This window comes from Desulfobotulus pelophilus, from assembly GCF_026155325.1.
In the GTDB taxonomy this organism is placed as follows: Bacteria; Desulfobacterota; Desulfobacteria; order Desulfobacterales; family ASO4-4; genus Desulfobotulus; species Desulfobotulus pelophilus.
This window is the reverse complement of record NZ_JAPFPW010000008.1, coordinates 57,672-115,342: the sequence shown is the minus strand read 5'-3', so window position 1 is coordinate 115,342 and position 57,671 is coordinate 57,672. Positions and strand designations below refer to the sequence as shown.

Sequence of the window (57,671 nt, the reverse complement as noted above, 5' to 3'; positions counted from 1 at the left end):
GCATTCTGCCGCCTCAGTGAGTACAGACAGATAACCGCCGGGTCTTACGGGATTTGAAATCCTCTTCATTGATAAAAAAAGGCGTTCGGAACGCTCTGGGGAACGCATGCTCACTGAGCATTCAGTTTAGCAGGAACAGCAGGGCTTCAGCCTCTACATACCTCAGGGGACCGGTCTTCTTCAGGAAAACCGAAAAAAAAAGAAGCTTATCCCCCCATACCGCATTCCGGCCGGCTGCCAAACAGCTGCAGGGAACCGCATTTCGGGCATTTCACTTCCACTTTAATAACCAGCCCTTTCATCAGCAGCCTCCTGCAACGGCGGCAACGGATATCTCCTTCCACCCCACAGCCTTCCTGCTTTGCAATGGTATCTTGAGATGTTTTCAAAACCAAGGCTCTCCCGTCAACCGGCATCCGGTCAGCATTCTTACCGGGCCTGTCCTGATGCTGTGCGGTCCGGCATTCCGCTTTTCCCGCCAGCTACGGACAAAAAAACCTGATCGGCCAATGTCCGTTCCCTTTTTTCAGAAGCAGCCAGACATAGAGTCATCAGACCTGTAGAACAACTTTCTCCTGTGGCAGAATAACAGCTTGCAAAAGCATTTCTTACCCTTCAGAAAAATAAATTTTATTATCACCGAAAAATAAAGCCGGTCAATACTTTTTTGAAACAACAAAAATCATTGTGCCAACAAAAATAATTCTCAACGGGTCAAACCCCTGACAAAAAACACAAAAAGCGCCGGCTCATTATGACCTAATGAACCGGCGCTTTTTAATCGGCAATGGTTACTATTATTGACTTAAGGAGTGCTCAAGCTCTTTACGGATAATAAGCAGCACTGGCCCTGGCAGACTCCCAAACCCGAACCCTGCGGACCCGTACTCCCTCCCCAAGGGGGAGAAGACGCTCGGCAAGCTTGTCTGCAATAAAACGGGCGATGTTTTCAGAAGAAGCATTTTTCCCGGCAAAAGCAGGATGTTCATTTAAAAAACAGTGATCAAGGGATGCAAGAATTTCCCGTACGTATTGTTTGAGCAAGCCGAAATCCATGAGAACATGGGCTTCGCCCAGTTCGTTTCCTTCCACAGCAGCTTCCACCTCAAAATTATGACCATGGAGATTCTCACATTTCTCCGTCACATTATGAAGCTGGTGTGCTGCGGCAAAGTCTCCCCTTACCCGAAGCTCATACATATCAAAGGCCCTTGAATAGATTTTTCAGCTTATTGGTGAACTTTTCCTCATCCAGTTTGGCAAACTCCCTCAGGAGCTTTTCCTGCTTTTTATTCACATGGCTCGGGGTTTTTACATGCACCTGAATGATCTGATCTCCCCTCTGCCCCGTACGAAGGGAAGGCATCCCCTGACCTTTCAGACGGAAGGTATCTCCATACTGGGTTCCCTTTGGAATTTCCAGCTCTTTTTCTCCTTCAAGGGTTTCCACGCTGATGGTATCCCCCAAGGCTGCCTGAACCATGGAAATATCCACAAAGCAGATAATATCACTGCCTTCTCTCTGAAAAAGCTTATGGGATTTCACATGGATAAAAACATAGAGATCGCCTTTGGGGCCACCATCGGGTCCGGGCTCTCCTTCTCCCGTCAGTCTCAGCCGGGAGCCATTGTCCACACCTGCTGGAATCCGAACGGAGACCTTTTTCTTTGCCGGCATGCGGCCACGCCCATGGCATCTGGCACAGGGGTTGCGTATAATTTTACCGGCCCCCTTACAATAAGGACAGGTACTGCGCACGGTGAAAAAGCCCTGCGTCTGGGCATACTGACCCGTTCCCCGACAATGGGGGCAGACTTCAGGGCCGGAACCCGGCTCGCAACCGTCCCCATCACAGCCTTCACAATTTTCCAGCTTTTCAAACTCCAGCTCCCTTTCGGAACCAAAAGCCGCTTCGGTAAAATCTATCTCCAGATCATAGCGGAGATCCGACCCCCTTCGGCTACGCTGACCACCGCCCCTGCGTCCGCCAAATCCGAAAAAATCTTCAAAAATATCCCCGAAATTAGAAAAAATATCCTCAAAACCACCGGCTCCGGAAAAACCGGAATTTTCAAGGCCTCTGTGACCATACTGGTCATAAATACGCCGCTTCTCCTCATCGGAAAGCACCGCATAGGCTTCCGATGCTTCTTTGAATCGGTCTTCCGCCTTTTTATCCCCCGGATTTTTATCCGGATGATATTTCATGGCCAGTTTGCGGTAACTTTTTTTAATACTGTCCGCATCCGCATCCCGGCTGACGCCGAGAACCTCATAATAATCCCGTTTTTCCGCCATAACCTACCCATTTGTTGCACCGGTACAGTCCCGGATCCGTTTATTTTGCATATACCCAAGGAATGTGATAGTCCCTTATTCCTGTTTTCTTCTATTTATAAACAACGACGCAAAACTAATACCTGTGACGGTCTTGTCAATGAAAAATAAAGAAATTCCCTTTGTACAGAGTATGTTCGATGCCATTGCACCCCGGTACGATTTCCTGAACCGGCTCTTAAGTCTCCGCCAGGACACCCTGTGGCGACGCAGAGCCGTCCGTTCCCTCCAGCTGCCGGAAAAGGGCAGGGTACTGGATGTGGCCTGCGGTACTGGGGATGTGGCAATGGAAGTAATCCGCCAGCACCCCAGAGCATGGGTTACTGGCGTGGACTTTTCCGAAAAGATGCTGGAAATCGGTCGGGAAAAAATCAGGGTCTGCGGGATGGGAGCTTCCATCGAACTCAAGCCGGCCAATGCCCTGCACCTGCCCTTTGAAGAAAACAGCTTTGATGCCATTACCATTGCCTTTGGTATCCGAAACATTCAGGACAGAGAAAAAGCTCTGGACGAATTTTATCGTTGCCTGAAACCCGCCGGAAGGCTCGCGGTACTGGAGCTGGCCACTCCCCCTGAAGGCCCCCTCAGAAAACTGTATCTGCTCTATTTTAAACGCATTCTGCCCCTTATCGGCGGGCTGTTCTCCAGCAATTTTGCCTACACCTATCTTCCGGACTCTGTCATGGCCTTTCCAGGCCCTTCGGACTTTGCAGAGAAAATCCAAAGCAGAGGGTTTCAAAATGTAGCCTTCCGACCATTCACTCTGGGGGTAGCCACCCTCTATACGGGGCAGAAACCGCCCATAGCATAAGCCTGTGCGGCATTCAAGCTGGCCATACCTGCCGGTGGCCACCCCTTTTCCGGGCTTGAGCGCCGGGCAAAAAACCGGAAAAAGATTCTGGAATCAATCCGCCTATGTCATTTGGCCCTATCCATGCCTGCGGGAAACTGGCTAAAAACTATCTGCCTCATGTTCGGCTGCTTCGTTTCAGAACCGTATTCTGCCCCCATTTTTTATCATCCCGATCAGGAAAATCGATGGAAAAATGCAGCCCCCGGCTTTCCTTACGGCGCTGGGCACTACGAATGATCAGTTCCGCCACAAGGGCAATGTTGCGCAGCTCAATCAGATCTGATGTCACACGGAAATTCCAGTAATATTCCTGTATTTCCCTCTGTATGTTATCAATTCTCCGCCTTGCCCTTGCCAGTCGCTTGTCCGATCGTACGATGCCCACATAATTCCACATGAACATACGGATTTCATCCCAGTTATGGGCCACCATCACAGCCTCGTCACTGTCTGTGGTGCCCATTTCATCCCAATCGGGCAAATCCTCCGGAAGGGGCTGCCCCCCATATCCTGCTATGGCATTTTCCGCTGCCCTGTGGGCATATACAAGGGCTTCCAAAAGGGAATTGCTGGCCAGACGGTTGGCACCGTGAAGCCCCGTACAGGCGGTTTCTCCCACGGCATACAGGCAGGAAATATCCGTCCGTCCCGAAAGATCCGTTGCCACACCGCCGCACATATAATGGGCAGCAGGCACCACCGGAATGGGATCGTTTGTCATATCAATACCAAAATTCATACAACGGGCGTAGAGATTGGGGAAACGCCTGCGGACAAAGTCTTCATCCCTGTGGCTAATGTCCAAAAAGGCCGAGCTGTCACCTGTTCGTTTAAGTTCCGTATCGATGGCTCTGGCCACCACATCCCTGCAAGCAAGATCCTTCAGGGGCGAATAGCGCTCCATAAAGGCTTCGCCTCTGGCATTACGCAAAATGCCGCCTTCTCCACGCACAGCTTCCGAAATCAAAAAATTTTTGGCTTCCGGATGATACAAACAGGTGGGATGAAACTGCACAAACTCCAGGTTGGCAACGGAAGCCCCGGCACGATAGGCCATGGCCACACCATCCCCTGTGGCCACATCCGGATTGCTGGTATACGGGTAAACCTTACCGGCTCCGCCTGTGGCCAGAAGGGTGACGGCAGCCGTGAAGGTGCAGACCCTGTCCGAGGCAATATCCAGCACATAGGCACCGCAGCAACGTTCCTCATGGCTGGTGACCACAAGGCCCCTCCGAATCCCCCTGGCGTGGGTCAGAAAATCAATGGCTATATGATGTTCATATACCCGAATTCTGGGGTGGGACTTCACCCTTGCCACAAGAACGGACTCAATTTCCCAGCCCGTCATATCCAGAGCATGCACAATACGTTTCTCTGAGTGGCCGCCTTCCCGCCCCAGATCCAGATGATCTCCGTCGGTCTGGCTGAATTGAACGCCCATATCCATCAGTTCACGGATGCGTTCCGGCCCGTTGCGAACCACCATATCCGTCACCTCAGGATCACAGAGCCCAGCCCCGGATTCCAGGGTATCTTTTATATGCAACTCAAAGGAATCCCTATCCGAAAAAACCGAGGCCACGCCTCCCTGCGCCCGGACCGTATTGCTTTCCGAGATTTCCGACTTGGTTACCACAGCCACCTGCCCGTGTTCGGCCACCTTAAGCGCAAACATCAAACCGGCAACCCCTGAGCCCAGAACCAGAAAATCACTGTGGATCCGCATCGTAACTGTCCTTCCCAGAAGGAATCCTGAAGGCAGAAAAAGCAGACCTTTCCGGAATCCTCGAGTTAACCACCAGGATTAATAAAAAGAACTTTTCTGTTTTTTACGCATGGAAATCCCCAGCACCATTCCCACGAGAAGCACACCGGCACCCAGAGCAAACATTTTGATATTCCGCTCCAGCAGAAGCCTGTCCAGCTCCTGTACCAGTCCCTCCCTCTCTTCCAGAAGCGAACGCATGCGGGTGGCCTCTTCCTTCAGGGCCAGAAATTCCGCACTGTCTTCCTTGAGTTTTTCATGGTCTCCCTTAATGGATTCCAGACGTTTTTCCGTTTCTGACAACTGGGTCTGAAAGTTCCTGTTTTCTTCCCGAAGGGCAACGGCTTCTTCATCCAGCTTGGCAAAACGCTGCTTCAGGCGTTCATGCTCCCGCTCAAAGGTTACCATGCGTACCTTCCCCGGAGGATCAGGAACCAGAAAACGGCCCAGCATCCATCCTTCCTGCCCGCCGGGAAGTTTTACATAGGTCCAGTCTCCGTCCGTATCTCCCACGTCCACCCTGTCTCCGGAACGGGCTATGGCAACGATCTTGTTATCCGTACTTTTTCCCGTTCGTACCATGAACTGCAGCTCATCCGTTACATAGGCCGTACCAGCCATGGCAAGCCCTGTCACCATAGAGAACAAAAAAGATAAAAGCAGTACTTTAGAATAAGATTTCATGCATCATCCCCGCTTGATTCATCATTCACCAGTGGACAGTCCCGTAACAGGGAACCGTCCTTCTCAAAAAGGGTTTCCTACGAAAGCGAACCCCAACTCCATGCCGCCTTACCGGAAACAGAACCGGGCATCCATGCCGAAGGGGCGGGTAAGGGGAAACCGTAAAAAAGAATAATGACCTTGAAAATTTCTTTCATGTCAATATGCTGCCCGTTACCAATCTCTTTTCCATCCACCACAGACACATAAGGACATACCATGTTCCCTTTTCAGAAACTTACGACAGTGCTTCCCGCAAGGCCCGGTTTCCATTACGGAGCTCGCTACAGAAATACGGCCGTACTCCTTCCCCTTGTAGCCATGGAGGACGGTGTCCACCTGCTCTTTGAAAAAAGGGCCGATGGCATCCGCCAGGCGGGTGAAGTCTGCTTTCCCGGTGGAATGATGGACCCAGGAGATTCTGATCCCTGTCACACCGCCGTAAGGGAAACCGTTGAAGAGCTGGGCATACCTGCCAATCAGATAGAAATTCTGGGGCGTATGGATATTCTCCTCACCGTCATGGGCCTTACCGTAGCCCCGGTAGTGGCCCGCGTGCAAGTGAAAAACCTTCAGGAACTCCAGCCCAACCCTCAGGAGGTCGCCAGCGTCTTCAGTATGCCCCTTGCCTGGTTTGCCAGCCACGCCCCTGAAATCCACACCATACAGATCATGGCCCATCCTGTGGTGGAAAAGAAAAATGGTCAGAGGGAAACCCTTCTCCCCGCTGCAGAACTGGGGCTTCCCGAACATTATTCCCGTCCCTGGGGCGGCATGCGTCATCCCGTTCTTTTCTGGTTCACCCCGGAGGGAATGATCTGGGGCATTACAGCTGAAATCATCCGGGCTTTTCTTGACGTAACGGAAAGCCTCCGGGCGGAGTCATAAGACTGTCCAGACGCCTGGCAAGATCTGAAAATCTCCGAGTGGGCCGGTCATTGCGGATGGCCATATCCAGTGCCTGGGACATGCCCACAAAAATCACCAGCCGTTTCCCACGGGTCATGGCCGTATACACGAGATTCCGCTGGAGAAGGGGAGCATGCTCCAGCATCAGAGGAATGATGACAACGGGATATTCCGAGCCCTGAGACTTATGCACACTAATGGCATAGGCAAGAGCCAGTTCATCCAGTTCTTCAAGGGAATAACTCACCTGCCGGTCTCCCTCTCCCTCACTGTAGTCCACAACCAGAACCTGACCCTCCTCCTCAATGTCGCATACCTGCCCGATATCTCCGTTAAACACTTCTTTTTTATAATTGTTTTTTAAATGAATAACCTTATCGCCCACCCGGAAAAAACCAAGCTGCTTTTTCCGATCCCCGGTCAGGGGATTTAAAGCATTCTGCAGCACCTGATTCAGATACAGGGTTCCCACCTCTCCCCTGTGCATGGGCGTGAGAACCTGCACCTCCTTCAGGGGATCAAAACCGAAACGCTCCGGTATTCGCTGGCTGCAGAGGGTGATAATGGTGTGCACAACCTTTTCCGGGCAACTCTGGCGAATAAAGTAGAATTCCGACAGAGAGCCATCTTCTGCCACCAGAAACTCCGGCATCCTCCCCTGATTCACAAGGTGGGCATTGAGAATGATGGGACTTTCCGCAGCCTGGCGAAAAATGGTTGTCAGAACAAAGGAAGGAATGCGGCCGGAAGCCATCATATCACCCAGAACATTACCCGGCCCCACGGATGGCAACTGGGAAACATCACCCACAAAAAGAAGACGGGCTGTGATGGGAACGGCACAGAGAAGATGATACATGAGAAGAATATCCACCATGGAGGCCTCATCCACAATGAGCAGGTCCACATCCAGGGGATGATCCGTGTTCATCTCAAACCGACCCTCCAGCTGATTGTACTTCAGAAGGCGATGGAGAGTCTGGGCTTTGCGCCCCGTGACATCGGAAAGTCTTCTGGCCGCCCTGCCCGTGGGCGCTGCCAGAAGAATTCTGGCTCCCCGCTCTCCCATCACTGCGCACACACTTCGGATCAGGGTCGTTTTACCCGTTCCCGGCCCCCCCGTCAGAATGGCAACCCGGTTTTCCAGCAAGCGGGAAAGGGTGGTCAGCTGCTCTTCGGAAAGACGGATGGCCAGACCCTTTACAACGGACAGCTCAAGGGACGTAATGTCCGTGCGGGTATCGAAAGACGTTCCCAAGCTGAGCATGGCAGAAAGTCTGGCACCAATTCCAGCCTCTGCTCCGAACATTTCCGCAAGGTAAATATGGCGCCGATCCTCGCCCTCTTCAGCCACAATCACCTTTTCCTCCTCCAGATTCAGGAGGGCCTCTGCCACCTTCTCTCTGCTTCCCCCCAGAAGACGCAGGGACCGTACCAGTAAATCCTTTTCCGGCAGAAAAACATGACCGGCATAGCCTGCTTTCTCCAGCACATGCAGCACACCGGCACGGAGCCTGGGCAGAGATTCCTTTTCCAGGCCCGAAGCCAGCCCCAGACGATCCGCCACCTCAAAGGGAACCTCAGGGATGTCACGGCAAATGCGGTAAGGATCTTCCTGTACCAGATTCAGGGCTTCGGTTCCGTAGGCATGAAGAATCTTTGCTCCGGCGGAAGGAGAGGCACCTATTTTTGTCATCAGGGCCATAAGGGTACGGATAGCGTGGTAGGATTTCCAGGACTCTTTAATGGTGCGGGCTTTGGCTTTTCCGATACCCGGAACTTCCGCCAGCCTTTCGGGGCTGCTGTCCAGCACCTCCAGCGTATGGGTTCCGAAATAAGCCACCAGCTTTTCCGCCATGGCAGCTCCCACACCCTGAATCACTCCGGAGGCAAGATATCGGCGGATACCCCGGGCCGTATCCGGAAGCAGCACCTCAAAAACGGCTACGCGGAACTGTTCTCCGAATTTGGCATGCTTTTCCCACTCCCCTTCCATACGCAGGGTTTCACCGGCACGCACCCCAGCCAGAATACCCACGGCCGTTATTTCAGCCTGGTACCCATCCGGCGTAAAACGGGCCACGGTGTAGCCGTTTTCCGGGTTTGCAAAACGAATGGTATCCAGTCTTCCCTGCAAAACAATCATTGTATGATAACCATTGGATGCATTCTGCCTGCTGAGAGGACGGTAACGGCATCATTCCGACGGCAGTCTGCCATCCTTGAGAATCCAGTCCACAGCTCCTGCAAGATTCTCTGCCACATAATCCGGCCCAAGGCCTCTTTCCATGAGTATCGGAAGATCCCTTCTTCCGTTACCCGTCCGCACGAGAATCAGGATACCCACACCGGCAGCCCTGGCCGCCTCCATATCCTTAGCGCTGTCACCAACCATGATACTGGCTGCCAGATCCACCCCATATTCTGTCTCTGCCCTGAAAAAAAGACCCGGCCGGGGTTTCCTGCAGGAACAGTTCTCATCGGGACGGTGGGGACAATAAAAAACAGCCTTCACCCGGCCCCCAAACTCCACCAAACCCTGCCGCAGGTGATCAAAAATAAGGTTCAGCCCTTCTTTCGTCACAAGGCCCCGGTGAATTACGGACTGATTGGTTACCAGCATGATATCCATGCCAGCTAAAGAAAGGCGACCGATGGCCTCCGCACTCCCCGGAATAAACCGGAAAGCCTGCACGCTTCGAATATAATTCGGTGAATCCTCGTTGATGACACCATCCCTGTCCAAAAACACAACCCCTGCGCCTTCTTTTCTCTGATACCCGGCTACCTTCACTCTGCCACCACCATGGCGCCCGGATATCCGCCTTTCCGGAAACGGTCCTCCGCCCTTCGGGCTTCCGCCAGATCCGTGAACCCATGCACCCGCACCCTGAAAAAAACCGCGTCTCCCCTGTCATGGGTCATCACATCAGCCCTGTGACCCTGATTCGTCAGATCCCGGGCAAGGCGGTCCGCATTTTCCTTCTGGCTGAAGGCACCAACCTGAACCGAAAAACGGCCTTTCTTCAAATCCGGTACACCTTTTTTATCCGATGCCAGAGCCCGGACTTCCACGGGTCCCACTCCTTTGACATCAAGGCCAATGGCTTTGGCAGCCGCATTGGAAAGATCAATGATCCGACCCTGCACAAAGGGTCCCCGGTCATTGATACGAACCCGCACCTTCTTCTGATTGTCAAGATTGGTCACTTCAACCAGCGTGCCAAAGGGCAAGGTTTTATGGGCTGCCGTCATGGCATGCATGTTATACCGCTCCCCATTGGCCGTGGTTCGGCCATGAAACTTCGGCCCGTACCAGGAAGCAAGCCCCTTCTCACGGTATCCCGCTGCATCAGGAATGGGATAGTACCACTTTCCGAACACCTTGTAGGGCCGCTGCCCGGCAGGCCGTACAGAAGGTTCAGGGTCCGGGGTTTTTGTCGCACAGGAAGCCAGCAGAAAAACAAATGCCAGCACCACCATGGCATATTGTCGCCACCCTCTTGTGCGGGGAATAACGAACGCTCCTGTGGAAACCTCGGGCATACGTTTTTTCTCCTCTTGCCAAATCATCATGAGTCCTTGCCGCAAATCGGCTAGTGTGCATGGTTTATCATAGTTTACTTTCAAACAGGTATTTTTTGAAAACGAGTTCCGGCCAGATACCGGCAGATCCTGCTATGGCAGCTTTCCGAAAGTGATGCTGTCCGAGTCCCAAGTAACCAGATTTTTTGTCTTATGGAGAAAACATACCGGCTTCCTGAATAACGGAAAGCCCATAGCCTCCCTGCCTGTCCCATTCCATTATGGATAAGAACTGTTGCCATATGAAAAACAGGCTGAATCATTCCTCCCTAAAATCAAAAACACTAAATACAAACACCTAAAAAGACAAGATCTTTGACTTATTTTTCCGGAAATACTACAAGAAAACAGGCTTGCAAAAGAGTCTTTCTATAACCATAACCCGCGACAAAGGAGATATCCCATGGGTGCCTTTACCTGGCTCCACGCTAATCTCACGGTTTTTGACCTCAAAAAAAGCCTTGATTTTTATAAAAAAGCCCTCGATCTTGAAATTGTAAGAAGCTATGAACCGGAAGACGGAAGCTTTCAACTGGTGTATCTGGGCGATGGTAAAAGCCCCTTCCAGCTCGAACTTACATGGCTACGGGACAGAAAGGAACCCTATCATCTCGGAGATAACGAAATCCATCTGGCCCTGGCAACCAGAGACTACGGGGCTGCCCTTGCCAGACACAAAGAAATGGGATGTGTGGTTTTTGAAAATACGGAAATGGGTATTTACTTTATCGCAGACCCTGATGGCTACTGGATAGAAATCCTCCCCGAAAACCACAGCCTCTAAATCCGGTGTCAGGCCCTTTCCCCCATGGAAGGAGGAAGGGCCTGCACCCTTATCCCATAAAAGACTGAGAGCAGAATCAGAAATCTATGTTCCCCGGCGTCCGGGGAAAGGGAATCACATCCCGTATATTGCCTACCCCTGTCACCAGCATGAGAAGTCGCTCAAATCCCATACCAAACCCCGCATGGGGCACCGATCCCCAGCGCCTGGACTCCAGATACCAGCCGTACTTTTCAGCCGAAAGCCCCTGAGCCGTCATTCGTTCATACAGCACATCTTCCCGTTCTTCCCGCTGACTACCCCCCATGAGCTCACCGATGCGGGGAACCAGCAAATCCATGGCAGCAACGGTTTTGCCATCATCATTTAAGCGCATATAAAAAGGCTTGATTTCCTTTGGATAATCATAAAGAATAACTGGTTTCCTAAAAAGACTTTCTGCCAGAAAACGCTCATGCTCGGATTGAAGATCCTTCCCCCAGGCCACGGGAAACTCAAAGGTCTTTCCGCTGTGAAGCAGCATGTCAACGGCTTCGGTATAGGAAACACGGGCAAAACGTTCCTTCTGTATGCATTCCAGCACACCAGCAAGATCCTTATCCACAAAACGCGTAAACAATTCGAGATCTTCCCGGCCGTTCTCCCGAAGCCATACCACCAGAAACTTCAGGTATTCTTCGGCAAGATCCATGGCATCTCCAAGATCTGCAAAGGCCATTTCCGGCTCCACCATCCAGAACTCCGCAGCATGGCGGGAAGTATGGGAGTTCTCAGCCCGAAAAGTTGGACCAAAGGTGTATACTCTGCCCAAAGCCAGGGCAAACATCTCTGCGGAAAGCTGGCCGGAGACGGAGAGATGGGCCGGTCTGCCGAAAAACTCCTGCCCCTTTTCCTCCGTAACCACGGAAAACAGTTCACCCGCACCTTCACAGTCAGACCCCGTAAGAATGGGAGCATGAAGAAAGTGGAAACCTTTTTCTCTATAATAATGGTGGGTAGCAAAGGCCAGCTCCGAACGGATACGGAACATGGCTCCATATTTATTGGTTCGTGGTCTTATGTGGGCAATGGAGCGCAAAAATTCATCGCTGTGACGCTTTTTTTGCAGGGGGTAGGATTCCGGAGCCTTCTGAAAAACATGAATTTCCCGGGCTTTCAGTTCAAAAGCCTGACCGCTGGCCGGAGAAGGAATGAGATCTCCGGTCACCGCCAGGCCGCTACCCGTTGTGATGCGGGCAACATCCCCATGAAAGGGAAGGCCTGCATCCACCACCACCTGCAGGCTGGCAAGGCAGGATCCGTCATTGATTTCGAGGAAGGAAACGTCCCTCCCCGTTCTGCGGGTGCGAACCCAACCCATGACACAGATATCCGGCAGGCTGGTTTCAGAAGAAAGAACTTGACGTATGGGTGTGTGTTTCATCTCTTCATCCTTTATTCCACAAGCGAGACCATATCCGAGGCATAGACAAAGGAATATTTTTCCCTTGCTTCCGGAAGCCTTTTCCGCAGTCCTTCCAGAGTTACCCTGTGGGGATGGCCTATACCCAGGGCACTACCGTGTTTATCCGCAATTCTGAAAAGACGGCTCAGTTCCCTGTCCACCGCATCTTTATGCTGTATATGATCCAGAAAGACATCCCTTTCCGCAAAGGGTAGCTGAAAAAGCCTGGCCGCAGAACGGCAACGGCTCTTGGCGGCTGTCCGACTGTCAATAAAAAAAAGATCCTTTTTTTTCAAGATGGTAAAAATCTGATTGATGTGGGACTCAGACTGGGTCAGACCGGATCCCATATGGTTGTTAACCCCCCGGATATGGGGAATGGCCGCCAGGTTCACGTCAAGAATACCCAGAAGCTCATCGGGCTCCATGGCCAAAAGCAGTCCGCCCGGACCGGGATTGATACGTGGATACTCCACAGGTTCCATGGGAAGATGCAGCATCACCTCATGGCCTTTTTCATGCACCCTGTTGGCAATGCGCACCCCGTAAGGACTGTGGGGCAAAACGGAAAAGGTCAGAGGGATATCGAGAGCCATCAACTCTTCGGCAATGGCCCGGTCATAACCGATATCATCGATGATAATGGCGATCACCGGTTTTTCCGGCAACTTTTCCCGCGGAATCTCAGGCCTCTTTCTTTCGGCCTCCTTTCCTGGAAACACTTCGTATTTAGGTATCGTATGTTCTTTCTGAGGAAGCGGCTGCACAGGCAGGGCAGGGGGAAGGGCTTGCGGTTCTGATGCCCTGGCCTTCACCTCCGCCCGTGTCGGAGCAACCGGTTTACTGACAGAAGGTTCTTTATGGGTACGAACCGCTGCGGAAGAAGGGACACTCTTTTTCTCCGTTACCCGCAATATCGTGCCGGAAGGCTGAAAATACAGGTGGGCTGCCACACCGATACCCAGCACCAGAACCAGAAGAATCAAAAGGGCCATGGGGCCCTGATTCACCTCTTTTCTGGGAGCAGCCGTCTTTTTTTTGCCCCCTGAAGGGCTGGATTTCCCGCTTTTTTTACCGCTGCCCGAAGAACGGGGCTTTTTTGCCGCCGGTTTTGTCTCTTTTTTCTTTGTCATTGAAAACAACCATTTTCCCTGAAATGTCTGATCTGCCAGGCCGAAAGAAAAACCGCCGCATCAGGATGCGGCGGAGTTCCGGAAATCAGGAAAACAGACCTGACCTACTTTTTACCAAAAATACCGTAGCCCACCAGAATATCCAGGGCTCGCATCACCTGCTGATCCTTCATCAGTTTTTCATAATTCAATCCGGAAGAGACAAGGGGGGCCGGCTCTTCTTTTTTTGCCTCTTCTGTTTTCTTTCGTTCAATATGATTACGCAAATCCCGCTCATGGAGCATGCGCTCATCATCTTTTGTATCCTCTGCCAGCATACCATGGGGTACCCGGATATCGGGAATGATTCCCTCCGCCTGAATGGATCGACCGGAAGGTGTGTAGTAACGGGCAATGGTATACTTTAAGGCGTACCCATCTTTAAGAGGACGCACGGTCTGCACGGAACCTTTACCAAAGGATGTTGTTCCCAGGATCACAGCCCTCTTATGATCCTGCAGGGCTCCGGCAACAATTTCAGCAGCACTGGCACTACCCGCATTGATCAAGGCAACGATGGGATAATCCGGTTCCGTTCCCCGCTTTCTTGCCCTGAAAACCTGAGGATTGGTATGGCTTCTGCCCTGAATGGAAACAATATCTCCGCTTTCAAGGAAAAAATCGGCAACGGATACGGCCTGATCCAGCAATCCTCCCGGATTGGCCCTAAGATCCAGAACCAGTCCCTTGAGATTTTCTCCCTGCCTTACTTCAGCAATGGCTTTTTTCAAATCTTCGGTGGTACTCTCCCTGAAGTTCGTTACCCAAACATAGGCATAACCAGGCCGCAATACCGCATACCGCACACTTTCGATGGGAATCAGGTCTCTTATAAGGGTAAACTCAAGGGGTTCAGGTACTCCTTTGCGGAAAACCGTAATCTCCACAGCCTCCCCCTTGGGTCCACGCATGCGCTTCACCGCCTCCCAGAGCATCATGTCTTTTGTGGATTCGCCATCCACCTCTGCAATCACATCTTCCGCCTCTATGCCCGCTTTGAAGGCAGGGGTCCCCTCTATGGGAGAGATGACCGTCAGCAGACCATCCTTGGTCGTAATGACAATACCGATACCGCCGAACTCTCCCTTGGTATCCATCTGCAACTCTTCAAAAGCTTCCGGAGGCAAAAAGGCGGAATGGGGATCCAGGCTGCCAACCATACCCTGAATAGCCTTCTGGATCAGATCTTCTGTTTTTACCTCATCCACATAATTGGCTTCAATTTCCTCAATCACATCGCTGAAAACCTTGAGGCCTTTATATGTTTCCGCACTTCCCTTTGCGGCAACATTCTTATGGAAACCGGCAGTACCCACAAGAACAAGGGCGACAATACCGATTGCCACCATACAACAACGCTTTCCTGACATTTTTAAAGGCATGAAGACTCCCTGGTTGCTTCCTGGCCTGAGGCCAGATCGTGGTCATTTCAAGGAATAGAAGGCAGGCTAACCGCTTTTCACCCAAAGCATGGGATCCACCGGCTTTCCCTGTTGACGGATTTCAAAATGCAGCATGGATCCGGACAGGGAGCCCGCATCCCCAACCGTTGCAATCACCTCATTGCGCTCCACACCATCCCCTGTTTTCTTGAACAATTCTTCGGCATGGGCATATACGGAATAGTAATGGTCACCGTGGTCAATGATCAGCATATTCCCGTAGCCGCTAAACCAGTCCGCGTAGATAACCGTGCCTGAAAAAAGAGCCCGGATCGGCTCTCCCCGGTCTGCCCGTATTCCGATACCACTCTGAAAGGTCTGTACATTGAGTTCCGGATTTCTTTTATACCCGAAACGGGAAATGATTGTACCGTTCACCGGCATATCAAGCAAGCCTTTGAATTTGATAAAGGGTCCGGAAGGCTGGGAAGGAGCGACTCTTCTTCTGGCCAGCTTTTCTACGGTCTGGTCCAGCTTTACCTTCACTTCCTCCAGGGCAGCCACAGCAGCAAGACCATGTTTCTGCTTGCTTCGGATGTCTGCCAAAAGGCTCTCCCTCTTCTGTTTTTCCGCCCTCTGGATCCTCTGCTGGTCAGCAGCCCTCTGCGCCGCATCCGCTATGCGCTGCTCCTCATTTTTCAGACGCGTGGCCAACAGGGTCAGCTCCTCTATGCGGCGGGCCTGTTCCGCAAGAATACGGTCATCAAGCTGAAGCACTTTCTCCAGCGCCTTTTTGTGCACAGAAAACCCATAAATCGTGTCCGTTGAGGTCAGAAGTGCCATGCGGCCTGTTCCCTCAAGCTTATACAGGGCGGTGAGACGCCTGCCTACCATATCTTTTTTTTCCAGGTTTTCCCGTTCAAGACGGGCCATGGCTTCCCTTGTTGCTTTCCGCTGCTCCAGGAGACCGTCCTGCTCCCTGCGGATAGCCTGCAGACGGGCATTCACCTCGTTCAATGTACGGTCAATGGCATTGAGACCGGCAATGACATCCGTCTCCCTTTCCCTGTAACGGCTCAAGAGACTCTGCTGTTCCCTTATTCTGGAGGCCACGGCCTCTCTCTCCTGCCGTGCACTTTCCATTTCCCGGTCTTCTCTCGCCGCTATCCGCTGGATGTAAATGGCACGGTCCCTGAGATACCCCTCCCGGGTACCGACAGCCACCCGAACCCATCCATCTTTTTCCTCCAGTACCGGCACCTGCTCTCCCCGGGAAAGAACCATGATAACAGGTGCATTGCGATCCGGTGCACGGCGCAGGTTAAGACGGTCCACCTCCACGCGCACCATCTGCCGGGCTTCTGCCTCCCCTGACCCCATCAACAGACACAGTATGAAAAAACAGACCCAGGCTCTCATTCACTGACTTCCTGACGAAAGGAAAGATAAGCGCCCATCCATCCCACCAGGGAGGAAACTCCAACCATGGCAGCGGCTGTCTGCAATGAAAGAAAGGAAAAATCAAAGGTAAGGGCCGAAAAAGTGGCATCCATGCGGAAGGTGAGGGTAACATAGCTGAGAAAGAGTGCCAGCATCCCCCCAAGCCCCCCGAAAAACCCCAGAAGCAGCCCCTGAATATAGAAGGGGGCTTTGATGAAGCTTTCTTCCGCCCCCACAAGACGCATGATCTCCACTTCCTCCTTGCGGGAATAAAACGCCAGCCGGATGGTATTGGCCACAATAAAAACGGAAATCAGAAAAAAGAGTCCGCCCATACCGAGAGCTGCCAGTCGAAGCATGCCGATAATCTGAAGAAAACGGCCTACCCATTGCCCTCCGTACTCCACCTCTTCAACTCCCTCCATTTTTTCCACAAAAAGGGCCACGGTTTCCACAAGCTCCCAGCTGCTGCCATCGGCACGCACCCTGAGTTCAAAAGCATCCGGCAGGGGATTTTCGGGAAGATTCTGAAACACAGCCGCATGCCGCTGCATGCGGGAACGCAGGGCCTGCAGAGCTTCCTCCCTGGGTATAAACCTGATTTCAGAAATCAGTTCATTTTCCCTGAGTCTGTTATGAATGCGCAGACGGTCCTGCTCTGTATGCCCTCCATCCAGATAAACCATCACACGCACACCAGCTTTCCATGAGTGGATCACATCGGCTGCATTGGAAGCAAAAAGCGTGAAGGTCCCGGATAAGATGACGGACAAAACAATGGTAACCCATGTAATTCCATGAAGAAAACGATGGCTTCGAATATCTTTGACTGCATGGCGGACGTGCCGTGTCCACAGATCTTTTTGCATCAGCATTCCTCCGCTTTTTCCCCGGAGAAATCCTCCGGAACCCCGACAGCCCCCCCCTCAAGCCGTATTTCCCGACCTTTCAGCCGGGAAATCATGCGGCGGTTATGGGTAGCAATCACAAGGGTTGCGCCTTTTCCATGAAAGGTTTCCAAAAGTTGCATGACCTGCTCCGCGGACTGAGGGTCCAGACTGGCTGTCGGTTCATCCGCAAGGATCAGCCGGGGAGAGCCCACAACCGCACGGGAAACAGCCACCCGCTGCTGCTCTCCGCCGGAAAGGGACGGGGGAAAAACCCTTGCCTTTTCCTCTATGCCTGCCGTCCTGAGCACACTCATGACCTTTTTCTCTATCATTTTCGGCTTTTCACCGGCAGCTTCCAGCACAAGGGCCACATTGTCAAAAACGGAACGACCTGCAATCAGCTTGAAGTCCTGGAAAATGACACCGATGCGCCTCCTCAGTTCGGGCAGCTGTCTTGCTCCGATGCGGGAGAGGTTCAACCCGTCCACAAGGATCTGCCCCTGACTGGCCAGCTCTGCCTTGTAAAGCAACTTCAGGAGTGTGGACTTTCCCGCACCACTTGGTCCAGTAATAAAAACAATGTCCCCTGCAGCAATCTCAAGAGAGACACCTTTCAGAGCGGAGGTTTTTCCGTACGCTTTGTACACATCAAACATGCGGACAATCAGGTTTTTAGAAAAATCTGCCATGGAGGGGCGCATCCCTTTCACCATCCTGCATCCGGCAAACGGCTACAGGAAAATTGTTATCCTTCATTTTCTGCCCGTTCACCGCAGAAAAAACGGCAAAAAAACATCTTTCCATTCCGCTCTTACATGAGATGCCGGTGACACGGAGAGCCTGACGGAAAAGGTGCACCGGGTGCGGATACAAACCGTACAAGGGCTTCTGCCCCCTGATCTCACGCCAGAATCTGCTATCTGGCCTTCCATGAAACGGAGTCAAAGCAAGTGCAGAACCACCTGCCATTCTATCCGCTTATTCTCTAGAAATTTTTATCATATTTTCTTTTTCTGTACCACAAAACACATTTTTTTATTTGACTTTCCAGCCCGTTAAAGGCTTTCAATCCGGTCTTTTTCATGGACGGAATCCCTCTTCCCTTCGTTGACCCTGATCAGGGCTTCATGGTATGAATTCTTCTGCGGGAAGTGCCGCCCAACGGTTTTTTTCGCTGAAGACCTCTGCCGGATCCCCAACCCCAAGGCTTCTTTCAGTCCGGCAGAAGTCTTGCAATCCCTTTCCGGCCTGTGCTGCGTAAATGCGGAAACCCTATGGTCACGACCCGTCAGATACGGATCCTGACACAGCCCGCACCACAGGGGCTTTCATCCACCATCAGAATGGATTGAACGATGAATGTACAGACTTTACTGAACAGACCCGACGCCATGAAAAAAGCCCTCATGGATCTTTTATGTAAAAAATCCGTTCAGGTGGCACCTACGCCTGTCTTCACCCTGGCTTCAGGAAAGAAAAGCGACTTTTATATCAATTGCAAACCTGCGGCACTGGACCCCCACGGCATGTATCTCATCGGGCACCTGATCATGGAAGAACTCAAGGGCATGACAGCCCGTGGCATAGGCGGGCTGACCTTTGGTGCGGATCCTGTGGCCATGGCCGCCGCTTTTGCATCCGGCCTGCTGGGCAGACCCATTCAGGCCTTTTCCATACGAAAGGAACAAAAAGATCACGGCCTTATCCGATGGGTGGAGGGAGACGTTCACCCCGGAGACAGGGTGGTCATCATTGATGATGTGGCCACCACCGGCGGATCCACTGTCAAGGCCATTGAGCGGGCACGGGAAACGGGCCTTGACGTATGCAGGGTCATTGTTCTCGTTGACCGGGAAGAAGGGGGGCTTGATCATATCCGTTCCCATGTACCGCATGCCTCTGCCATTCTGTGCCGTTCCGAACTCATGGAACACTTTTCCAGCCTCCATGCGTCCTGAATAACCGTGGGCAACAGACAATGCAGCCACGGCCTGTACTGTCTGCTGCTGCCGGTCAAGCCCGGCTTCGGATGGGCTGATCCGAAGCCTTCAGAGCTGCCGCAAAGGCTCCTCCGGCCAGCGCCATCCCGGCACTCACCAGAAACATGCCGGATCCCATAGCTGCAAAACCCCATCCGCCTACCATATACCCTGCCATCAGTCCCAGTCCGTAGGAACTTGCATTCAGCACGGTCTGTCCCATGGTTTTCGCACCGGAAGTCACAAGTTGATCCATATACAATATGGTTGTCATATGAAAAACGCCATAGGTAACGGCATGTAAAAGCTGACTGAACAGGATGACGGAAGCACTCAGGGAAAAAGCCAGCAGTGTCCAGCGGAGAACAGCAACGGCAAAAGAAAAAAGAATCAGACTTTTTAAAGGAAAAAAGGAGAAAAGCCGCCTTGATGCCAGCATGACACCAATTTCAGCAAAGGATGCGAGGGCCCAGGCAAACCCCGTAAAAGATCCGGAAAAGCCTGCGTCGGCAAGATGAATGGAAAAAAAACCGTAATAGGCTCCATGGCTCATGAGCATGAGAAAACAGACCCATAAAAACAGGCTTCCGTTTCCAGAAAAAAACGGCTGCAGGTCCTTCCGGCTTATGCGAACCCCCCTGTTCTGTGATACGGGCATACCAAAGGCAACCATGGCTCCGGCCATACTTCCCAAGCCTATGAGCCAAAGCACCATCCCCGAAGACCATATATCCAGCAGCATGCCGCCGCTCCACACCGCCAGAATGAAACCCACAGATCCCCATGCCCGGATTTTTCCGTAGCCCGTTTTATTCCCACCAAGAAAATGGACGGTAAAGGATTCCGTAAAGCCAATGACAGGGGAATGGAAAAAGCCATACGCTCCCATGATAAGCACCATGGGAACAAAGGAGTCTGTGAAAAAAAAAGCGCACCAGATCAGGGTGGCCGTGCAGTGACACAACAAAAAAACGCTTCGCTGCAGGCGGAAGCGGTCCGCCAGCAGCGCCCAGCCCAAGGGAAAAAAAACCGTCGTAAATGTTTTTACAGCCGAAATGATTCCCACTTCCTTTTCGGAAAACCCTATGTGATGACAATAAAGGGGGAAAAAGGGGAAATAGATACCAAGGACCAGAAAATAAAAAAAATAATTCCCGGAAAATGGCCATGTTTTTTTTTCCGTTGTTTTGAAAAAACGGGGCTGCATACCTCAAAGTCCCATGCTATATTCTTTGATGACAATCAGAGAATCGCTCCTTGCCACAGTTGGCTGCACCCGATGCGGCTGTATAACAGACTCCGCAACAGCAGAGATCCTCTGTTCCCCCTTCACCGGCATAGAGAAAGAGGAACATATATGAAAATCAATATTACCATTGAAGCAAGCCCGGAAGAAATACGCGAAGCCATGGGACTGCCGGATGTGAGAAGTTTTCATGAAGAAATCATGACAGATCTGCAAAAAAGAGTCAAAGCGGCGCAAGATCCCAAGGAACTCATGAAAATTGTATTTCCCGGCGGAGATATGGGAAAAAAACTATGGGAACAGACCATGAAAAACATGAGCCTCATCCGCCCGGAATTTACCGTAAAAGCAGACAACAAAACCGAAGCATCCCCGGAACAGGAGGAACGTTCATGAATATACCGTGGGCTTACATCCGCAAAGGCTGAAAAACCTGCCAGAAAGCCCTCGACGTGATCGGGGCCAGCGGTTTTTCCCTTCCGCATATGGAAGATGCCCGTAAAACCAAAATAAACGGTGCCGGGCTGGAGGCCATGATCCAGAATCTTTGCTGTATAGCCGTGGCCTCCGGCAAACAATACGAGGTATTTGAAACAACAGATGCAGAAAAAGATAATTTCTTACAAAAAATCCTTGGTCCGAGCGGCACTCTCAGGGCTCCGGCCCTGATCTTCCGCAAGAGGCTGATCGTCGGTTTTAACGAAGAAATGTATGAGCGGTTCATTTTTTCTCCGGAAGCATCCTGAAATACCGCCATCATTCATATTTTCCTCAGGATGCTGAAATTTCCTTGATCCCTTCCCTTATTGCGTTTAATATAATAAACAACATTCACACCACAGACCCTCAACATCCCTTTCCGGGACTCCAGTCCAGCACTGAATCAGACTCTTGCCCGGTATTCTTTCCGGTACCCAGAACAGACCCTTCACCAGAGAGAGGTTCCCATGACAACAACGACCACAGGCACCCCCCTTGAAAAACGATTCCGTTATGATGCAGACAAAAACCGCTTCTACGTAAATTTTGAAAACTACAGTATCAAAGAAATCCGTGATGTTCACCGGATTGAATTCCTTGTTGCCGAACACCTCTCCCACTTGGGAAAACGGGTCGATGCCATAATCAACTATGAAAACTTTACCATCAAGCCCGAGCTGATGGGTAGTTATGCCAATATGGTCAACCGCCTTATGGAGCATTTCTATGCCGGCGTCACCCGCTATACCACCAGCCTCTCCCTCAGGGAGGATCTGGGAAAAAGCCTGCAGCAGCAACAGGTTAAACCGAACTTCTACAGCTCTAATGAAGATGCAGAACGGGCTCTGAAACCCTGACGATAAACTTGCCGGCTGGATAAACTCCCTGCAAAAAACAACCATCCAGCCTCTTTCTACCCTTTTTCTGGTTACACTTTTTTCCCTTAAAACGGCTGCTCCCCACGGGCAGACCGTTTTTTTATGGAACCTGCCACCGCCAAGTTTCATGGTCACCCATCCCTGCCGACAAACGGCTTCCAGATCACTTATTCTCTTTAAAAAACCGGCAGCCATGGGAAAAGGCAAAGGGGCTCACAGAGTCAGGCGGACATCGCCTGTTGCAAAGAGAGGTCTTTTGTCTGCACAAAACGAAATGCCCAGGGGGTTGGCCAGAAAATTATTTGACATTGACCCTTTACAAAATCGCCGGTTTCCGAGAAATATGGTAGTTTAAAAAATAAAATTGGGAAAAAGGGCCTTTTGGCAAGACCCTGATCGTACAGAATCCAGAAAAAAGACATAACGAACGGGCTGAGAGCCCAGTGGTCATAAGCTTCAGCAGGGCAGGGCTGCCAGAGTTACCGGATGCACATTTTGACACCATACAAAAACAATTTGTGCCACATTGCTACCTATGTTTTATGAAGGGCGTAAAAAAATGAGAGAGCTGATTCCTCAAAAATACCGTATCTTTTTATTTTTTCTTCTTATCGCCATCCTTGTCGGCTCCTTTCTGCTTATTTTTCTCAATCAGTCCAACATCAGCATCCCCAGAAAAGCCAAGCAGATACCATCTGAAAGCTTTACCTTTTTCGAGGTTGGTGAAAACACCATTCTTACCAAAGAAAAAGTTCGCACCTTGAAAAAAGCTCTGGGACAGCACAGACTGGAAAACCTCACCCCCGTTTATCTGGATTTTGTTCGAAGAGGCTGGCTTGCCACCCATTTTCCGGAAACACAGCCACTCCATGACTTCTTTGAAAAAAATCGTCTGAGAGATCCCATTGCTTCCAATACCCTGAAGCTCACCTACCGATACGCGCATCAGAAAAATGTTCCGTTTCAAAATATCCATTTTGTTTTTTCGGCCTACACCAATCAGCCCATGTCCCTTTTTCTGCGGCTTCCCGGCAGGGGAGAAGCCATTGTCAGCGACCTGAAAACACGGTACGGCGAACCCCGCATACTGGACAACGCCTCCGTCCATGGACCCGGCCCTACGCTGGTCTGGAAACACAAGAACGATCTCCTCGTTGTAACGATTCTGTGGGATCGCTATGGAAAACCGGAAACCCATATATTCATTGCCTACCTCGACAACATGAAGGATTTTCAGAAAACCATCATGAAATTCTATCCGGAGCCGGGTATACGCACAGGCTTCTGAACCCAAATATCCATGAAAAGAAACCATCATGCCATACGGACTGGATATTCTAAATGACTGGCAGGGAAGGAACATTCCGGAAAAAGAAAGGGGACAAATCCAGTTTTCCATAGATTCGCACGGTCTTTCCATCTGGACGGATGCTCCTTATTTCGCAGATCCGGCCCCGGCCACCCCACCGGGCAGCACGGACAGGCTCTGGGAGTATGAAGTGGTGGAACTTTTTTTCGTTTCCGACAACGGCCGCTACATGGAAATTGAAATGGGGCCGCATGGCCATTACCTCGTTCTGTTGCTGAAAGGCATACGCTGCCTGGAAAAAGCCCACATCCCCATGGAGTTTCAATCCGTAGTAAAGGATAAACGATGGCAGGGGAAAGCCCGAATCCTCCTCCGCTACCTGCCGCTGCCCCTGATGGGGGCCAATGCCTTTGCCATCCACGGACCGGCAGAACAGCGCCGTTACCTTTGCGCCTTTCCCACGGGAGGCGATCAACCGGACTTCCACCAACCCGCTTTTTTCCCACCACTCTCTTCCCTTGTGCTGCCCCCTCCCGGTCCCTAAACAATACATCCGCACGGCTGGCAGCTCTCCCCTCCGTGCGGCATGCCCCACATCCCGCCTTTCGACAAAAAACAGGATAGGAAATTCAGAGGTCCTTTCTTTATCTCCGGCTTTTTTCAGCCGGTTCCTGATCTGCGTCAAGGACAGGCTGAACCGAACCCTTCATCATGTTCTGCCAGCAGAGCTCTCTTCAGCATACGCATCTATCTGGCTGCCTGACCGGCGGAAGGAGACAGAAATGAGACAGCATAAAGACACCACACCTACCTGAGACAGGGATGCCATGGAAAACCTTGAAAAAACACCGGTACGAAAAAAAAGAAAGGGCTACACGGAGGTCGCGGCAGCCCAAAATGACAGAATTTCCATGAGAATAGGGGATCTCCATCTCACTCAAAAAGCTTTTACAACAAGTCAGGAAACAATGATAAGGGGTTACAAAGTGGAAACCTGCCTTGCTTCCGGCGGATGTCCCCGCCGGACCGGAGAAACGGAAACACTGGCCGCCAGATTAGACTTCTGCCTTGCCCAACGGGATATCCTGTCCTTTCTTACAAAACGTATCCGGGGATCTTTGCGCACTCATCACGAGTTCCGGGTTGCCATAGCCGGCTGTCCCAATGGCTGCACCCAGCCCCAGATCCGGGATATGGGTATCCTTGCCCTCTGTCGGCCTCGTGTGGCGGATATGGACTGCTCCCGCTGCGGCCATTGCATCCACGCCTGCCCGGACAAGGCCCTGAGCCTTAATACAGACGGCATCCATATCCTGAAAGCGCTGTATGCACGGCGGTATCTGCATCACAACCTGCAGGGATGGAGGGCTTCTGACTGCTGAAAAAGGCTTCCGGGTACTTCTTGGAGGACGTCTCGGCCGCCATCCCCGCCTGGGCTTGCCACTTCCGGGTCTGTACAGTGCCGAGGATCTGGAAAAAATTCTTTTTCATGTCATGGACTTCTGGATGTCCAGACCCGACCCCATGGAACGTTTTTCCAGAATGCTGCAACCAGAAAATATCCACGTTTTTCTGCCCTGAAAATAAAACAGAGCCTGTGAAAAACGCCACAGACTCTGTCCCATGGATCTCTGCAGCCCCGTATGTTGAAGCAATGGCATCTGTTCAGAATCTGAAATTCATGCCCATCATCCACTCCGTGCCGTCTATGTCCAGCTCATCACTCACGTCTTTTTCATTGGTCATATTTTCAAGACGGGTAAAAAGCTCCAGATTCGGCGTAAGATTCCAGGTAAGGGCCAGATCCATCTGTGTATAGTCGCTGCGGGTTTTCCGGATACCATTTTCCTCGTAATCCCGTTCCCCTGTCCAGATTGTGGAGAGACGGAACCGAAGATCCGGATGCATCAGGTGATAATCCAGATCCAGGCTGGCCTTATGCTCCGGCCGGTCCGTAAGGCTTTTTCCCGTCTCCTTATTTTCCGTGTCCGTCCATGTATAACCAAGGGTGGCACTAAAGGCCCGGACAGGACGCCATGTCAGGGTGGTTTCCACTCCCTGGGTGACCGCTTCGCTGACATTGCGGTAGGTCATGGTCCGTGCCTGGGTATTCCTTACGGTTTCAATAAGGTCATCAATTTCATTACGAAAAATACCTGCCCGCACCAAAAGACTTTCATGGACCTGATAGTCCATCCCTGCCTGATAAGAAAGGGATTTTTCCGGTTTCAGATCCGGATTGGCCAGCATGGTCCAGGGCCCCATCCGCCACCCATCGGCATAGAGTTTCAAAAGGGTAGGCGCCATAAATGCCGTACCCGCCGAAGCTCTGAAACGAAGCTTTTCACTTGCTCTGAACAGAACTCCGGCCCTGGGATGCACTTCCGTACCCCACTCGTCATGGTGATCCATGCGCCCGCCAATGGTTATGGAAATGCGTCCGAAATCCATTTCATCCTGCAGATAAACGCCGTGGGTATCCTGAGAATCAGTAAGAAGATTCTTCTGTTTATCATCCACAGACTCGCCGAGATAGGCATACCCGCCACTCAGGTGATGCCTCCCTACCATCCGAGAGTACCCGCCCTCGAATTCATAAAGGGTTGTCACAGAATCAAAACTCTGATCCTTTTTTTTATGGTCATGGGCAAAATAGCTCCCCCGGACACTGATGCGGGAAAGGGCATCCGGACGGACATCCGCGCTGGCGTTGAGCCTCGTACGCTCCTGCACACGGTCGGCTTCACCCGTCACCATATTGGTCTGGCGGGAAAAAGAAGGCTGCAGGCGTACAGTGGTATTGTCCATAGGCTGATAGTGAATACTGGCGGTAATACTTTCATTACTCACCGTATCTTCATCCTTGTCCACACCCGTTGTACGCGTACGGCTGTAATCAAGCCGTGTTCCCATGCGCTCTCCACCTGCTTCTACTCCTGCTGTGGCAAGGGAGCGATTCCGGCTGCCCGCCGCAAGGCCCGTCCGGAACTGTACTCCACTGGCGGCATTTTTGGTGATGATATGAATGACACCGGCCATGGCGTCGGAGCCATAAAGAGCGGAACCGGGGCCTTTGACGATTTCGATGCGCTCAATGTTTTCCACGGGAATGGAAGAAATATCCACACTGCCGTGCCCACCGGTGAAGCGCTGACCATCCACCAGAATGAGGGTCTGATCCGGGTTCATCCCCATGAGCTGCACATTGCCGCCATTGCCCCATGAACCCGTACTCTGAGTAATCTGAACTCCGGGGATATCCCGCAGCAAGCCCTGAACTGTCTGAATCTGACGGGCCTGAATATCCGCCGCCGTAATCACATAAACCTGACTGATGGCATCTTCCACCCGCTGCTCACTTCGGCTGGCACTGACCACAAGCTGCTCCAGTTCGCTCTCCATGCCCGTACCGGCAAAAACCGGCAGAGCAAAACAGCCCGCTGTCAGGACAAGAAAAAGTTGCTTCCGGATACTTCGATCCTGCATGATTCCGCCTCCTCATTTTTTAGATGATACGAATGATATATCTTCTTCAGCCTTGCTTCACCCGGGCAGTCCCCCCAGGGTAAATAGAGGCTTAAAGTTTTAGGCAAGGGCAAAAAAATGTCCACGGTTTTCCTTCTCCGATCGAAAGCAGCGCCCCCTTCGGCATTCATCCCTCACTATGGCCGATATGCATACACTCCATGCCACCATTCTGCAGACACCGTCCATCAGACCATCATGAAGCCCAGCCACAGAGTTTTCATGCCCAACAGCATAACGGCAACTCCCGCAGCCCTGGAAAAACCCCGGATCTGTTCCGGTATTCTGGCGGCAATGCCCGCCCCCATCCAGCCCATGGCCACACAGGCCAGAATCAGGGGAGAGAGGGTGGTTCCCAGGGTAAAAACAAAGGCAACACCAGCTCCCCTGACAGGCGACCCCGTTGCCGCCGCTGCCGCCATCATGGCGGCATAGGGTAGGCAGGGTACCAGTGGGCTGGCCAGGCCCAGCATCAAGGGAGGCGTTCTGTTTCTTCCACGACTTCTGCATCCGCCACATCGGGGGCGCAGAACAAGAAAAATACCAGCGGCCACCGTAAGAACCCCGGAAGCCAGTGTCATGGAGGGAGTCTTCAGCCAGGCCATGGCTGCCTGCCCCATTCCTCCGAACAGAGCTCCCAGCAGAGCAGCGGTAAGGAGCCTGCCGCCACTGAAGCTCAACAGCGCTGCCAGCCCATCTCCACGGCTGCGGCTGTTACCCAGAATACAGGTTCCCACAAGGGGCAGACAGGAAGTGCTGCAAATCCCCAGACCAAAGGCCAGCCCAGCCAGAAAAAGGGCTGGAAACTCAAGGGGAAGCAAGGGCAATCCACTCATGCTGCCGCCGCCATATGGGCATCCCTTGCCAGAAGAGCCGCACCGATGGCCGTTGTGATCTGCGGCCATGCGGGAACATGGATATCCACGGCAAGCTCATCTTCTATGGCTTTCACAAGACCTTTATTCAGGGCAGGCCCCCCGTCAAAAGCCACGGGTTCCGTGATGCCAACCCTTCTGGCCATACGAACCAGCCTCCTTGCAATGGCATAATGGGCTCCTGCGGCGATCTCCGAAGGCGCTTTTTTACGGGCAATGAGGGATATGATTTCCGATTCCGCAAACACCGCACAGGTGGCATTGATTTTCAGGGGAATCTCCGCCTCCAGTGAAAGGGGGCCAAGGTCTGCCATATTCATTTCCAGAATACGGGCCACGGTTTCCAGAAAACGGCCCGTTCCGGCGGCACACTTGTCATTCATGGCAAAGTTTTCCGTAACACCAAAGCTGTCCACAGCAATTACCTTGCTGTCCTGCCCACCGATGTTAAGAATGGTGCGTACCGGGCCATCCAGTCCGGAGCAGCTCCATGAGGTTCCCCGGACATTGGCGGTAATCTCACTGATCACTTCATCGGCAAAGGGAATAAGCCTGCGTCCATAGCCTGTAGCAACGGTTTTCCGGATGTCTTCCCGCTTCCGGCCCGTTTCGTGAAGAAGATCCTGCAGAGCCCTTTCCACCGTATCCCCGCAGTGTACGCCCGTGGGCTGCACCCGGCTTCCCATAAGACCTTCCTCATCCATCAGAACAATTTTCGTGGTGGTGGAACCGATGTCGATACCCAGATAAAGGTCCATTGGCCTCTCCTTTCGCAATGAGTTTGCATTGCACAGTCAACAGACGCAAACTGCCCAGGGCAGCAGAACGTCTGATATCAGAATCCCTTTTTCCCCGATGCCGCAGCCAGGGGAGGGGGAGCTGTCTTTTTTCCCATGCGGAGACGCCTGCCTTTCAGGGTTTCCACAAAGGCTTCCACACGGGTTCGCAGAGGTTCCGTATCTTCAGGGCTGTAGTCCGTCTCGATTTTAAGCTGAGAAACCCCGGCCGCCGCCAGCTCCGCCTCCAGCGGCCGTAGCTCCATATCATAGGGATGACAGCCTTTGAGCACATGGTGCACCACACCTTCAATCCTGTAATCTTCAATCATACGAAAAAGGCGCTTTCTGCGATCTTCCGTATCCGTAAACACCGGACAGGTACAGGGCAGCAGGCAACGATCGGCCAAAGCATCCAGCATATCGTCAAAAAGAGGTTCATCAATGCAGGCCATATCCCATAAAAGACGGCCCGAGCTGCACAGTTCATCACAGGTAAGGGCACCGCCTGCATTCTCAATGAGATCCGGAATTTTCCAGTTGGGAAAAATCACAGGAGAACCCGTCAGGAGAATACGGGGAGCTGACCCAGGTGCCGTTCCCACACCCCTTATGTTTCTTTCCATGAGCTCCTCATTCAGATTCCGCATATACCCTGTCCATTCCGAGGCCTCCATATAAAACCAGGCATTGGCAGCCGCAGCCGCATCCCGGCCCCGGATCAGACAGAGATCATTCTTACGCAGATTCTGAAACGTTCGGAACTCCTGCTGGGCATCATGCATAAGCTCCATGGCGGAACGCAGCCGGGAGCGGGTAATCCTTCGGCCCGTGACTTTTTCCAGGGTAAGGGCCAGACGCCGGATTTCTCCATACCAGAACCTTCGGCTCGTTTCCGCGCTTTTCAGCTTGGGAACGCTGAGCATCATCACCGGCACATAGGGAGCGATCAGCTCTCCGAGTTTGACCTTCCAGTCACAGGTGGTGGGGATAATGACCAGATCGCACTCCCTGTACATGGAAAGAACACCGGTATGGGTAAACCCGGTGGCAGCCTTGACCATAGGGCAGGAAACATCGGGAAAAAGGCCTTCCCCCGCTTCCACGGCGTCCGCACTGCCAGCACAGAGACGCACGGGGAGAGCTCCGGCGGCATAAATCAGCTCCTCCGGCACAGCCATGCAGTACACGCCTATTTTTTTCACTTTACTGCCCGGCAGAATACCTGCCGGATCCGTACCGAATTTGCGGAACAGGGCATCAAAGGGTGCCATGGCAGAAGGGCGATTGGTTTCAAGGGCAATGCCGTCAAAAATTTCCTGTACCGTCATACCCAAATGCAGGGAAAGTCGTTTGGCCACACGCTCTTCATTCCTTTTTTTCCTCATTCCTTCCGCCGGTGCGTTTCCTTTAGCTGTCAAAAACTTTCCTGCCACCGCAGGAACTGCCTTCAGACCCTTTTTCAGAAAAAAAGACCGGTCTTTGGCCTTCCCCTCCTGCCCATCTTTCATTTTCATTGACTGTTACCTTCCCTGGCAAGCTCGTCACCCTCGGGTGCAACACCTTGCCTCCCTATAACGGCCTGACGCTTCAAAAATCCATCCGCAGAGGCGGAAAATACAGGAAAACCCAGAAAGGTAGCTGAAAGGGCTTTATCCTCCGGGCAAACCTCAATGCAGCGCAGACAAAGCATGCAATCCTGGGTCACCATGTGTTTTTTATCCCGGATATCGGCTATTTCCCGAATTTCCATGGGACAGGCGCGAAAACAGTTGCCACAGCGCGTACAGGCATCACCCTTTTTATGAAGATCCGTACAGGCGATGCGGTCAAACAAAGACAAAAGGGCCGCCATGGGACAGAATGCACAGATAAACCGCCTTTTCACAAAACTGCCCACGAGAAACAGACCGGCAATCACCATGGAAAGGGTAGTAAGAATCACCTTGGTTATGCTGGAAAAATCGATAATAAAATGACTGGTGTCTCCGTGAAAAACGGGGAGCAGGGGTTTGCCGGGACAAATCTGACAGAAGGGTACGGCAAGATCTCCCGTGAAACGGGGAAGTCCGGCAAGACTGTTGCCAATGCCCATGGGCAGGACAATGAGAAGCACCAGCAAGGCATACTTCACCCACTGAAAACGATCCCTGGTGGCCCAGCGAAAACGGGCTCCTCTGATACCCGCCTTCTCCCGCAATCGGGTAAGTAAATCCTGAAGAAAACCAAGGGGACAGATCCAGCCACAAAACAGCTTGCCCAGAACAAAGGCCCAGAGAAAAAAAGTTCCCAGATAAACCAGAAAACCGGTCAGAGCACTTCCGAAAAGGGCCCCCCACGGCATGGACAGAAAACGCTGAAAAGGGTATAAAAAACAAGAACCTGCCCGGTCTTCCACATAAATACAGGCCATGGTGGGAAGGGCATTACCAATGGAAAGTGCCACAAGCCCACCGTACATGAGAAAAACAAAGCAAAAAGCCTGCACCACCAGTCGGATATGATCAACACGCATGAAACGCACTCCTTCGTGCCCGCTTCGGGCCATGCCCGTATGCTTTTCCATCAGAAATCTACAAGCTCAGATCCACCGCCCACGCCTTCGCCATCTGCGTATGGCCGTTCCAAAGCCCAGAGCGACGGAGACACCCATAAAAACGTAAAAGCCAGCGGCCTTGCTTTCCCAGTCCAGGGGCGTGGGGTACACCATCAGTGCCAGCCCCGTTCGCAGCACCTCGCCCGGATTCTCCGAATCATCCGCCTGCTCCCGGATTTCTGCCGTAACATAATAAAAAGAAGGACCCTTTCGAACGCCTTCATCATGAAACCGCTCCTTGATCAGATGAAAACCGACTTCACCTTTTTCATCCGTATGGTGCGTCTGCTGCCATCCATCCGCCGTGGTCAGGGTTATGGCAAGGTCTGCTACCGGCTCACCAGCAAGACTCACCCTCAGCGGCAGAAAATCACCGGTAAACTTCCGGTGAATTCTTGCATAATTTTTGCCAGGATCCGGGCTCAGGTCTTCAATGGCAAACCAGGGGGAGGGAAGCGGAACGGCTTCTTTTTCCCCGTCACCGGACGGCCCCGGAGGATACCCGGGGTTACGGCTGAATACCTGATAAAAAAGCCGGTATCGTGTGCTCCCATCCTCTTCCTCATAAAACGCCCGGACATGGTAGGTGCCCTGCGTAAGGGCGGCATCACGGATACGGACAGCCCCCCGCCCCTCTTCCACCGGAATCATCCTCTCTTCCGTGGCATCGGGCCTGACAATAAAAGCCTCTGCCTGCAGGAGCCGCTGATCCGTGCGGATATCACCGGAGGGCCAGCCCAGCCGCAGGGTATAGTGAACAGGCAGGGACATGGCAGCCCGCTTTTCACCGGAAGAGGATGAAGAGTGACCGGCACCGGGGGGCGGCCCCTGTCTGGGGCCTTCCTGTCCATCGCGCGAAGCACCATCCTCCCTTCCTTCCGCCTTGCGGTCAGCATCCTGCATCGGCTGAGCAGCAGCAGGCCCATGGGCTCCCCCGCTTTTATCGCCTTGACCGCCCCGTCCCATGCCCGTTCCGGTTCCTTCTCTCCCCATACGTCGCTGCATCTCAGGACCTGGCTCCAGCCAGAGAAATCCCGGATCTGCCAAAAGAAGGGTGGGCAGAGCGAAGCAAAAGAAAAAAAAGCCCGCCAGACCGCACAGAAGGTAATTTCCCATTTTTTCTGGTCTGTACACTCTTCGCGGCGATGGTTTATCTGTCCAATATGCTCCTGTCATCCCTGTCTCCATTTCAAAAATACGGCCTTTGATCCGGCCAGAGTTAGTAAGGCCGCCGCATGAAGTCAAGGCAAAATTACGTTTTGTCTAAAATATTTTTTTGTAAAGATTCTTTAAGTTTGTAAAGCTATTCTTTTACAAGCCTAAAAAACATTGACACATGGAAAACAAAGGACTAACCAAGGCAGAACTCGACTTTTCGTTAAACCAAAAAAGGAGAATCAAAATGAAGAAAAAATTGGCGAAAATAATGGCAGGCTTTTTCATCGGGATGGGGATGCTGGCTTCACAGGCCTCCGCCCATGATTTGTGGCTGAACATGACAGACTACACACCAGCGCTATGGCAACATGCAAAATATGCCCCCACACCCCGGGCAAAAACCGTTGTGTATCTGGGCTGGGGACACAGTTATCCTGTGGCGGATTTTATTTCCGATCGTGTATGGGGAAAAATGGAACGCATTGAGCCCGACGGAACCCGTATTCCCATGGAAGTGGGAAGTGAAGGATTCAGGGCCATGCGCGTTGATATGGACACCGCCGGAGCAAGGGTTTTTGCGGCAGAAACCAAACCGGCCTTTTACGGTCCCGTGGAAGGAAAAGAAAATTTTCATCAGGTCTATTATGAAAAATATGCCAAAGCCCTGGTATCCGTCCTGCCCCAGAAGACGCTGCCCCTGGATGGACCGGATTCCAATCCCTTTGTCACTCCCATAGGACACAGGGTGGAAATCATCCCCCTCGTCAATCCCAACCGCCTGCAGCCCGGAGACAGCATTGAGGTTCAGGTACTTGTGGACGGAAAAACAGCTGCGGACTACGAGGTTACGGCGACCAGCCTTGTGGCACCCAATGCCCAGGCCGTCAAAACCCGTACGGATGGCAAAGGCAAAGCAAAACTCAGCCTGGAAACCTTTTACGGACCATGGATCATGGTGGCCAGCCGCTCCTTCCCCGCCACAGGAGAAAAAGCCAAACAATGTGAAAGCATCAGTTATACGGCAACCATGACCTTTGCACTGCCCTATATCCGCGGCAATTAACATACGGCCTCCACAGGGCAAAACCTCCAACCAAAAGAACCGGCATCCTCCTGAGGGATACCGGTTCTTTTACTTACTGCGCTATGATACGGGCTTCTTCCATGGCCACTTCAAAATCTTCAAATAAAATCTCTTCCGGTAAATCTCTGTCATGAAGATCCACCAGCTGGTCCCTGAGCTCCTTTGTCAGCACCACAAAGGTTCTGATTTTTGAATCCTTCAGCCGCAGCAAGATCTCCTCAAGGGCAAAAATGGCACTAAGATCAATAAAGGGAACTTTACGACAGTCAAAGACAACCGCTTTTGTATCCAGAACCCCATCCACCTCGTCCACAAGACGGCTCATGGAACCAAAAAAGAAAGGGCCTGATATTTCCAGAATACGAACACGCCCTTCCATGGCATCCGAGCGGTCATGATCTGTGGAGTACAGCCTGAAGTTTGCCTGCAGAACCATACGGTGAATAATCATCCCCATGGAAAGAATCACACCCGCTCCTACGGCAATAATGAGATCCACAAAAACCGTAAGGACAAACACCACGCCCATCACCGTAAGGTCTGTGCGGGGGGCCGTTTTCACCAGCCGCAGTAGACGATAATCCAGAATGTCCACCCCTACCTTGATCAGAATACCCGCCAGCACAGCCATGGGGATATGGGTGGCAAGGGGAGCGGCCCCCAGAAGCAGGACCAGAAGGAAAAGGGCATGGGTAACTCCGCTGATACGGGTTTTGCCCCCCGCTTTAATATTGACAACCGTACGCATGGTGGCACCGGCTCCGGGGAGACCTCCCACAAAGGAGCAAAGCATGTTGCCGATACCCTGCCCCACAAGCTCACGATTGGAATTATGGCGGGTTCCCGTAACCGAATCTGCCACCAGAGCTGTCAACAGGGAATCTATGCTTCCCAGAAGGGCCAGGGTAACACCCAGAACGAGGATGGTGGTCCACGTATTCAGGCAGAAGGTGGGCATAATGAACGCAGGAAGCCCAAGGGGAATTTCTCCAATGACAGGAACCTGAAATCCCATGCCAAGGGACAGCAGGGTCACGGCGATAAGGGCCACCAGAGGGGATGGGATAATGCGGCTGATGCGCATGGGCGTAAGAAAAACAATCAGGAGCGTGAGTCCACCGAGCACCAGTGCCTGAAAATTAACAGCCATGATGATTGCCGGCATGGCAAGGATAGCCGTAAAAGGGCAGGTTTTGGGTCCGGCTCCCAAAAAAGGTGCTATCTGTAAGAGGATAATAATAATGCCGATACCGCTCATAAACCCTGAAATAACGGGGTAGGGAATAAAACGGACCAGCCCGCCCACCTTGATGCAGCCCATGATAATCTGCACCAGCCCGGCAATGAGCACCGCCGACATGGCAATGGCAAGGTCTCCGCCAACGGCAAGGAGCATGGAGGCAAACACAACGGTCATGGGACCGGTGGGACCGGATATCTGGGTCCGCGTTCCCCCGAAAAGGGCAGCCATCATGCCCAGCATGATGGCTCCGTATAAACCTGCGGCAGCCCCTGCTCCCGAGGCCACACCAAAGGCCAGGGCCAGGGGCAGGGCCACAATGCCGGCGGTAAGTCCGCCAAAGAGGTCACCCCTGAGGGCCGTAATGGAAAAACTTCTGTTCATGGTATTCTCTCCGAATCCTTATCCATATAGTTAGGGTAAAGGGTGCCCGGATGAAAACCAGGATTTTTTGTTCCGTTCAAGGGAGGCGGGAAATGGATCCGACGGTGTTTTCTGTGCGATACCCTGTTTTTCTGCTTAGCGCATCAAGGGTTCCCATCCGATTCCATGGGATACATTCTCCGCCTGACGAAAGGGGCAAAAAAAGCGGTTTTAGCTCAGGCACTTCTTATCTCTGTACTGCGGGGTAAAGGCTCATCAACCAGGGAGGGAAACTTGATTCATGGATCCTGCCCGAGGCTAAGGGGCATCCATGGGCTGCCCGCACAGGGGCAAGGGGCATGGGGATTTTCATGGCATCCTTTCTTAAAAAAGAAAAAAATCAAATACATAGCAACACATGCATCCTGAAATGATAAATGAAATGAAAAAAGATCTACCATGTTACCATGTCTTTTGTCCAAGAATTTCGGAATTAAGGCTAATATGCAAAATAAAAAGCTCCAATCAGGCCTTTTCCCCGTTTTTTTACTGATTCGCTGGGCAAACCTGTTTTTTTCACCCATACGTTCAAAATGGACCCTTTCCGGAATTTTGATAGAGATCCCGGGTAGCCAGGCCTTGCAATCCATAAAAAAAGCTCCCTTTCTTCGCAGTGAAAAAAGGGAGCTTACCTGTCCGGCTTTCCGGTCGGCCGCTTCATAAGGATACAAAAACCATTATCTCACAGCACGGACCTCCTCCGTCTCCTCTTCTTCGTTCAGAGGGCGGACCGCCGAAGGCAGAGAAAGAAGCATTTCTGCCTGACGGATCCTGTCCTCCTGAGCAACCTTACGTCTGCGAGCGGCCTTGATCTTATCCAGAAGCTGTGAAAACTCCGCAGGCTTCATCAAATAATCAAATGCCCCCATGCGCATCCCATGAACAGCGCTCTCTTCACTGCCATGACCCGTAAGAAGAATCACCTCCACAAAAGGAAACTCTTTTTTCATCTGAGCCAGTACCTCAAGCCCCCCCATTCCCGGCATACGCAAGTCGAGCACCACCACATCCTGAGGCTGCTCCCTGAGAAGATTCAGCCCCTCCATGCCGTCATGGGCCACCCATACCCTGTGCCCCCTCTCCTCCAGCCGAAGAGACAGCATTTCCGTAAAGTCTTTTTCATCATCCACAAGCAGAATTTTTGCGCCGGGTACCAGCGCTTTTTTCGTTTTTTCAGGCTTTGTAAAATTTTCTGCTTCCATTAGTGCGGATTTAAGGTCGGGAAACAGAATCTGGGAAGGCAGGCCTGCATGATTCAAAGCGATGAGCTGGGCCCGTATTTTCGGAGGCATAACCACCAGCGAAGTGATTCTGGATGCCTTCAGCCTCTCTATGGTTTCTTCCAGAGCAAAGACAGCGCTAAGATCAATAAAGGGTATGCGGCTGCAGTTGAAAATAATCACCCTGGTTCCCAGCACCTGATCCACATTATCCGTAAGACGGCTGGTGGAGCCAAAGAAAAATGCCCCCTGAATCTCCAGCACCCGGACCTCACCCTGCATGCGGCTGGTAGCACTTTCATCCTCCGGCCAGAGGCTCACTCTGGCCTGGCTGCTGACCCTTTTGGTAATCAGGGCCATGGAAAACAGAACCCCTACGCCTACGGCTATGATGAGATCCACAAAAACCGTCAGCACAAACACAACGGTCATGACCATGAGATCATCCCGTGGTGCTGTTTTCAAGAGCTTGATAAAACGATAATCCAGAATATCCAGCCCCACCTTCACGAGAATACCGGCCAGAACGGCCAAAGGAATATTCTGGGCAAGGGGGGCCGCTCCCATCAAAAGGACCAGAAGAAACACCGCATGGGTAACTCCGCTGAGGCGGGTACTGCCACCGGCCTTGATATTGACCACCGTGCGCATGGTGGCTCCCGCTCCGGGCAGTCCACCCACAAAGGCGCAGAGACTGTTTCCCAGCCCCTGGCCCACAAGCTCCCGGTTGGAGTTATGGCGGGTACCTGTCACGGAATCCGCCACAAGGGACGTGAGCAGACTGTCGATGCTTCCCAGAAGGGCCAGAGTAATACCCGCAAGAACCACAGGCTTAATGGTTTCCCAGGAAAAAACGGGAAAAACCACATCCGGAAGTCCCATGGGGATTTCACCAATTACCGGCACCCGGAAACCGGCAGCCATGGAGACCAGAGTCACCACAATGAGGGCCACAAGGGGAGAGGGCAGGATGCGGCTGATACGCATGGGAGTGAGAAACACGATGAGAAGGGTCAGCAGAGAGAGAAAGGCAGCCTGAAAATTCATTTGCATCAGGGTCTGGGGCAGGGCCAGGAGAGCTCCCGTGGGAGAAGACTGGGAAGGTGCTCCCAGAAGGGGAGCCAGCTGCAGCAGAATAATAATCAGGCCGATACCGCTCATAAAACCCGATACCACAGGGTAGGGAATAAAACGAACAAGGGCACCGGCCCGGCTGAGCCCCAGAAGAATCTGAACCATGCCGCATACGAACACAGCCCCCATAACCATGGCAAGATTCCCCTCCATGGATATCAGAATGGCTGCAAAAACAACGGTCATGGGACCGGTGGGACCGGATATCTGCATTCGGGTACCACCGGCCAGTGCGGCCAGCAAACCCAAAACAATCGCTCCGTATAAACCCGCAGCAGCCCCTGCGCCCGAGGCCACACCAAAGGCCAGGGCCAGGGGCAGGGCCACAATTCCGGCGGTAAGCCCTCCGAAGAGGTCACCCCGGACAGAAAGACTGGAAAATTTTGCTGTCATTGCTCCTCCGAAAATGGCAGCTCAGGGGTGCCGGAAACTTATTATGTATACGTTCAGTTTTTTTTTGCGGGCATTCGTCATGTGCCAGTGCCATTGGGCATGGCCCTTGGCAGGGTCAGGGTAAAACAGGCTCCTTCCCCCGTACGACTGACAACCACCAGATCGCCGCCCAGCTGCCGGGCCAGATCTCTGCAGAGATAAAGCCCCAGCCCCGTTCCTTTGCCCTGAGGTTTTGTGGTATAAAAAGGATCAAAAATCCGTTTTTTTACGGTTTCGGGAATTCCCGGACCCGTATCCTTTACCTTGATAAAAACCAGCCCTTCTTCTTCAGAAGTGGCTGAAAGCGTGATTCCTCCCCCTTTGGGCATGGCCTGTATGGCATTTTCCACCAGATTGATCAGAATCTGGCGAAGCCTGTGGGGATCGGTGAAAAGGGTAAGCACGGCCCCCTCTTCCACGGATATGGACACTTCACTTTCCGGATGGATGGTACGGCTAAGCGCCGCCACTTCCTCAAGGAACTCCGGCATGGCACAGGGCCTTGGCGGCTCCGATTCCCTGCGGACCATCCCAAGAAGCTGATGGGTGATGCGCCGTGCCCTCTGTACCGCGGTCTGGATCACCTCCGCTGCCCGGCGCAGACTGGCACTTTCCGGCAGATTCTGCATGGATGGCCTGTCCAGAACCTGCCCTACCCATCCGGCCGCCTCGTTGATAATAGCCAGAGGGTTATTGATTTCATGGGCAACACCCGTTGCCAGGGTTCCCACCGTTGCCAGCTTTTCCGCCTGAAGAGCCCTTTCTTCCAGCTCCTTGCGGACTTCTCCTTCCATCCGCCTTTCCCTGCGCCTGCGCACGGCGGCGGCGGCCTGAAAAATTTTACTTTCGATGTGCTCGATTTCCACAGGCTTGGTGATATAATCAAAGGCTCCCGCACGAATACCCTCCACACCTTCACGGATATCTCCCTGCCCTGTGAGGAGAATCACCTCCAGATCGGGATACCGCTCCCGTATGCGGGTCATGAGGGTCAGTCCGTCTTCCTCCGGCATCCGGATATCGGAAACCACCACATCGATACTTTCCTTTTCCAGAACTTGCAGTGTCTCCCTGGCAGAGGCCAGGGGATACACCCTCAGCTCCCGTTTTTCCAGTCTTCTGGCCAGAGCTTCCCGAAAAGCCTTCTCATCATCCACCAATATAATGGCTATATCATGGTAGCGTCTTCCGGTATTGGGCATGGAAAATTCCTCACTGGATGGTAAAACGCAACGTTCTCTTTTTTCAAGCCCGGCCAAAGCGCAACAGACAAACGACCGCCCTGTATTACCCTTCAGGAAGAGACCTGGATATGGATTCCAACATAACATCCAGCTCGCAGGGTTTGGTAAGGTAGTCGGAGGCCCCCGCAGCCAGGGCCTCCTTCCTGGCCTCTTCACTGCCATGGCCCGTGAGCATGATGACCGACGTTTCCGGTGCCATTCTCCTGAAAATCTTCAACACCTCTATGCCGTCCATATCTTCCATCTTCAGATCCAGAATAGCCACATCTGCCCTGTCCTTGCGTAAAAGGCGAACGGCATCCGTACCGCTTGTGGCCCGAAGAACGGAAAAACCCCTTTTTTCAAGACGATTTCCCAGAACACGAACATAGCCGGTCTCATCATCCACAAGGAGAAGGCGGCAGTTTTTGATCATCAGTCCCCCCTTCGGTTGGCAATTTCCATGGCTTTTGCATTCACAATTTTTTCTTCCTGCATATGCTTGCGCATGGCAGCCTCATCTACCTTGGCGGTGAGCACATCAATGTCACAGGGTTTCATCAGATAATCAAAAGCACCCTGCTTCATGCCGTCAATGGCAGACTCCACCGTGGCATGCCCCGTGAGCATGATGACTTCCACCAGAGGATAGGTCTGTTTGATGCGAGCCAGGGTTTCAATACCGTCCATACCGGGCATTTTCACATCCAGAATGACCACATCCACCCAGGAATTCTCCGCCAGCTTCGCGAGAGCTTCACTGCCTGAAAAAGCGGCATCCAGGCGGAAATCCCTCTTTTCGAGTCTTTTGGAAAGGGTCTCCACAAAACCGGTTTCATCATCCACCAGAAGTACTTTTCGTTTTGCCATCATCGGCTCCTTATGGTTTGCATTATAATTGAACGGCCTTTCTGCACACTGTCTTTAAAAAAAATTTTCGTTCCCCGTTTATCCCTTCACCTTATCTGCTTCCTCACCTTCTCCATCGGTAGAAACCGCAAGGGTGGGCAGAAGAATCCGGAAAGTAGCACCCGCTCCCATCATGCTCTCCACCTCCAGCTTCCCTCCCATACCCGAAATAATACCGTAACAGATGGAAAGCCCCAGACCCGTTCCTTTGCCCACGGGCTTGGTGGTGAAAAAGGGATCAAAAATGCGTTTCAGATTGGCCTCCGGAATACCGGGGCCGGTATCATGGATGAGAATTTCCAGAAAATCATCATGGGCCAGGGTTTCAATCAAAAGGGTACCGCCCTCATTTTCCATGGCATCAATGGCATTATTGGCAAGGTTCAGAACAACCTGCTGCACCTCCGTTCTGGAAGCCATCACCTTTCGAAGATCCGGCACCAGTCGGGTTTCCATGGTAACCTGAGCGTACCGCGCCCGGGGTTCACAAAGAGGAAGCACTTCCCGGATCATATCATTGATCTGCAGAGGCTCGATGGTGGACTCGGATTTTCTCGCAAAAGTTAAAAGCTTACGGGTAATTTCCTTGCAACGCTGGCCCTGGGTACGGATCTGCGCCAAAGATGTCTTGAACTCCTTCATGCTTTTGACTGCTTCGGGATCTTCATCCGCCAGCAGATCATCCATCCATCCCGCCTCTTCCACCATGATGGCCACAGGATTATTGATTTCATGGGCGATACCCGCCGCAAGCTCACCCACGGAAGCCAGCTTTCCCGTCTCAATGACCTGACGGTTCATCAGCTGTTTCTCCGTTTCTTTTCTCTGAAGGGTATGAACCAGCTTCCTGGAAAAACGTACCGCCAGAAAGGCAATCACCAGAGCACAGCCAAGGAAAAGAAAAATACCGAGTTTTCTCGTTTTAATCAGATCAGAAAAGGCCTCGGATTCGGGCTGCTGGGAAATCAGCATCCAATCCCCGTTTTTAAGAAATCCGGCTACATAGATCTGCTTCTGCCCGTTTTTATCCCGTGCCTGATGAAAAATCAGTGAGTCTCCGGAACGGGTACGCAGTAACTTCTGGTACACTTGGGTATGGGGACCGATATCCTGAAGGGGTCGTGTCTGCAACTCCCCCTGCCGATTAAGGATACAGACAAAACCTCTCTCCCCTATCTGCAGATTCCGCACCATGATATTGAAGGCTTCAAAATCTATGGTGGCCCGAAGAATCCATGAATTTCCATCCCTGTCATCGGCCCTGACCATCACAATAAAATGGGGCATGCCCCGGAGTCCCAGAAAAACATCGCTCACAGCCTGAGGTTTATCCTTCAGCTCCTGAAACCACTCGGCCTTGCTGTAATCCGCAGCTCCCAAACGAAAAGGACCCGCATAACTCACAAGCCTGCCTTCCGCATCCACCAGACCCAGATCTTCAAATACAGGACCGTATACCCTGCGCAGCCTGCGAAGATGGGCTTCCAGTATGGCGGGCTGCTGCAGATCTTCGGGCGGAGAAAACAGCACAAGACTTTGAAGGTTGGAAGTTTTTTCCCGGAGAAAGGCATCAATCTCCTTGCGGTTATGGTCCACTATTGCACTGAGATTATTAAATATTTTTTCTCTGGTTGTGGTATCATACCGATTCAGTGTTATGGATAGAACCAGAAGAACGGGAGCAAGGCTGATCAAAAGAGCAGTGATCACCATGCGGCGGGCAAGACGGGAGTAGGCGTCCTGATCTTTCATATAGTCTCCCTGTATGGAAGGAAGGGGAACAAACTCTGCCGGACGGATCTTTTTTTTATCGGCCATTCTCTTCCCCCTGCCTTTGGATACGGGTTTCAATGAGTCTTCGAATACGGATATGGCTGCTGCTGTTTTTTTCCATAAAAATCAAAAGGGGCGGCAAGGCCATCTCCCTGCTGTGCCGCTGTTCGGCATGGAGGGAATGAAGAATCAGCGGTGTGGCCGGAAGCTGCATATGCAAGGCAGCCAAAAGATCCTCCCTTCGTATGTCGGCCAGATCCGGATCCACCACTACCAGATCGGGCAAAGCTCCTTTTTTCACGTCCTGCTGTATTCTATCCATCAGTGCATGGCCCGTACAGAAGGCCTGAGCCCTGCAGGGAAGCATGCGAAGCTCCCGCTGCAACAGCTGGCATATGTGTGGGTTGGGGTCCGCAAAAAGCACATAAAGGCATGGGGCCATGGCTTTTCCTTCCTGTAGGGGCAGAACATCCCCCTTTTCTGATAAAAATCCTGGTTTTCGATTTGCAAGTACGGGGCCGGGGCTTCATTTTTTGGGGTTTTTGCGGAAAAACCGTTTACTTCGTGTTGTCTGGAAAAGGGAGTGACGGTTTTATTTACAGCATGACGATCATAAACAGCCCGGGGGCTTTACAGCGTGTCAAAATAAATGACACCCTTTTTCTCCGTGAAACCCGAAAAGGCTCCGACTATCTTTTGACTTTTGCAAAGGAGGTGCCACCGGAAGATGGCTTGATTTTGCAGAAAAAAAAGGGCTTTTAGCAAAACGGAACTCCTGAAACTGTCCGCAGGGTTTGCAGGCTGCAAGGCGGGTTGTCAGGTCAGAAGCCCTGCCCTTCCGTCCGGAATGAAGCACGGGAAGCCGAAGGTAGCCATCGGCTGAGACAGGAAAACAGATCTCCGGGCTGTATGGGTTTGACAATATAGTCATTCATACCCGCTTTCATGGCCATTTCCCTGTCATCCATCATGGCATTGGCCGTAAGGGCGAGAATGGGAAGAAACCGGAACTTCGGGTCCTTCCGTATGATACGTGTGGCCTCATACCCATCAAGAACGGGCATCTGTACATCCATCAGTACACAAAAATAATAGTCCGGCGGATGGGCGGCGATAATGTCTACGGCCTGCCTGCCATTTTCCGCCAGATCCACCAGCACTCCGGACTGGCCCAGAAGTTCCCCCGCCACAAAACGATTCACCTCATTATCGTCCACCAGAAGAATGCGAAAGCCCTTCAGAAAGGTATAGTTTTCCGTTTTATAACCGGATCTCCGCCTCGAAAAAAACCGGGATTTCTCCTCCGGCCCAATATTTTCCAGAAAAACATCCAGAAGATAGGAGGGAGTCACGGGCTTTTCAATAAAAGCGGCTACCCCCTTATCCATGGCATGGGTGAGAATCTCCTGCCCGACAAAAGCCGAAGAAAGAAAAATAAGAGGTGCAGGGCTTTCATCCGAAAGACTTTCCATTATTTTTTCAGCTGTTTCGAGGCCGTTCAAACCAGGCATGCGGTAATCCAGAATAATCAGATGAAAGGGATTCATCCTGCCATAAAGAATGGACAGCACTTCTTCTCCCGAGTCCGCCACCTGCACCTCAAAGCGGAGGGCTTCCAGATACTGACGAAAAATGCTCCTTGCCGTCGGGTTATCATCGGCAACAAGAACCTTCAGCCCCTGAAGATACAGAGGAGGGCAGAGGGCAACCCCTTCCCCTTTCTGCACCGGGAATTCACAGGTAATGACAAAGGAAGAACCTTCCCCGTTCAGGGTTTCCAAGCGGATCTGCCCCCCCATAAGCTGAACCAGCTGGCGAACAATACTCAGTCCCAGCCCTGTTCCACCGTATGTCCGGGTGATGCTGGCATCGGCCTGGGAAAAAGGTTCAAAAATATGAGCCGCCTGCTCATCGCTCATTCCGACCCCCGTATCCCTTACCACAAAAAGAAGGGTGGCACTGTGGGGACTCCGCCATGGGCATTCGATACGGATCAGCACTTCGCCCATTTTGGTAAATTTGATGGCATTGCTCACAAGATTGGTCAGCACCTGACCAAGACGAAGGGGATCCCCCATGAGGTTACAGGGTGTATCCACATGCCTCCAGAACAGCAGCTCAACCCCTTTCTGTTTGGCTGCACCGGCAAAGAGACTGCGCAGCTTTTCCAAAACATCATCAAGGTTAAAAGGTATGGTCTCCAGACGAAGCTCACCCGCCTCCATTTTGGATATATCCAGAATATCATTGAGAAGCCCCATGAGGGATTGGGCCGCATCCTGAATTCTATCCACATAATTTCTCTGAACAGGAAAAAGATCGGTCCGGAGACAAAGATCCGTCAGGCCCATGATCGCATTCATGGGAGTACGGATTTCGTGACTCATATTGGCCAGAAAGGTACTTTTGGACCTGTTCGCCTCATCCGCTTTCCGGGCCATAACCTCCGCATGGGCCATGGTTTTTTCCAGCATGACATTACTGCTTCTGAGTTCGGCCTCTGCTTCCTTGTGGGCCGTAATATCAAACAGGGAAATGAGGACATGATGCCGTTCTGCCAGAACAAGGGAGGCCGCACTGACCTGAAAGAAAAAGTTCCGGGTCCTGCCATGAACAACAAGCACATGGGCACTTTCCACTCCCCGCACTTCCCTGCCTGTAGAAAGGGCACATTCAAAGGACGCGCGAATACGACACTGACTGCAGGGACCATGGTTTTTATTTCCGCACCCTTGTTCCGGTGGGAGGGCATGGACGCACTGCAAAAAATCTCCCACCTGCCGGAACATTCCGGAGCTTCCGGTTATGGCTGAAATAACGGGATTGATCTGGCAGACCTCACCGCTGTCATTGATCAGCAGCATTCCCACCGGAGCCGTATCAAAAATTGCCTGCAGATTGGCCCTTCTCCGCTCCAAAGTTCGATGGGCATGCCACTGCCGTTTCACCACCTCCTTGCGTGCTCTGTGGCTCATCCAAAAAAGAAACAGGGCCAGTCCCGTGGCCAGCAGGATGGAAAACACCGCTCCCTTACGTAAGATACGGGCAATGGAAAGACTGTGATCTGCCATGACCCGTATATTGACAATATTGTTGTCCGTAAGGGCATCCAACGTAAGGGACAGAGAGCAGGAGAGGGGAAGGACTTCCGCTGTCAGCTCCCTGTATTGCCTGTGTAACCCATTTTTATGGTCCAGATCTTTGTACTCTACCAGCTGCTGCAGAACCCTGTCCATATGCGTATGCACATTTCGCCATGCACGGTAATCCGCTTCGGCCTGCTTCATCAGCTCCCTTCCCTTTTCCGACTGCCTGGGGCTGGACCGGAGGGCGCTCCATGCCTCATCCATATTTTTCCAGGCATGCTGCTGACTGTCCCTTATGGTCACATAGGCTTCCTTTGGTTCACTCATATTTTCAAGAAGGCCTACGGCAAAGGTATCTCCTCGTATAGACATGCGATGCTGATTCAGTACGGCCAGAGCCTTTAAATCCGGGATGCGGTTGTTTCCAAGATTATACAAGGATTCATGCAGCAGGAATACGGCCGCATATCCAGCCACACCCACACAGAGTACAATACAGACCATGGACATAAAGGAAACAGTGGTTTTCCAATCCACAGACCAGATATCCTGGGAAGACCTTCCGGACAAAGACTTCATGGACTGCTCCTCTCCCTGCTGGCCCATCAGTGGGAGTATACGCTCCGCAAAACTGTCTGCCTCCCGACCTTCAATCTGAAAAACCAGACACTTCAGGCAAATACACTGCGTATACAATTTGAGTATCTGTAAACAGGCGGCATGTCTTAGGATCCTCCTGCAGACAGACCGGGATCGGAATCAAACCATGGCTCCCGGATATCACAGCAGAAAATAATGCCGTATCCGGATTCCTCACCCCGGATCTGCCGGGACAGGGTGACACAGAGCCCGTCCTGCAAAAAAGAACGATAGGGCCGCGTGCGACAGGTCTTTCCCGGATACCGCCGTGCATTTTGTAAAAAAGGTCTGAAACGGTTGTCCCTTGCCCTGCCCGGAACCACCGGCATCAGGGAAGGGGATGACCTGACAGCATGGGGGGAAAACAGGGGCTCTCCCAGAAGATGCCCCTCGGAGGTAAGACAGAAGCAGCGCAGCACATCAGGGTGTTCCAGCAGTTTTTTGCATGCCTGCCATAAGTCCTTCCCCTTACCAATATCATCACAACTCCCTTGGAAAACCTCTCCAAGAATGGCGTAACGATCCTGATTCCTCTCTTCCGCCAGAGCCATATTTCTGTGATAGTTCCGGTACAGATGACCCCACCCGGCAAAATCAAAGGATGGACTGGGAGAAGGCCTTGCAAAATAATAGCCCTGAATGAAATCGGCCCCCGCCTGAAGGGCAATCACCGCCTCTTCCTCGCACTCCACCCCTTCCACAAGAACAAGACATCCGCTCTGCTGAAGGAGGGAAACCATGCCCCGGAAAATATGACGGATGCGGGGATTTTCTTTTGCATGGGCAATGAGGTTGCGGTCCAGCTTCACCATATGGGGATTCAGCCGCCAGACCCGGTCAAAATGAGATCGTCCCGCACCAAAATCATCCAGGGCAATGTGACAACCCATATTCCGGTAAAAATCCACGGCCGCATCCAGCAACTGGTGATCTCCCACTGGATGCTCCATAATTTCAAGGACTATGCTTTCCGGAGGAATGGCAAGACTGGCCAGAGCATTTTTCAGAAATGGACCATAACAGCGTCCATGAACAGCCACTTCATGGGCAATGTTCAGGGTAAGCCAGAGAGCCTCCTGCTGGAGAACAAGATAATTTTTCCCATGAAGCAGGCGGCAGATGCGATCTGCCAGTACAATGCGCTGCCGGTTTTTTCCCGCAAAAAGCCGGGGGGGAGAGATGGCATTCCCCAGATTGTCCTGTACCCGGACCAGAGCCTCCATCCCCACGCACTGCTGGTGGGCAGGACTGAAAATGGGCTGAAAAACCGAAGAAAGGGTCAGCCCTTCCAGGCGGGCATGCCACCGCCCCCCCTTCTCAAAGAGAAAGGGTTCGATAGTATCCAGATTCAGGGCTTCTCCGCAGCAATATCCACTGTCCAGCTGAACAATATTCATGATGACCATAGCCCTTGATAATTTCATTGACTGGCACCTGCTGGAACGCCCTGCTACATCAGGATGTTTTAAAACGCCCCACCATGACCCTCAAAGATTCGGCCAGCCCGGCCAGTTCTTCCGCACCTTTTTTCACGCCATGGCTGCCGGACTCCATGCGGGAAGCGGCCTGGGCCACCTCCGTGGTTTCAATGCTTGCCTCTTTGATTCGCCCTGCGGATCCGCCCACCTTTTTATTGACTTCGGAAATACCCGATGCCGCCTCACCGATGTTGGAGGCCACCTCCTGCATGGTAAAGGCCTGCTCCTCCACGGCAGCGGCAATGCTGGTCACAATATCTTCAATGTCATTGATAATTTTTGTAATACCAATAATTTCCTGCTCGGAGCTTCGGCTGCTCTCCTGAATATCTTCTATGCGTGCCTTGATTTCCCGGGTGGAATCTCCGGTCTGACGGGCCAGCTCTTTGATTTCATTGGCCACAACAGCAAAACCCTTGCCCGCTTCACCGGCCCGGGCCGCCTCAATGGTGGCATTCAGGGCCAGCAGGTTGATCTGGGCGGAAATATCTTCTATGGCTTCCGTAACCTTATCAATGCTGCGGGCAGAGGTTCCCAGACTGATCATGCGCTCTGAGGCCGAGGCACCCTCCAGGGCTGCCCGCTTGGCAATATCCCTTGCACTGGCGGCACTTCGGGCAATTTCGGATATACTGGCCGTCATTTCCTCACTGGATGCTGCAATGGAAGACAGGTTGCCCGATGCCTGAGATACGGCCGCCGCCACATCCTGCATATCGCGGCTGGTGCTGGCAAGGGAGGCCTCCGTACTTTTGGACAGGGTCCGGGTATGAACCGATTCTCCATCCAGAATACCCGAAAGCTCTTTCAGCTCCGTTGCCGTAAGGTTAAGATTTTCCGCCTTATGGCTGATCTGCTGCACCATTTTTCGGATATTTTCCGCAAACCGGTTGAACCATTCGGCCATTTCTCCCATTTCATCACGGGTTTTTACCGTCAGTCTCCGGGTAAGATCTCCTTCTCCCTCGGCGATATTCTTCAGCAGATCAGACGTTGTCCGGATGGGAGCTGTGATGGCCCTTGTGATCAAAAAACTCAGCAGAATGGCCAGCACAAGCCCTCCTGCGGCGGTCTGCAGAAGATTTCTTACGGAGCCCCGCACAATGAGACTTGTCTGGTCGCCCCCATCCATGGCCTGCCCGTGGGCTTCGGCGGAAAGCGCTCCTGCACGGCCCAGCAGCTCCTGATAGGCTACTGTCTGGGCTCTGGCCGTTTCCACGGCATCCTGCCGCAGCCGGATCAGATGCTCAACGGATGCCACATTGGCATTCAGGGCATCCATGGCCATGCGCAGCTGCTGAAGGTTCTGGGGCTGGCGTGTCACATTCACCAGTTCTGTCATGGTCCGGTGCAGTTCATGGATTTCCGGCAGGAGGGCGGAAAGGGCTGTCGCATCGCGGTTGGTTTCAGCCTGCCACAGCAAGGAATAAAGCCCATTTCCCCGACTGACAATATGGCTGCCCGCCTGAATGCGGTCATGACGAATCTGCAGCTCTTCCCCTGATGCCAGATTCAGGCCGAACCGCTCCATCCCGTTGTCACCAAAAGCTGCGGAAAGCTGCTGTACCATGGCTTCTTTCTGCATACGGTTATAACCGCTTATATTTTCCACAAAAAGATGAGCGGAAGCCATCACAGCCTCATGATGATGGGCTATGCTCCGCAGGGCGGCGGCGGATTGCTGCATCAGTTCCTGATACCGGGTCAAAATGGTTTCCATATCCTGCATCTGCCTGACAAAGGATGCGCTCCCCGTCTCTTTGGCCTGTTTCCTTCCCTCCCGTATCTTTTCCATACAAAAGGCTGAGGCTGTCATGGCATTTCTTAAAAAAAGCTCATTCCGGTGCAGCTCATATCCGGCCATCTGGTATCCGATTTCCGCAACATGACCTGAAATGGTATTGGCCAGTGACCACTGGGGAAGGCTTCCATGGATCAGACTGTCTGTCTGGGAGCGGATCGTACCTAAATTCATGGCAGCCCCGAGGCTCATCACCAAAAGAACAGCCGTGAGCATTCCAAATCCTGCAAAGAGCCGGGTACGCAACTTCATGGTTTTCAACATCCCTGCCTCCTTTCACCATGGCGGCACAGCATAAAAGTTCCTGAATACAACCAAAAGCAATCCGTACCACTCTGACTCCGCCACTGTTATCCATCTCCGGTTCTGTTACTGGAGAACACGCACGGTCTTTATGGATACCATGTTCCGACCTGAGTGAGGGCAGGCCCCCTCCCTAAGGTCCCGGTGGAAACAGGGCCAAGACCTGCCCCGGGTGTTCCATTTTTTCAACTTCCGATCAACATGGCGGGACCAAAGCGGTAATCAGAAAAGGTACTGACCTTTATGCAATAAGTATTCCACTAAATGTGGGCGAAAAACGGGAACCCCGGAGACAGACTCCGGTAAAATCTGTCTGCTTTTTTTACATAGTGCTCTTTTCCCTTGCGCAACCGCTTTCCCGCGGATGGCGGCAAACCCGGTTTCTGCCCGCAGATTTAGCGGCATAAAGCCCTCTGTCCGCCGCCTGAATTAACACTTCCGGAGATTTTCCATCTTCAGGATAGACGGCAAGCCCCAGAGAAACGGTCAGGCTTATCCCTTCGCCATCATCCGTATATGTCACACTGGCGGCAACCTTACGGCGGATAGCCTCAGCCCGTTTCATGGCCGCTTCAGGACAGAGGCCGGGCATGATCAGCAAAAATTCTTCTCCTCCGATGCGGCATGCCACATCCTCTGCCCTCACATCCTCCTTCAGCAGACGGGCAAGGTGAATGAGCACACGATCACCCACGTCATGGCCATGGGTATCATTCACTTTCTTGAAATGGTCCGCATCCAGCAGCAGAAGGGAAAGGCAGCTTCCTTTCCGCTCACAGCGGAAAAACTCCCGGCGAAGGGTTTCTTCCATATAGCGACGGTTATAAAGACCAGTAAGGGCATCGGTTATGGACTCCCTGTGCAGCCTGCCCATGAGATACATGGCATGGAGACTGGCGGCAAAATGATCCACCACCGTACGGGCCAGGGCCTTATGGGCTGCCCGTCTCTGTCCCGGAAACAACAGACTGGCATGAAACCGTATGTCCAGAAACACCTTCCGTTCCTCGTGGGAAGGCAGGAAAATGGAAAAGCCCCCTTTCCTTGCCGGATCTGCGCCCCCTACCGAAGGGCAGGGTGGTTCGGTTTTTGTTCCCCAGCCCCTGCTGACTACAGGATTGCCAGAGGGGTCCGTAAGGATGAGCATTCCAGAATCTTTCGGAAAAATACGTCTGCATGCTTCCAGAACACAGGCCGTTGCCTCCTGTTCACTGCCTGCTTTTTTAAGCCGGGCTGCGAGCTTCGTGATCTGGTTCATTTCCAGGGTCTGGCGTTCCAGGCTGGCCACCTGAGCATACAGAAGGAGAAGAATGCCAATCCCTGCCAGTGCCAGCGGGACCAGAAAAAAAACAAACCGCTCGGCGATGGCACGGGTACGGCTTCCTCCGTCCATGGCACTGTCATGGGCTTTGGAAGCAATGTTCTTTGCCAGATCAGACAGAGTTTCATAAGCTTTGCTGTGATCCCGGTGTACCTTATCCGCCTCTTCTCTGACCTTCACCAGAACCCGGATAACGCGCACCGTGTCTTCCAGAGAACCCATGGCCGCCCGAAGCTGCGCCATATTCTGCGGCTGACGTGTCACCATCACAAGAGCGGCCATGTGCTGCTGAAGCTCTCCTATCTGATGCAGGATGAACTCCTGCTGGGATCTGCTCCGGCTCAGCTCTGCCTGCCACAACCCCGCATCAATCTGCCTTCCCATATCCAGAATACGCATACCGGCCTGCAGGCGGTGCTGGCGAATGGCGAGCTCTTCCTCTCCGGCAAGGTCCAGCTCTCCCCTCATAAGGGGAAGACCGGCAAAAACAGCCTCTGTCTGACGGCCCATGTCGACCCACTGCATGGCAAGGTAGCCCTCCATGTTCTCCATAAAAACAAGGGAGGCTTCCTGAACGGCTCCATGCTGGCTCTCAATGGTTTCCATGGCTTCCCTCAGCTGGTGCAAGGCTTCCTGATAACCGAAAAGCACAGGGGTCATCCGGTGCAGCTGCTGACTGAAAGGCTGCAGTTTTTTATCTTCCGCCAGCTGTCTTCCCCTTTCCAGAGTAAGAAGACAGCGCTCCGTAGAAAGCATGGCTTCCTCCCAGTAAAACAGCTCTCCATGCAGCACATAACGCAGCATGAAAAAACCCGTCTGGGCCACTTCCTGATGTACTCCATGGGCTATGGCCCACTGAGGAAGGCTTTCCTGCATAAGCCTGTCCGCATGGCTGCGAACATGGGCAAAATTCACAAAGGCCATACCCCCGATGGTAAAGGCAATCAGGCTTAAAGCCGCAATACCCACAAGAATTCGATCCGTTATTCCGGAAAAAGAAAACATGGCATGTCCTTCCGCTCAGCAGAAAAGGGATGCTGCACTCCCGCACCATCAGAAAGCAACTTTCCGCCTGCCTGAAACATGCTTCTTTCGAATAGGCCTTGGCTGACAAAAGCGCATGAAACTCCTCCAGCAATAAGTATTCCAGCCCCTGAAACAGAACAGGCCGTCTCTCTGGAGACAGCCTGTTCTGTTTTCAAACTTTTCTTGCTGCAGGGAACAGCGACACTTAAAAACGGATTGTTTTTTCCAGCCTGTCCAAACGGGAGCGCTCTTCTGCTTTACGGATACGATGCTCCCTTTCATATTTCAGGGATCCGGCCTCCTTGATTTTATCCATAAGATCCTCAAAATCATAGGGCTTCAGCGCATAATCAAAGGCTCCCCGCTTCATACCTTCGACAGCGGTTTCCACGGATCCATGACCCGTAAGAAGAATCACCTCCGTTAAAATATGATCGGCTTTAATCTGGCGTAATACCTGCAATCCGTCCATACCGGGCATGCGTATATCCAGAATCAGAACATCATAGGGTTTCTCATCCAGTTTTTTCAGGCAGGCCTGACCATCGTGAACGGCTTCTGCAGAAAAACCGGCTTCCTCCAGCCTCAGGCAAAGCATTTCCGTGAAATCCTCTTCATCGTCCACCACAAGTATACGTACGGACTCCATGGCTTCTCCTTTTTTGGCAGCCAAAAACTGCCCATGTGTAAAGTAACGGGAATTCTTTTCATGGACCTTTTGAAATCACATCCCAGAAAAGGGGATAGAGATAGTACAGTACCATTAAAATGGCCACACTGAGGGGCCAGAACCAGGATTTGTGAATCAGTTCAGGGTTCCATGTGTTTTTTCCCCTGGGCAGATGATGAAGGGGCCTGAGCAGTTCATACAGATGATCCGCCTCACTTTTTACCGTTTCGGCGTGCCCATCACCTTTCTGTTGTTCATCAAGAGGGGAAATCGCGTCTTCACCTGTTTTACCCATGGGAAATCTCCCTTTTTTCTAATGAATACCGATGAGGGGCCAGTACAGCAGTGCGGCAACCACGGATATGAGCAGCAGAATCAGGCACCAGGGTACGGCCACCTTGATGAAATCCACCTGGGTGAAATAACCGGAGCTGTAGGCAATGATGGTGGGCGGACATCCGATAACCAGCATGATGAAAGAAGTGGTCACCGGTGCCAGCAGAGCCACGGCCGTGGGGGACATTCCCAGCATATCCGCCATGGGAAGAGTTATGGGAAGGGTCAGGGCCACGGCTGCGGAGTTGCTCATCAGACTGGAAAGAAAAGAACCGAAAAGACCCAGCCCATAGAATATGGTGAAGCTGCTTCTGCCTTCCAGCATGGGCAGAAGACTTTCCGCAAGAAACTGACCAGCTCCTGTCTGCAGCATGGCCATGCCCAGCGAAACGCCCGCTCCAAAAACAATCCAGGATTCCCATGGAAATTTATCACAGATGGTTTTAAAGGATACCCAGCCCGGTCCGCAGAATCCCACCATGGCAATACAGGCCGCCACACTCACATGCCAGCCCGTGATATCACCGAGAAACCAGAGCACAAAAGTCAGGATAAAAACAATGGTAACACCCAGTTCCGCCGTACTCATGGGGCCGGGATTGTTCAGCTCAATGCCCTTGAGCTCCTTTTCTTCCGGCCGGAAAAGAAAAAACACCACAGCCCAGGTGGCAATGGCCGTAAAAATGCTGATGGGCATCTGAATCACAAGATACTCCAAAAAACCAATCACCTTACCCACGCCTGTGGCTTCCTCCGTATAACGAAAGAGAATTTCCACGGCCAAAGGGTTACGACCACCACCGATCATGGTGCCAAAGCCTCCTGCCGAAGCCGCCATGGGAATAAGCATAAGAAAAAATTTGGGAAGTTTATGCCCCTGACCCGGCCTCATACCCATGGACATGAATACGGGAACAAAAGCAAACACCATAATAACCGTTACGGTGGCATCATGGAGAATGGTGGCCGTGAGGGTGCAGCCCACAGCCAGAATAAAACTGAGTTTTTTCACATTGGTTCCGGCAAACTTCAGGAGATGATACATGAGCCGTCTGGCAAGGCCCACTTCATTCAATATGACACCGAACATAATGATCATAAGAACAAACATCACAGCAGGATTGGCGTAGGGAGTCCATGCATCGTTTCGGCCCACAATATTCAACGCTATCATGCCGCCCCCCACACAAAGGGCTGTGACACCAATGGGAAGGGCTTCCGTGGTCCAGAGAATGAGAATGGTGACCAGAAGAGCCAGCAGGCGGTGGCCTTCCGGGCTAAGATTTTCCGGTGTGGGAAGCAGATAAACAAAGATTCCCAGAGCAAGGGCTATGGCGCATTTAATGAGAATACTTCGGCCGGACTGCCCGGATGCAGAGGGTTCCTCCTCGTGGCTGATGGCACGGTTGGGCGATGGTGCCTGAGCCTCCTGAATACCCATTGAAAAACTCCTTTCCTTTTTAGGATCCTACCTATGGCCCCGCTTTTTCGGGGTCTGCCCATAAGATACATTTGGGGGAAGGGAATCCTCCCCTGTTTTTACCGGAAAAACGTTCATTTTCTGTTTTTTTTGCAAGGACAATACCGGCCATCCTCTTTTTTTCTGTTTTTATGAAAAAAATCACTTTTTTCCCCTTATTCCCATGCAAAACCATCCTCCCATAACATCAACTCTTTCCCACAACAGGGGCATGCTCTGTTTGTTTTTTTTGCAGCATGAAAAAAAAACAGACAGCCCCATGCAGGCTTTGCCCCAAAAAAAAGGTGCCGATTACTCGGCACCTGAAAAACGGGAAGGCTCCGGGGGAGAAGCCCATCCTGAAGGGATCCCTGACCGGGGGTGAACCACCCCGCCCCTGTCTGGAGGGAGGGCGGGGATGATTCTGCAGGGATAAACGGAATGATTCCCGCTTTTCTGCACAAAAAAAGACCAGGGGTACAGAAATCTGATGGCATCTTTCCACAAACCAGCTTCTTTGGCGGCCAGCGTTTACCTTCCGAGCCATGCCCCCTTACTTCAGGACAAAACATCGCTGTGCGCCGTGCCCACTGTTCAGAAAAGCAGCACGAAACAGACCCCGGCCATCAGAACCGTATATTTTTTTCCAGCCTGTCCATGCGGGAACGCTCCTCCGCCTTACGAATACGCTCTTCCCGCTCCTTCTTTACGGCTCTGGCTTCCTGAATTTTTTCCAGAAGCTCCGTAAACTCATAGGGTTTCAGCGCATAGTCAAAGGCACCGCGCTTCATGCCCTCCACGGCGGTTTCCGTAGACCCGTGCCCCGTAAGAAGAATAACTTCCGTTGAGATATGATCCGACTTGATCTGCCTCAGTACCTGCAGGCCATCCATGCCGGGCATACGGATATCGAGAACGAGCACATCATAGGGCTTCTGATCCAGCATGGACATACAGGCCTCACCATCATGAACGGCATCGGCCAGATGCCCCACTTCTTTCAGACGCAGGCAGAGCATTTCCGTAAAATCCACCTCATCGTCCACCACAAGGATGCGAATGGGCTCCATAGACTGTCTCCTTTTCTGAAACCGGACCTTTCAAAGATCCGGTTGTTTTTGTTATCGTTTCCAATCATTGCCTGGCATCATCCGCTAGTAGACTCCAATCATCGGCCAGTAAAGCAGTACCCCCAGCACAGCAATCACAAGGAGACAGATGCACCATGGAACGGCCACTTTAATGAAATCTACCTGGGTGAAGTAGCCAGAACTATAGGCAATGATGGTGGGCGGGCACCCGATAACCAGCATGATAAAAGACGTAGTAATGGGTGCGAGAAGGGCTACGGCCGTTGGTGACATGCCCAGCATATCCGCCATGGGCAGGGTGATGGGCAGGGTCAGGGCTACGGCAGCGGAGTTACTCATGAGGCTGGAAAGGAAAGAACCGAAAAGGCCCAGACCAAAGAAGGTGACAAAGGACCCCTGCCCCTCAAGGATTGGCAGACAGGTTTCCGCAAGGTACTGGCCTGCGCCAGTTTTCAACAGTGCGAGACCCAGAGAAACACCGGCACCAAATACAATCCAGGATTCCCATGGGAATTTATCACAGATGGTTTTAAAGGATACCCAGCCCGGCGCACAAAAACCCACCATGGCTATGGCGGCCACCACGCTCACATGCCAGCCCGTGATATCACCAAGAAACCAGAGCACAAAGGCACCGAGGAAGACAATGGCCACCCCCAGCTCCGCCGTACCCATGGGGCCGGGATCTTCCAGCTTCACACCCACCAGCTCCTTTTCTTCCGGCCGGAAAAGAAAGTACACCACAGCCCATGTGGCAAGGCCCGTGAAAAGACTCAGGGGAAACTGAATAATAAAGTACTCAACAAAACCCACAACCTTTCCAACACCCGTGGTATCTCGGGTATAGCGGAACAAAATTTCTACGGCCAGAGGGTTGCGGCCCCCGCCGATCATGGTGCCGAACCCGCCTGCAGAAGCGGCAAGGGGAATGAGCATGAGGAAAAACTTGGGCAGTTTGTGCCCGTCTCCCGGCTTCATACCCATGGCCATGAATACGGGGACAAAGGCAAAGACCATGACAACGGTGACGGTGGCATCATGGAGGATGGTGGCCAGCATGGTACAGCCAACAGCCAGTACAAAGCTCAGCTTCTTCACATTGGTACCGGCAATACGCAACAGATGATACATCATACGTTTGGCAAGCCCCACTTCGTTTAATACCACCCCGAACATGATGATCATGAGTACGAACATAACCGCAGGGTTGGCATAGGGGGTCCAGGCATCGTTTCGGCCCACAATTTTTAAGGCAATCATACCCGCACCCACGCAGAGAGCGGTAATACCGATGGGAATGGCCTCGGAAATCCAGAGAACAAGAACCGTTACCAGAAGGGCCAGCAGACGGTGACCTTCGGGGGAGAGGTTGTCCGGTGTGGGAAGGATGTAAACAAAAATACCCAAGGCAAGGGCGATGGCGCATTTGATGAGAATACTCATGCCGGACTGTTTGGGCGCTTCCGGATGCTCATCAATAATCAGCTCATTGGGACCGGGCTTTTTCAGCTCCTGCGTGTTGTCAGTCATACTTCCGTCTCCTTATGCAAAATAGGTGAATTAAAAAAACGGCAAAGGAATGAAATCATAAGACGGCACACGTTTTAATCTGCCTCTGGATTTCCCGGTACACATCGGAAAAACGAAGAACACCGGCCACCTTTGCTCCATCCATGGCAAAAACGGCATCGTGGCCAAAAATAACAAAGGCATGGAGGGCATCATTGAGACTGGCATCCGCCGGGACAACCTGAGAGCGGGGGGTACCTTTAATGAAATCTCTGACCCGTATGTCCGTTGCCCTGCCACAAAGATCATCAATGGGTTTTGACCAGAGCTGGGTATGCTGTTTCATGGATTCAATGACGTAATTCACATTGGAAACAAAGGCACCCGCTTCCTTATCCACTACTTTGTCAAAGTTCGGTTCAAGCCCGCGGACAATGTCAATGGGGGTGAGCTTACCCACAATTTTACCCGCATCATCCCTGACAAGGAGAATGCGCTGTTCCTGCCTGCCCGCAAGAAAGGCCTCCTGAGCTTTTTCAAGGGCTATGACAGCTTCCGTGAATGTGGCGCTGGACTGGATGACGGGGAACTTCTCAATGGGGACCATAAAATCCTTAACGTATTGTTGCATTGGCCTGTTCTCCTCCCGATGGGGTTTGTAGGTTCCGGTTTTTCATCCGGTGTCGTGGCTGCAGGAGAAACAATGCAAGGCAGATGCCAACAAAAAAAACAAAAACATCCCTTATAAATCAATATCTTATGAACATGATGCCATTCAAATCTGTCCGGTGCATTTGCAGGATGACAGGGAAGTGTAAGAAGGATGGACGCAGATTCTGCCAACAGCATCAAAGGGGCATTTCGCACAAAAAAAGCTGCCGGTTCTTTTTCAAAAAACCGGCAGCTCCATTTCTCCGTGGCACATTCTTTTCTACTCAGTCAAAACCCGGCCATCAGGCCGCCGTTCCTCCATCATCCGTCTCCTCACGTACGGACGTATCCATTTTCAGATGATATTTGTCGATTCGGGCATGCAGGGTAGGGCGGGACATGCCCAGCAGTCTCGCCGCCTGAGAACGGTTGCCTCCCGTAAAAATTAACGCTTCACTGACAAGAATACGGGCGCAGGTATCCATGGTTTCATCAAAAAAACTCTCTTTTTCTCCCTTTTCCAGGCCGGAACGGATCCAGTTACGGACAGAAACCTCCAGGTCCGGTTCCTCTGCCCGCTCCCGCCTTTCGGCCACCACAGACGGCCCCATGTCCAGATCTTCCGGTGCAATGGGTGTACCCCGGTTAAAAATAATGGCTTTATGCAGGGTATTACCAAACTCCCGGATATTGCCCGGCCAGTCCCAGGCTTCCAGTTTCCGGCTGGCTTCTTCCGTAATGCCGGGATTCTTG

53 protein-coding genes (1 of these 53 only partly in view) are annotated in these 57,671 nt (G+C 52.2%); 12 read left to right on the top strand and 41 right to left on the bottom strand.

Going from position 1 to position 57,671, the window contains the following annotated elements; translation table 11 throughout:
* Positions 1-206: 206 nt before the first annotated feature.
* The 3 genes from OOT00_RS08575 to dnaJ all read right to left on the bottom strand — a co-directional run bounded on the left by OOT00_RS08575 (position 207) and on the right by dnaJ (position 2,299).
* Complete coding sequence (locus OOT00_RS08575) at positions 207-389, bottom strand: Com family DNA-binding transcriptional regulator (protein WP_265424917.1); 183 nt, start codon at positions 387-389, stop codon at positions 207-209.
* Positions 390-825: 436 nt separating this feature from the next.
* Positions 826-1,200, bottom strand: coding sequence for a 6-carboxytetrahydropterin synthase QueD (gene queD, locus OOT00_RS08570; RefSeq protein WP_265424916.1), 375 nt, complete (start codon positions 1,198-1,200; stop codon positions 826-828).
* Between the two features lies 1 nt (position 1,201).
* The gene (gene dnaJ, locus OOT00_RS08565) at positions 1,202-2,299 is read right to left on the bottom strand and encodes a molecular chaperone DnaJ (RefSeq protein WP_265424914.1); all 1,098 of its coding nucleotides are present in this window, start codon (positions 2,297-2,299) and stop codon (positions 1,202-1,204) included.
* Positions 2,300-2,438: 139 nt separating this feature from the next.
* Here dnaJ and ubiE point away from each other — a divergent pair, with 139 nt between their 5' ends.
* Entirely contained in the window at positions 2,439-3,149 is a 711-nt protein-coding gene (ubiE, locus tag OOT00_RS08560) for a bifunctional demethylmenaquinone methyltransferase/2-methoxy-6-polyprenyl-1,4-benzoquinol methylase UbiE (protein WP_265424912.1), read from the top strand.
* A 157-nt stretch (positions 3,150-3,306) separates the two neighbouring features.
* Here ubiE and nadB read toward each other — a convergent pair whose 3' ends face one another.
* The 3 genes from nadB to OOT00_RS08545 form a co-directional block, all read right to left on the bottom strand.
* The gene (nadB, locus tag OOT00_RS08555; protein WP_265424910.1) at positions 3,307-4,920 is read right to left on the bottom strand and encodes an L-aspartate oxidase; all 1,614 of its coding nucleotides are present in this window, start codon (positions 4,918-4,920) and stop codon (positions 3,307-3,309) included.
* Positions 4,921-4,998: 78 nt separating this feature from the next.
* Positions 4,999-5,643, bottom strand: coding sequence for a TIGR04211 family SH3 domain-containing protein (locus OOT00_RS08550; protein ID WP_265424908.1), 645 nt, complete (start codon positions 5,641-5,643; stop codon positions 4,999-5,001).
* A gap of 77 nt (positions 5,644-5,720) precedes the next feature.
* Positions 5,721-5,903 (bottom strand): hypothetical protein, encoded by a 183-nt coding sequence (locus tag OOT00_RS08545; RefSeq protein ID WP_265424906.1) that lies wholly within the window; start codon positions 5,901-5,903, stop codon positions 5,721-5,723.
* Between OOT00_RS08545 and OOT00_RS08540 the strand changes: the two genes are divergently transcribed.
* Positions 5,902-6,570, top strand: a complete 669-nt coding sequence (locus OOT00_RS08540; RefSeq protein ID WP_265424905.1) for an NUDIX hydrolase — start codon at positions 5,902-5,904, stop codon at positions 6,568-6,570. The genes OOT00_RS08545 and OOT00_RS08540 overlap by 2 nt on opposite strands.
* Here OOT00_RS08540 and recD2 read toward each other — a convergent pair.
* From recD2 to OOT00_RS16220, 3 genes are read right to left on the bottom strand one after another with little or no spacing between them, the layout of a single operon-like run.
* Complete coding sequence (recD2, locus tag OOT00_RS08535; protein WP_265424904.1) at positions 6,521-8,737, bottom strand: SF1B family DNA helicase RecD2; 2,217 nt, start codon at positions 8,735-8,737, stop codon at positions 6,521-6,523. The genes OOT00_RS08540 and recD2 overlap by 50 nt on opposite strands.
* 51 nt (positions 8,738-8,788) lie before the next feature.
* Complete coding sequence (gmhB, locus tag OOT00_RS08530) at positions 8,789-9,385, bottom strand: D-glycero-beta-D-manno-heptose 1,7-bisphosphate 7-phosphatase (protein ID WP_265424902.1); 597 nt, start codon at positions 9,383-9,385, stop codon at positions 8,789-8,791.
* On the bottom strand, positions 9,382-10,137 hold the full coding sequence (locus tag OOT00_RS16220) for a septal ring lytic transglycosylase RlpA family protein (RefSeq protein ID WP_303649925.1): 756 nt from the start codon (positions 10,135-10,137) through the stop codon (positions 9,382-9,384). Before OOT00_RS16220 ends, gmhB begins: the two co-directional genes overlap by 4 nt.
* 442 nt (positions 10,138-10,579) lie before the next feature.
* On the opposite strand from OOT00_RS16220, the gene OOT00_RS08515 reads away from it, so the two are divergent.
* A complete protein-coding gene (locus tag OOT00_RS08515) occupies positions 10,580-10,960 on the top strand; it encodes a VOC family protein (protein ID WP_265424901.1) in 381 nt (126 codons plus the stop codon).
* A gap of 76 nt (positions 10,961-11,036) precedes the next feature.
* Here OOT00_RS08515 and asnS read toward each other — a convergent pair whose 3' ends face one another.
* The 6 genes from asnS to OOT00_RS08485 all read right to left on the bottom strand — a co-directional run bounded on the left by asnS (position 11,037) and on the right by OOT00_RS08485 (position 17,977).
* Positions 11,037-12,383 carry an asparagine--tRNA ligase gene (gene asnS, locus OOT00_RS08510; RefSeq protein WP_265424899.1) on the bottom strand — a complete coding sequence of 449 codons (1,347 nt, stop codon included), beginning with the start codon at positions 12,381-12,383 and terminating at the stop codon, positions 11,037-11,039.
* Between the two features lie 11 nt (positions 12,384-12,394).
* Entirely contained in the window at positions 12,395-13,537 is a 1,143-nt protein-coding gene (locus OOT00_RS08505) for a divergent polysaccharide deacetylase family protein (protein ID WP_265424898.1), read from the bottom strand.
* Between the two features lie 104 nt (positions 13,538-13,641).
* Positions 13,642-14,958 (bottom strand): S41 family peptidase, encoded by a 1,317-nt coding sequence (locus tag OOT00_RS08500; RefSeq protein ID WP_265424896.1) that lies wholly within the window; start codon positions 14,956-14,958, stop codon positions 13,642-13,644.
* A gap of 66 nt (positions 14,959-15,024) precedes the next feature.
* A complete protein-coding gene (locus OOT00_RS08495) occupies positions 15,025-16,377 on the bottom strand; it encodes a peptidoglycan DD-metalloendopeptidase family protein (RefSeq protein WP_265424895.1) in 1,353 nt (450 codons plus the stop codon).
* A complete protein-coding gene (locus tag OOT00_RS08490; RefSeq protein WP_265424894.1) occupies positions 16,374-17,267 on the bottom strand; it encodes a cell division protein FtsX in 894 nt (297 codons plus the stop codon). The genes OOT00_RS08495 and OOT00_RS08490 overlap by 4 nt, the downstream gene beginning before the upstream one ends.
* Positions 17,267-17,977: a cell division ATP-binding protein FtsE gene (locus OOT00_RS08485; RefSeq protein WP_265424893.1), complete on the bottom strand. Its 711-nt coding sequence runs from the start codon at positions 17,975-17,977 to the stop codon at positions 17,267-17,269. Before OOT00_RS08485 ends, OOT00_RS08490 begins: the two co-directional genes overlap by 1 nt.
* A 666-nt stretch (positions 17,978-18,643) precedes the next feature.
* Here OOT00_RS08485 and pyrE point away from each other — a divergent pair.
* Positions 18,644-19,246 (top strand): orotate phosphoribosyltransferase, encoded by a 603-nt coding sequence (pyrE, locus tag OOT00_RS08480; protein ID WP_265424891.1) that lies wholly within the window; start codon positions 18,644-18,646, stop codon positions 19,244-19,246.
* A gap of 55 nt (positions 19,247-19,301) precedes the next feature.
* On the opposite strand, the gene OOT00_RS08475 is transcribed toward pyrE, so the two are convergent.
* Positions 19,302-20,474, bottom strand: a complete 1,173-nt coding sequence (locus tag OOT00_RS08475) for an MFS transporter (RefSeq protein ID WP_265424890.1) — start codon at positions 20,472-20,474, stop codon at positions 19,302-19,304.
* A gap of 150 nt (positions 20,475-20,624) precedes the next feature.
* Between OOT00_RS08475 and OOT00_RS08470 the strand changes: the two genes are divergently transcribed.
* The 7 genes from OOT00_RS08470 to OOT00_RS08440 all read left to right on the top strand — a co-directional run bounded on the left by OOT00_RS08470 (position 20,625) and on the right by OOT00_RS08440 (position 24,761).
* The gene (locus tag OOT00_RS08470) at positions 20,625-20,909 is read left to right on the top strand and encodes a DUF6489 family protein (protein WP_265424889.1); all 285 of its coding nucleotides are present in this window, start codon (positions 20,625-20,627) and stop codon (positions 20,907-20,909) included.
* 56 nt (positions 20,910-20,965) lie between these two features.
* Positions 20,966-21,259, top strand: a complete 294-nt coding sequence (locus OOT00_RS08465; protein WP_265424888.1) for a hypothetical protein — start codon at positions 20,966-20,968, stop codon at positions 21,257-21,259.
* A 201-nt stretch (positions 21,260-21,460) separates the two neighbouring features.
* Positions 21,461-21,850 carry a hypothetical protein gene (locus OOT00_RS08460; protein ID WP_265424887.1) on the top strand — a complete coding sequence of 130 codons (390 nt, stop codon included), beginning with the start codon at positions 21,461-21,463 and terminating at the stop codon, positions 21,848-21,850.
* A 580-nt stretch (positions 21,851-22,430) separates the two neighbouring features.
* Positions 22,431-23,159: a hypothetical protein gene (locus tag OOT00_RS08455; RefSeq protein ID WP_265424886.1), complete on the top strand. Its 729-nt coding sequence runs from the start codon at positions 22,431-22,433 to the stop codon at positions 23,157-23,159.
* Positions 23,160-23,187: 28 nt separating this feature from the next.
* A complete protein-coding gene (locus OOT00_RS08450) occupies positions 23,188-23,724 on the top strand; it encodes a DOMON domain-containing protein (RefSeq protein ID WP_265424884.1) in 537 nt (178 codons plus the stop codon).
* A gap of 283 nt (positions 23,725-24,007) precedes the next feature.
* Positions 24,008-24,562, top strand: a complete 555-nt coding sequence (locus tag OOT00_RS08445) for a hypothetical protein (protein ID WP_265424883.1) — start codon at positions 24,008-24,010, stop codon at positions 24,560-24,562.
* The gene (locus tag OOT00_RS08440) at positions 24,507-24,761 is read left to right on the top strand and encodes a hypothetical protein (protein WP_265424882.1); all 255 of its coding nucleotides are present in this window, start codon (positions 24,507-24,509) and stop codon (positions 24,759-24,761) included. Before OOT00_RS08445 ends, OOT00_RS08440 begins: the two co-directional genes overlap by 56 nt.
* A gap of 84 nt (positions 24,762-24,845) precedes the next feature.
* On the opposite strand, the gene OOT00_RS08435 is transcribed toward OOT00_RS08440, so the two are convergent.
* From OOT00_RS08435 to OOT00_RS08410, 6 genes are all read right to left on the bottom strand, one after another.
* Positions 24,846-26,666 carry a TonB-dependent receptor plug domain-containing protein gene (locus OOT00_RS08435; protein WP_265424881.1) on the bottom strand — a complete coding sequence of 607 codons (1,821 nt, stop codon included), beginning with the start codon at positions 26,664-26,666 and terminating at the stop codon, positions 24,846-24,848.
* A gap of 227 nt (positions 26,667-26,893) precedes the next feature.
* Positions 26,894-27,541: a sulfite exporter TauE/SafE family protein gene (locus OOT00_RS08430; RefSeq protein WP_265424880.1), complete on the bottom strand. Its 648-nt coding sequence runs from the start codon at positions 27,539-27,541 to the stop codon at positions 26,894-26,896.
* A complete protein-coding gene (locus tag OOT00_RS08425) occupies positions 27,538-28,338 on the bottom strand; it encodes an acyl-CoA dehydratase activase (protein WP_265424879.1) in 801 nt (266 codons plus the stop codon). The genes OOT00_RS08430 and OOT00_RS08425 overlap by 4 nt, the downstream gene beginning before the upstream one ends.
* Positions 28,339-28,415: 77 nt before the next feature.
* Positions 28,416-29,873: a 2-hydroxyacyl-CoA dehydratase subunit D gene (locus tag OOT00_RS08420; protein WP_265424878.1), complete on the bottom strand. Its 1,458-nt coding sequence runs from the start codon at positions 29,871-29,873 to the stop codon at positions 28,416-28,418.
* On the bottom strand, positions 29,870-30,871 hold the full coding sequence (locus OOT00_RS08415; RefSeq protein WP_265424877.1) for a 4Fe-4S binding protein: 1,002 nt from the start codon (positions 30,869-30,871) through the stop codon (positions 29,870-29,872). Before OOT00_RS08415 ends, OOT00_RS08420 begins: the two co-directional genes overlap by 4 nt.
* A 66-nt stretch (positions 30,872-30,937) precedes the next feature.
* On the bottom strand, positions 30,938-32,128 hold the full coding sequence (locus tag OOT00_RS08410; RefSeq protein WP_265424876.1) for a hypothetical protein: 1,191 nt from the start codon (positions 32,126-32,128) through the stop codon (positions 30,938-30,940).
* A gap of 226 nt (positions 32,129-32,354) precedes the next feature.
* Between OOT00_RS08410 and OOT00_RS08405 the strand changes: the two genes are divergently transcribed.
* Positions 32,355-33,173 carry a DUF4198 domain-containing protein gene (locus OOT00_RS08405; RefSeq protein WP_265424875.1) on the top strand — a complete coding sequence of 273 codons (819 nt, stop codon included), beginning with the start codon at positions 32,355-32,357 and terminating at the stop codon, positions 33,171-33,173.
* A 73-nt stretch (positions 33,174-33,246) separates the two neighbouring features.
* On the opposite strand, the gene OOT00_RS08400 is transcribed toward OOT00_RS08405, so the two are convergent.
* From OOT00_RS08400 to OOT00_RS08310, 19 genes are all read right to left on the bottom strand, one after another.
* Entirely contained in the window at positions 33,247-34,818 is a 1,572-nt protein-coding gene (locus tag OOT00_RS08400; protein WP_265424874.1) for a SulP family inorganic anion transporter, read from the bottom strand.
* Positions 34,819-35,096: 278 nt separating this feature from the next.
* Positions 35,097-35,447, bottom strand: a complete 351-nt coding sequence (locus OOT00_RS08395) for a hypothetical protein (protein WP_265424873.1) — start codon at positions 35,445-35,447, stop codon at positions 35,097-35,099.
* Positions 35,448-35,534: 87 nt separating this feature from the next.
* Entirely contained in the window at positions 35,535-37,604 is a 2,070-nt protein-coding gene (locus OOT00_RS08390) for a SulP family inorganic anion transporter (RefSeq protein ID WP_265424872.1), read from the bottom strand.
* 77 nt (positions 37,605-37,681) lie between these two features.
* Positions 37,682-38,845, bottom strand: a complete 1,164-nt coding sequence (locus tag OOT00_RS08385; protein WP_265424871.1) for a sensor histidine kinase — start codon at positions 38,843-38,845, stop codon at positions 37,682-37,684.
* 85 nt (positions 38,846-38,930) lie between these two features.
* On the bottom strand, positions 38,931-39,302 hold the full coding sequence (locus OOT00_RS08380) for a response regulator (protein WP_265424870.1): 372 nt from the start codon (positions 39,300-39,302) through the stop codon (positions 38,931-38,933).
* Positions 39,302-39,736: a response regulator gene (locus OOT00_RS08375; RefSeq protein ID WP_265424990.1), complete on the bottom strand. Its 435-nt coding sequence runs from the start codon at positions 39,734-39,736 to the stop codon at positions 39,302-39,304. Before OOT00_RS08375 ends, OOT00_RS08380 begins: the two co-directional genes overlap by 1 nt.
* 78 nt (positions 39,737-39,814) lie before the next feature.
* Positions 39,815-41,593, bottom strand: a complete 1,779-nt coding sequence (locus OOT00_RS08370) for a sensor histidine kinase (RefSeq protein WP_265424868.1) — start codon at positions 41,591-41,593, stop codon at positions 39,815-39,817.
* Positions 41,583-41,990 carry a hypothetical protein gene (locus OOT00_RS08365; protein ID WP_265424867.1) on the bottom strand — a complete coding sequence of 136 codons (408 nt, stop codon included), beginning with the start codon at positions 41,988-41,990 and terminating at the stop codon, positions 41,583-41,585. Before OOT00_RS08365 ends, OOT00_RS08370 begins: the two co-directional genes overlap by 11 nt.
* A 379-nt stretch (positions 41,991-42,369) precedes the next feature.
* Positions 42,370-45,213 carry a response regulator gene (locus tag OOT00_RS08360; protein ID WP_265424866.1) on the bottom strand — a complete coding sequence of 948 codons (2,844 nt, stop codon included), beginning with the start codon at positions 45,211-45,213 and terminating at the stop codon, positions 42,370-42,372.
* Between the two features lie 146 nt (positions 45,214-45,359).
* Positions 45,360-46,697 carry an EAL domain-containing protein gene (locus OOT00_RS08355; RefSeq protein WP_265424865.1) on the bottom strand — a complete coding sequence of 446 codons (1,338 nt, stop codon included), beginning with the start codon at positions 46,695-46,697 and terminating at the stop codon, positions 45,360-45,362.
* Positions 46,698-46,728: 31 nt separating this feature from the next.
* The gene (locus tag OOT00_RS08350) at positions 46,729-48,816 is read right to left on the bottom strand and encodes a methyl-accepting chemotaxis protein (RefSeq protein ID WP_265424864.1); all 2,088 of its coding nucleotides are present in this window, start codon (positions 48,814-48,816) and stop codon (positions 46,729-46,731) included.
* 361 nt (positions 48,817-49,177) lie between these two features.
* Positions 49,178-51,181: a GGDEF domain-containing protein gene (locus OOT00_RS16545; protein WP_265424863.1), complete on the bottom strand. Its 2,004-nt coding sequence runs from the start codon at positions 51,179-51,181 to the stop codon at positions 49,178-49,180.
* Positions 51,182-51,407: 226 nt separating this feature from the next.
* The gene (locus OOT00_RS08340; protein WP_265424862.1) at positions 51,408-51,851 is read right to left on the bottom strand and encodes a response regulator; all 444 of its coding nucleotides are present in this window, start codon (positions 51,849-51,851) and stop codon (positions 51,408-51,410) included.
* Positions 51,852-51,909: 58 nt separating this feature from the next.
* Positions 51,910-52,167 (bottom strand): hypothetical protein, encoded by a 258-nt coding sequence (locus OOT00_RS08335; protein WP_265424861.1) that lies wholly within the window; start codon positions 52,165-52,167, stop codon positions 51,910-51,912.
* 18 nt (positions 52,168-52,185) lie between these two features.
* Positions 52,186-53,649 carry an SLC13 family permease gene (locus tag OOT00_RS08330; protein WP_265424860.1) on the bottom strand — a complete coding sequence of 488 codons (1,464 nt, stop codon included), beginning with the start codon at positions 53,647-53,649 and terminating at the stop codon, positions 52,186-52,188.
* A 644-nt stretch (positions 53,650-54,293) separates the two neighbouring features.
* Positions 54,294-54,737: a response regulator gene (locus OOT00_RS08325; RefSeq protein WP_265424859.1), complete on the bottom strand. Its 444-nt coding sequence runs from the start codon at positions 54,735-54,737 to the stop codon at positions 54,294-54,296.
* Between the two features lie 84 nt (positions 54,738-54,821).
* Positions 54,822-56,288 carry an SLC13 family permease gene (locus OOT00_RS08320; RefSeq protein WP_265424858.1) on the bottom strand — a complete coding sequence of 489 codons (1,467 nt, stop codon included), beginning with the start codon at positions 56,286-56,288 and terminating at the stop codon, positions 54,822-54,824.
* A gap of 55 nt (positions 56,289-56,343) precedes the next feature.
* Entirely contained in the window at positions 56,344-56,898 is a 555-nt protein-coding gene (locus tag OOT00_RS08315) for a CBS domain-containing protein (protein ID WP_265424857.1), read from the bottom strand.
* A 322-nt stretch (positions 56,899-57,220) separates the two neighbouring features.
* On the bottom strand, positions 57,221-57,671 hold the end of the coding sequence (locus OOT00_RS08310; protein WP_265424856.1) for a sigma-54-dependent transcriptional regulator. Its footprint extends 1,010 nt past the window's final position; the window shows 451 of its 1,461 coding nt (coding positions 1,011-1,461); its start codon lies off the right edge, out of view — the gene reads right to left on this strand; it ends in the stop codon at positions 57,221-57,223.

Bases quoted from the DNA above. Each gene is read 5' to 3' on its own strand.
- queD (WP_265424916.1), bottom strand. From the start codon at position 1,200: ATGTATGAGCTTCGGGTAAGGGGAGACTTTGCCGCAGCACACCAGCTT.
- dnaJ (WP_265424914.1), bottom strand. From the start codon at position 2,299: ATGGCGGAAAAACGGGATTATTATGAGGTTCTCGGCGTCAGCCGGGAT.
- ubiE (WP_265424912.1), top strand. From the start codon at position 2,439: ATGAAAAATAAAGAAATTCCCTTTGTACAGAGTATGTTCGATGCCATT.
- nadB (WP_265424910.1), bottom strand. From the start codon at position 4,920: ATGCGGATCCACAGTGATTTTCTGGTTCTGGGCTCAGGGGTTGCCGGT.
- OOT00_RS08550 (WP_265424908.1), bottom strand. From the start codon at position 5,643: ATGAAATCTTATTCTAAAGTACTGCTTTTATCTTTTTTGTTCTCTATG.
- OOT00_RS08540 (WP_265424905.1), top strand. From the start codon at position 5,902: ATGTTCCCTTTTCAGAAACTTACGACAGTGCTTCCCGCAAGGCCCGGT.
- OOT00_RS08545 (WP_265424906.1), bottom strand. From the start codon at position 5,903: ATGGTATGTCCTTATGTGTCTGTGGTGGATGGAAAAGAGATTGGTAAC.
- recD2 (WP_265424904.1), bottom strand. From the start codon at position 8,737: ATGATTGTTTTGCAGGGAAGACTGGATACCATTCGTTTTGCAAACCCG.
- OOT00_RS16220 (WP_303649925.1), bottom strand. From the start codon at position 10,137: ATGCCCGAGGTTTCCACAGGAGCGTTCGTTATTCCCCGCACAAGAGGG.
- OOT00_RS08515 (WP_265424901.1), top strand. From the start codon at position 10,580: ATGGGTGCCTTTACCTGGCTCCACGCTAATCTCACGGTTTTTGACCTC.
- asnS (WP_265424899.1), bottom strand. From the start codon at position 12,383: ATGAAACACACACCCATACGTCAAGTTCTTTCTTCTGAAACCAGCCTG.
- OOT00_RS08505 (WP_265424898.1), bottom strand. From the start codon at position 13,537: ATGACAAAGAAAAAAGAGACAAAACCGGCGGCAAAAAAGCCCCGTTCT.
- OOT00_RS08500 (WP_265424896.1), bottom strand. From the start codon at position 14,958: ATGCCTTTAAAAATGTCAGGAAAGCGTTGTTGTATGGTGGCAATCGGT.
- OOT00_RS08495 (WP_265424895.1), bottom strand. From the start codon at position 16,377: ATGAGAGCCTGGGTCTGTTTTTTCATACTGTGTCTGTTGATGGGGTCA.
- OOT00_RS08490 (WP_265424894.1), bottom strand. From the start codon at position 17,267: ATGCAAAAAGATCTGTGGACACGGCACGTCCGCCATGCAGTCAAAGAT.
- OOT00_RS08485 (WP_265424893.1), bottom strand. From the start codon at position 17,977: ATGGCAGATTTTTCTAAAAACCTGATTGTCCGCATGTTTGATGTGTAC.
- pyrE (WP_265424891.1), top strand. From the start codon at position 18,644: ATGAATGTACAGACTTTACTGAACAGACCCGACGCCATGAAAAAAGCC.
- OOT00_RS08475 (WP_265424890.1), bottom strand. From the start codon at position 20,474: ATGCAGCCCCGTTTTTTCAAAACAACGGAAAAAAAAACATGGCCATTT.
- OOT00_RS08470 (WP_265424889.1), top strand. From the start codon at position 20,625: ATGAAAATCAATATTACCATTGAAGCAAGCCCGGAAGAAATACGCGAA.
- OOT00_RS08460 (WP_265424887.1), top strand. From the start codon at position 21,461: ATGACAACAACGACCACAGGCACCCCCCTTGAAAAACGATTCCGTTAT.
- OOT00_RS08455 (WP_265424886.1), top strand. From the start codon at position 22,431: ATGAGAGAGCTGATTCCTCAAAAATACCGTATCTTTTTATTTTTTCTT.
- OOT00_RS08450 (WP_265424884.1), top strand. From the start codon at position 23,188: ATGCCATACGGACTGGATATTCTAAATGACTGGCAGGGAAGGAACATT.
- OOT00_RS08445 (WP_265424883.1), top strand. From the start codon at position 24,008: ATGGAAAACCTTGAAAAAACACCGGTACGAAAAAAAAGAAAGGGCTAC.
- OOT00_RS08440 (WP_265424882.1), top strand. From the start codon at position 24,507: ATGCACGGCGGTATCTGCATCACAACCTGCAGGGATGGAGGGCTTCTG.
- OOT00_RS08435 (WP_265424881.1), bottom strand. From the start codon at position 26,666: ATGCAGGATCGAAGTATCCGGAAGCAACTTTTTCTTGTCCTGACAGCG.
- OOT00_RS08430 (WP_265424880.1), bottom strand. From the start codon at position 27,541: ATGAGTGGATTGCCCTTGCTTCCCCTTGAGTTTCCAGCCCTTTTTCTG.
- OOT00_RS08425 (WP_265424879.1), bottom strand. From the start codon at position 28,338: ATGGACCTTTATCTGGGTATCGACATCGGTTCCACCACCACGAAAATT.
- OOT00_RS08420 (WP_265424878.1), bottom strand. From the start codon at position 29,873: ATGAAAATGAAAGATGGGCAGGAGGGGAAGGCCAAAGACCGGTCTTTT.
- OOT00_RS08415 (WP_265424877.1), bottom strand. From the start codon at position 30,871: ATGCGTGTTGATCATATCCGACTGGTGGTGCAGGCTTTTTGCTTTGTT.
- OOT00_RS08410 (WP_265424876.1), bottom strand. From the start codon at position 32,128: ATGACAGGAGCATATTGGACAGATAAACCATCGCCGCGAAGAGTGTAC.
- OOT00_RS08405 (WP_265424875.1), top strand. From the start codon at position 32,355: ATGAAGAAAAAATTGGCGAAAATAATGGCAGGCTTTTTCATCGGGATG.
- OOT00_RS08400 (WP_265424874.1), bottom strand. From the start codon at position 34,818: ATGAACAGAAGTTTTTCCATTACGGCCCTCAGGGGTGACCTCTTTGGC.
- OOT00_RS08395 (WP_265424873.1), bottom strand. From the start codon at position 35,447: ATGGATTGCAAGGCCTGGCTACCCGGGATCTCTATCAAAATTCCGGAA.
- OOT00_RS08390 (WP_265424872.1), bottom strand. From the start codon at position 37,604: ATGACAGCAAAATTTTCCAGTCTTTCTGTCCGGGGTGACCTCTTCGGA.
- OOT00_RS08385 (WP_265424871.1), bottom strand. From the start codon at position 38,845: ATGCCCAATACCGGAAGACGCTACCATGATATAGCCATTATATTGGTG.
- OOT00_RS08380 (WP_265424870.1), bottom strand. From the start codon at position 39,302: ATGATCAAAAACTGCCGCCTTCTCCTTGTGGATGATGAGACCGGCTAT.
- OOT00_RS08375 (WP_265424990.1), bottom strand. From the start codon at position 39,736: ATGGCAAAACGAAAAGTACTTCTGGTGGATGATGAAACCGGTTTTGTG.
- OOT00_RS08370 (WP_265424868.1), bottom strand. From the start codon at position 41,593: ATGGCCGATAAAAAAAAGATCCGTCCGGCAGAGTTTGTTCCCCTTCCT.
- OOT00_RS08365 (WP_265424867.1), bottom strand. From the start codon at position 41,990: ATGGCCCCATGCCTTTATGTGCTTTTTGCGGACCCCAACCCACACATA.
- OOT00_RS08360 (WP_265424866.1), bottom strand. From the start codon at position 45,213: ATGAAGTCTTTGTCCGGAAGGTCTTCCCAGGATATCTGGTCTGTGGAT.
- OOT00_RS08355 (WP_265424865.1), bottom strand. From the start codon at position 46,697: ATGAAATTATCAAGGGCTATGGTCATCATGAATATTGTTCAGCTGGAC.
- OOT00_RS08350 (WP_265424864.1), bottom strand. From the start codon at position 48,816: ATGTTGAAAACCATGAAGTTGCGTACCCGGCTCTTTGCAGGATTTGGA.
- OOT00_RS16545 (WP_265424863.1), bottom strand. From the start codon at position 51,181: ATGTTTTCTTTTTCCGGAATAACGGATCGAATTCTTGTGGGTATTGCG.
- OOT00_RS08340 (WP_265424862.1), bottom strand. From the start codon at position 51,851: ATGGAGTCCGTACGTATACTTGTGGTGGACGATGAAGAGGATTTCACG.
- OOT00_RS08335 (WP_265424861.1), bottom strand. From the start codon at position 52,167: ATGGGTAAAACAGGTGAAGACGCGATTTCCCCTCTTGATGAACAACAG.
- OOT00_RS08330 (WP_265424860.1), bottom strand. From the start codon at position 53,649: ATGGGTATTCAGGAGGCTCAGGCACCATCGCCCAACCGTGCCATCAGC.
- OOT00_RS08325 (WP_265424859.1), bottom strand. From the start codon at position 54,737: ATGGAGCCCATTCGCATCCTTGTGGTGGACGATGAGGTGGATTTTACG.
- OOT00_RS08320 (WP_265424858.1), bottom strand. From the start codon at position 56,288: ATGACTGACAACACGCAGGAGCTGAAAAAGCCCGGTCCCAATGAGCTG.
- OOT00_RS08315 (WP_265424857.1), bottom strand. From the start codon at position 56,898: ATGCAACAATACGTTAAGGATTTTATGGTCCCCATTGAGAAGTTCCCC.